At 66.7% G+C, this 57,003-nt stretch carries 59 protein-coding genes and 1 pseudogene (1 of these 60 only partly in view); 25 read left to right on the forward strand and 35 right to left on the reverse strand.

Going from position 1 to position 57,003, the window contains the following annotated elements:
• Positions 1-596: MmpS family transport accessory protein (locus tag A5699_RS15860; RefSeq protein WP_067770877.1), on the forward strand; the 596-nt coding region annotated here is incomplete at its 5' end.
• Between the two features lie 33 nt (positions 597-629).
• On the opposite strand, the gene A5699_RS15865 is transcribed toward A5699_RS15860, so the two are convergent.
• Positions 630-1,328 carry a ferritin-like fold-containing protein gene (locus A5699_RS15865; protein WP_067770879.1) on the reverse strand — a complete coding sequence of 233 codons (699 nt, stop codon included), beginning with the start codon at positions 1,326-1,328 and terminating at the stop codon, positions 630-632.
• A 296-nt stretch (positions 1,329-1,624) separates the two neighbouring features.
• Between A5699_RS15865 and A5699_RS15870 the strand changes: the two genes are divergently transcribed.
• Positions 1,625-3,124, forward strand: a complete 1,500-nt coding sequence (locus tag A5699_RS15870; protein WP_067770880.1) for a DEAD/DEAH box helicase — start codon at positions 1,625-1,627, stop codon at positions 3,122-3,124.
• 20 nt (positions 3,125-3,144) lie between these two features.
• The gene (locus A5699_RS15875) at positions 3,145-4,383 is read left to right on the forward strand and encodes a hypothetical protein (protein WP_067770882.1); all 1,239 of its coding nucleotides are present in this window, start codon (positions 3,145-3,147) and stop codon (positions 4,381-4,383) included.
• Between the two features lie 28 nt (positions 4,384-4,411).
• Here the strand turns inward: A5699_RS15875 and A5699_RS15880 are convergent, their stop codons facing one another.
• Positions 4,412-5,116, reverse strand: a complete 705-nt coding sequence (locus A5699_RS15880; protein WP_067770883.1) for a PP2C family serine/threonine-protein phosphatase — start codon at positions 5,114-5,116, stop codon at positions 4,412-4,414.
• 8 nt (positions 5,117-5,124) lie between these two features.
• Entirely contained in the window at positions 5,125-5,952 is an 828-nt protein-coding gene (locus tag A5699_RS15885) for a ParA family protein (protein ID WP_082957737.1), read from the reverse strand.
• Positions 5,953-5,980: 28 nt separating this feature from the next.
• Between A5699_RS15885 and A5699_RS15890 the strand changes: the two genes are divergently transcribed.
• Genes A5699_RS15890 through A5699_RS15900 form a run of 3 tightly spaced genes read left to right on the forward strand, consistent with a single transcriptional unit; the run spans position 5,981 to position 8,174 of the window.
• Positions 5,981-6,592 carry an acid phosphatase gene (locus A5699_RS15890; RefSeq protein ID WP_067770888.1) on the forward strand — a complete coding sequence of 204 codons (612 nt, stop codon included), beginning with the start codon at positions 5,981-5,983 and terminating at the stop codon, positions 6,590-6,592.
• 14 nt (positions 6,593-6,606) lie between these two features.
• A complete protein-coding gene (locus tag A5699_RS15895) occupies positions 6,607-7,674 on the forward strand; it encodes an isochorismate synthase MenF (RefSeq protein ID WP_067770998.1) in 1,068 nt (355 codons plus the stop codon).
• On the forward strand, positions 7,671-8,174 hold the full coding sequence (locus A5699_RS15900; RefSeq protein WP_067770889.1) for a GNAT family N-acetyltransferase: 504 nt from the start codon (positions 7,671-7,673) through the stop codon (positions 8,172-8,174). The genes A5699_RS15895 and A5699_RS15900 overlap by 4 nt, the downstream gene beginning before the upstream one ends.
• Here A5699_RS15900 and A5699_RS15905 read toward each other — a convergent pair.
• Complete coding sequence (locus A5699_RS15905) at positions 8,158-8,535, reverse strand: hypothetical protein (RefSeq protein WP_142253727.1); 378 nt, start codon at positions 8,533-8,535, stop codon at positions 8,158-8,160. The genes A5699_RS15900 and A5699_RS15905 overlap by 17 nt on opposite strands.
• Entirely contained in the window at positions 8,532-8,984 is a 453-nt protein-coding gene (aroQ, locus tag A5699_RS15910; protein ID WP_067770891.1) for a type II 3-dehydroquinate dehydratase, read from the reverse strand. Before aroQ ends, A5699_RS15905 begins: the two co-directional genes overlap by 4 nt.
• Positions 8,985-9,112: 128 nt before the next feature.
• Here aroQ and A5699_RS15915 point away from each other — a divergent pair, with 128 nt between their 5' ends.
• From A5699_RS15915 to whiB1, 3 genes are all read left to right on the forward strand, one after another.
• On the forward strand, positions 9,113-9,496 hold the full coding sequence (locus tag A5699_RS15915; protein ID WP_067770893.1) for a YchJ family protein: 384 nt from the start codon (positions 9,113-9,115) through the stop codon (positions 9,494-9,496).
• 35 nt (positions 9,497-9,531) lie between these two features.
• Positions 9,532-10,494, forward strand: coding sequence for a diacylglycerol kinase family protein (locus tag A5699_RS15920; RefSeq protein WP_067770895.1), 963 nt, complete (start codon positions 9,532-9,534; stop codon positions 10,492-10,494).
• Positions 10,495-10,749: 255 nt separating this feature from the next.
• On the forward strand, positions 10,750-11,004 hold the full coding sequence (gene whiB1 / locus A5699_RS15925) for a transcriptional regulator WhiB1 (protein WP_003882795.1): 255 nt from the start codon (positions 10,750-10,752) through the stop codon (positions 11,002-11,004).
• Between the two features lie 583 nt (positions 11,005-11,587).
• On the opposite strand, the gene A5699_RS15930 is transcribed toward whiB1, so the two are convergent.
• On the reverse strand, positions 11,588-13,087 hold the full coding sequence (locus tag A5699_RS15930) for a sensor histidine kinase (protein WP_067770896.1): 1,500 nt from the start codon (positions 13,085-13,087) through the stop codon (positions 11,588-11,590).
• 44 nt (positions 13,088-13,131) lie between these two features.
• Positions 13,132-13,347, reverse strand: a complete 216-nt coding sequence (locus tag A5699_RS15935; protein ID WP_003882798.1) for a biotin/lipoyl-binding carrier protein — start codon at positions 13,345-13,347, stop codon at positions 13,132-13,134.
• Between the two features lie 132 nt (positions 13,348-13,479).
• Between A5699_RS15935 and A5699_RS30305 the strand changes: the two genes are divergently transcribed.
• Positions 13,480-13,572 carry a 50S ribosomal protein bL37 gene (locus A5699_RS30305; RefSeq protein ID WP_003882799.1) on the forward strand — a complete coding sequence of 31 codons (93 nt, stop codon included), beginning with the start codon at positions 13,480-13,482 and terminating at the stop codon, positions 13,570-13,572.
• 82 nt (positions 13,573-13,654) lie between these two features.
• Here the strand turns inward: A5699_RS30305 and rsrA are convergent, their stop codons facing one another.
• Together rsrA and A5699_RS15945 are read right to left on the reverse strand one after the other, a co-directional pair.
• Positions 13,655-13,966, reverse strand: coding sequence for a mycothiol system anti-sigma-R factor (gene rsrA / locus A5699_RS15940; RefSeq protein WP_067770898.1), 312 nt, complete (start codon positions 13,964-13,966; stop codon positions 13,655-13,657).
• Entirely contained in the window at positions 13,963-14,610 is a 648-nt protein-coding gene (locus A5699_RS15945; protein WP_067770899.1) for a sigma-70 family RNA polymerase sigma factor, read from the reverse strand. The genes rsrA and A5699_RS15945 overlap by 4 nt, the downstream gene beginning before the upstream one ends.
• A 212-nt stretch (positions 14,611-14,822) precedes the next feature.
• On the opposite strand from A5699_RS15945, the gene ybaK reads away from it, so the two are divergent.
• Positions 14,823-15,308, forward strand: a complete 486-nt coding sequence (ybaK, locus tag A5699_RS15950; protein ID WP_067771000.1) for a Cys-tRNA(Pro) deacylase — start codon at positions 14,823-14,825, stop codon at positions 15,306-15,308.
• A 78-nt stretch (positions 15,309-15,386) separates the two neighbouring features.
• Positions 15,387-15,947 carry a M15 family metallopeptidase gene (locus A5699_RS15955; protein ID WP_157561291.1) on the forward strand — a complete coding sequence of 187 codons (561 nt, stop codon included), beginning with the start codon at positions 15,387-15,389 and terminating at the stop codon, positions 15,945-15,947.
• Positions 15,948-15,959: 12 nt separating this feature from the next.
• Here the strand turns inward: A5699_RS15955 and A5699_RS29955 are convergent, their stop codons facing one another.
• Positions 15,960-16,109, reverse strand: coding sequence for a metallothionein (locus A5699_RS29955; RefSeq protein ID WP_082957742.1), 150 nt, complete (start codon positions 16,107-16,109; stop codon positions 15,960-15,962).
• 109 nt (positions 16,110-16,218) lie between these two features.
• Here A5699_RS29955 and A5699_RS15960 point away from each other — a divergent pair, with 109 nt between their 5' ends.
• Positions 16,219-17,067: an NAD(P)-dependent oxidoreductase gene (locus A5699_RS15960; RefSeq protein ID WP_067770901.1), complete on the forward strand. Its 849-nt coding sequence runs from the start codon at positions 16,219-16,221 to the stop codon at positions 17,065-17,067.
• Positions 17,068-17,070: 3 nt separating this feature from the next.
• Here the strand turns inward: A5699_RS15960 and A5699_RS15965 are convergent, their stop codons facing one another.
• Positions 17,071-18,234, reverse strand: a complete 1,164-nt coding sequence (locus A5699_RS15965) for an NDMA-dependent alcohol dehydrogenase (RefSeq protein ID WP_082957743.1) — start codon at positions 18,232-18,234, stop codon at positions 17,071-17,073.
• A 91-nt stretch (positions 18,235-18,325) separates the two neighbouring features.
• On the opposite strand from A5699_RS15965, the gene A5699_RS15970 reads away from it, so the two are divergent.
• Complete coding sequence (locus tag A5699_RS15970; RefSeq protein ID WP_067770904.1) at positions 18,326-19,120, forward strand: class I SAM-dependent methyltransferase; 795 nt, start codon at positions 18,326-18,328, stop codon at positions 19,118-19,120.
• Here the strand turns inward: A5699_RS15970 and A5699_RS15975 are convergent.
• Together A5699_RS15975 and A5699_RS15980 are read right to left on the reverse strand one after the other, a co-directional pair.
• Entirely contained in the window at positions 19,108-20,634 is a 1,527-nt protein-coding gene (locus tag A5699_RS15975; RefSeq protein WP_369806704.1) for a methyltransferase, read from the reverse strand. The two genes, A5699_RS15970 and A5699_RS15975, sit on opposite strands and share 13 nt — an antisense overlap.
• The gene (locus A5699_RS15980; protein ID WP_197508303.1) at positions 20,631-21,413 is read right to left on the reverse strand and encodes an SOS response-associated peptidase; all 783 of its coding nucleotides are present in this window, start codon (positions 21,411-21,413) and stop codon (positions 20,631-20,633) included. The genes A5699_RS15975 and A5699_RS15980 overlap by 4 nt, the downstream gene beginning before the upstream one ends.
• A 66-nt stretch (positions 21,414-21,479) precedes the next feature.
• On the opposite strand from A5699_RS15980, the gene aroA reads away from it, so the two are divergent.
• From aroA to A5699_RS15995, 3 genes are read left to right on the forward strand one after another with little or no spacing between them, the layout of a single operon-like run.
• Entirely contained in the window at positions 21,480-22,793 is a 1,314-nt protein-coding gene (aroA, locus tag A5699_RS15985) for a 3-phosphoshikimate 1-carboxyvinyltransferase (protein ID WP_067771005.1), read from the forward strand.
• A gap of 6 nt (positions 22,794-22,799) precedes the next feature.
• Positions 22,800-23,780, forward strand: coding sequence for a ribosome small subunit-dependent GTPase A (gene rsgA / locus A5699_RS15990; protein WP_067770908.1), 981 nt, complete (start codon positions 22,800-22,802; stop codon positions 23,778-23,780).
• 42 nt (positions 23,781-23,822) lie between these two features.
• On the forward strand, positions 23,823-24,629 hold the full coding sequence (locus tag A5699_RS15995; RefSeq protein ID WP_067770910.1) for an SDR family oxidoreductase: 807 nt from the start codon (positions 23,823-23,825) through the stop codon (positions 24,627-24,629).
• Positions 24,630-24,708: 79 nt separating this feature from the next.
• Here A5699_RS15995 and A5699_RS16000 read toward each other — a convergent pair whose 3' ends face one another.
• The 6 genes from A5699_RS16000 to A5699_RS16025 form a co-directional block, all read right to left on the reverse strand.
• A complete protein-coding gene (locus A5699_RS16000) occupies positions 24,709-25,128 on the reverse strand; it encodes a hypothetical protein (protein WP_067770913.1) in 420 nt (139 codons plus the stop codon).
• 104 nt (positions 25,129-25,232) lie between these two features.
• Positions 25,233-26,471, reverse strand: coding sequence for a fatty acid desaturase (locus A5699_RS16005; protein ID WP_067770915.1), 1,239 nt, complete (start codon positions 26,469-26,471; stop codon positions 25,233-25,235).
• A gap of 68 nt (positions 26,472-26,539) precedes the next feature.
• Complete coding sequence (locus A5699_RS16010; RefSeq protein ID WP_067770916.1) at positions 26,540-27,688, reverse strand: ferredoxin reductase; 1,149 nt, start codon at positions 27,686-27,688, stop codon at positions 26,540-26,542.
• Positions 27,689-27,754: 66 nt separating this feature from the next.
• Positions 27,755-28,264, reverse strand: coding sequence for a hypothetical protein (locus A5699_RS16015; protein WP_067770917.1), 510 nt, complete (start codon positions 28,262-28,264; stop codon positions 27,755-27,757).
• 9 nt (positions 28,265-28,273) lie between these two features.
• On the reverse strand, positions 28,274-30,061 hold the full coding sequence (locus A5699_RS16020; RefSeq protein WP_067770919.1) for a BCCT family transporter: 1,788 nt from the start codon (positions 30,059-30,061) through the stop codon (positions 28,274-28,276).
• A 76-nt stretch (positions 30,062-30,137) separates the two neighbouring features.
• Complete coding sequence (locus A5699_RS16025) at positions 30,138-31,547, reverse strand: wax ester/triacylglycerol synthase family O-acyltransferase (RefSeq protein ID WP_067770920.1); 1,410 nt, start codon at positions 31,545-31,547, stop codon at positions 30,138-30,140.
• Between the two features lie 224 nt (positions 31,548-31,771).
• On the opposite strand from A5699_RS16025, the gene A5699_RS16030 reads away from it, so the two are divergent.
• Positions 31,772-32,299 carry an Rv3235 family protein gene (locus A5699_RS16030; protein ID WP_067771006.1) on the forward strand — a complete coding sequence of 176 codons (528 nt, stop codon included), beginning with the start codon at positions 31,772-31,774 and terminating at the stop codon, positions 32,297-32,299.
• Here A5699_RS16030 and secA read toward each other — a convergent pair.
• The 9 genes from secA to A5699_RS16075 form a co-directional block, all read right to left on the reverse strand.
• Entirely contained in the window at positions 32,296-35,151 is a 2,856-nt protein-coding gene (secA, locus tag A5699_RS16035) for a preprotein translocase subunit SecA (RefSeq protein WP_067770923.1), read from the reverse strand. The genes A5699_RS16030 and secA overlap by 4 nt on opposite strands.
• 174 nt (positions 35,152-35,325) lie before the next feature.
• Positions 35,326-35,973 carry a ribosome hibernation-promoting factor, HPF/YfiA family gene (gene hpf / locus A5699_RS16040; protein WP_197508307.1) on the reverse strand — a complete coding sequence of 216 codons (648 nt, stop codon included), beginning with the start codon at positions 35,971-35,973 and terminating at the stop codon, positions 35,326-35,328.
• 325 nt (positions 35,974-36,298) lie between these two features.
• On the reverse strand, positions 36,299-36,940 hold the full coding sequence (locus A5699_RS16045) for a ComF family protein (protein WP_067770927.1): 642 nt from the start codon (positions 36,938-36,940) through the stop codon (positions 36,299-36,301).
• A 242-nt stretch (positions 36,941-37,182) separates the two neighbouring features.
• Positions 37,183-38,943 carry an MtrAB system accessory lipoprotein LpqB gene (gene lpqB, locus A5699_RS16050; RefSeq protein WP_067770929.1) on the reverse strand — a complete coding sequence of 587 codons (1,761 nt, stop codon included), beginning with the start codon at positions 38,941-38,943 and terminating at the stop codon, positions 37,183-37,185.
• Positions 38,940-40,613 (reverse strand): MtrAB system histidine kinase MtrB, encoded by a 1,674-nt coding sequence (mtrB, locus tag A5699_RS16055; protein ID WP_067770932.1) that lies wholly within the window; start codon positions 40,611-40,613, stop codon positions 38,940-38,942. Before mtrB ends, lpqB begins: the two co-directional genes overlap by 4 nt.
• The gene (gene mtrA, locus A5699_RS16060; protein ID WP_019343547.1) at positions 40,610-41,296 is read right to left on the reverse strand and encodes a two-component system response regulator MtrA; all 687 of its coding nucleotides are present in this window, start codon (positions 41,294-41,296) and stop codon (positions 40,610-40,612) included. The genes mtrB and mtrA overlap by 4 nt, the downstream gene beginning before the upstream one ends.
• A gap of 52 nt (positions 41,297-41,348) precedes the next feature.
• Positions 41,349-41,981, reverse strand: coding sequence for a dTMP kinase (locus A5699_RS16065; protein ID WP_067770934.1), 633 nt, complete (start codon positions 41,979-41,981; stop codon positions 41,349-41,351).
• Positions 41,982-42,082: 101 nt separating this feature from the next.
• Positions 42,083-43,396, reverse strand: coding sequence for a lipase family protein (locus A5699_RS16070; RefSeq protein ID WP_067770936.1), 1,314 nt, complete (start codon positions 43,394-43,396; stop codon positions 42,083-42,085).
• 60 nt (positions 43,397-43,456) lie between these two features.
• Complete coding sequence (locus A5699_RS16075; protein WP_067770937.1) at positions 43,457-44,725, reverse strand: amidohydrolase; 1,269 nt, start codon at positions 44,723-44,725, stop codon at positions 43,457-43,459.
• A 22-nt stretch (positions 44,726-44,747) separates the two neighbouring features.
• Here A5699_RS16075 and A5699_RS16080 point away from each other — a divergent pair, with 22 nt between their 5' ends.
• Positions 44,748-45,374 carry a trimeric intracellular cation channel family protein gene (locus A5699_RS16080; protein ID WP_067770939.1) on the forward strand — a complete coding sequence of 209 codons (627 nt, stop codon included), beginning with the start codon at positions 44,748-44,750 and terminating at the stop codon, positions 45,372-45,374.
• A gap of 24 nt (positions 45,375-45,398) precedes the next feature.
• On the opposite strand, the gene A5699_RS16085 is transcribed toward A5699_RS16080, so the two are convergent.
• Positions 45,399-46,739 (reverse strand): DUF2254 domain-containing protein, encoded by a 1,341-nt coding sequence (locus A5699_RS16085; protein WP_197508304.1) that lies wholly within the window; start codon positions 46,737-46,739, stop codon positions 45,399-45,401.
• A 153-nt stretch (positions 46,740-46,892) separates the two neighbouring features.
• On the opposite strand from A5699_RS16085, the gene A5699_RS16090 reads away from it, so the two are divergent.
• The 6 genes and pseudogenes from A5699_RS16090 (at position 46,893) to ureG (ending at position 51,794) form a co-directional block, all read left to right on the forward strand.
• Positions 46,893-47,195 carry an urease subunit gamma gene (locus A5699_RS16090; protein WP_067770942.1) on the forward strand — a complete coding sequence of 101 codons (303 nt, stop codon included), beginning with the start codon at positions 46,893-46,895 and terminating at the stop codon, positions 47,193-47,195.
• Positions 47,196-47,299: 104 nt separating this feature from the next.
• Positions 47,300-47,887, forward strand: a complete 588-nt coding sequence (gene ureB, locus A5699_RS16095; RefSeq protein WP_231965733.1) for an urease subunit beta — start codon at positions 47,300-47,302, stop codon at positions 47,885-47,887.
• A pseudogene (gene ureC / locus A5699_RS16100) lies at positions 47,880-49,590 on the forward strand (urease subunit alpha). The gene ureB and the pseudogene ureC overlap by 8 nt, the downstream one beginning before the upstream one ends.
• Positions 49,591-49,592: 2 nt before the next feature.
• Positions 49,593-50,267, forward strand: coding sequence for an urease accessory protein UreF (locus A5699_RS16105; RefSeq protein WP_197508305.1), 675 nt, complete (start codon positions 49,593-49,595; stop codon positions 50,265-50,267).
• Entirely contained in the window at positions 50,257-51,195 is a 939-nt protein-coding gene (locus A5699_RS16110) for an urease accessory protein UreD (RefSeq protein WP_197508306.1), read from the forward strand. The genes A5699_RS16105 and A5699_RS16110 overlap by 11 nt, the downstream gene beginning before the upstream one ends.
• The gene (gene ureG, locus A5699_RS16115) at positions 51,120-51,794 is read left to right on the forward strand and encodes an urease accessory protein UreG (protein WP_067770947.1); all 675 of its coding nucleotides are present in this window, start codon (positions 51,120-51,122) and stop codon (positions 51,792-51,794) included. The genes A5699_RS16110 and ureG overlap by 76 nt, the downstream gene beginning before the upstream one ends.
• A gap of 106 nt (positions 51,795-51,900) precedes the next feature.
• Here ureG and ahcY read toward each other — a convergent pair whose 3' ends face one another.
• From ahcY to A5699_RS16145, 6 genes are all read right to left on the reverse strand, one after another.
• Positions 51,901-53,358, reverse strand: a complete 1,458-nt coding sequence (ahcY, locus tag A5699_RS16120; RefSeq protein ID WP_067770948.1) for an adenosylhomocysteinase — start codon at positions 53,356-53,358, stop codon at positions 51,901-51,903.
• Between the two features lie 137 nt (positions 53,359-53,495).
• The gene (locus A5699_RS16125) at positions 53,496-54,119 is read right to left on the reverse strand and encodes a TetR family transcriptional regulator (RefSeq protein ID WP_067771011.1); all 624 of its coding nucleotides are present in this window, start codon (positions 54,117-54,119) and stop codon (positions 53,496-53,498) included.
• 77 nt (positions 54,120-54,196) lie between these two features.
• The gene (locus A5699_RS16130; RefSeq protein ID WP_067770949.1) at positions 54,197-54,382 is read right to left on the reverse strand and encodes a rubredoxin; all 186 of its coding nucleotides are present in this window, start codon (positions 54,380-54,382) and stop codon (positions 54,197-54,199) included.
• On the reverse strand, positions 54,379-54,552 hold the full coding sequence (locus A5699_RS16135) for a rubredoxin (RefSeq protein WP_067770952.1): 174 nt from the start codon (positions 54,550-54,552) through the stop codon (positions 54,379-54,381). The genes A5699_RS16130 and A5699_RS16135 overlap by 4 nt, the downstream gene beginning before the upstream one ends.
• Complete coding sequence (locus A5699_RS16140) at positions 54,549-55,709, reverse strand: alkane 1-monooxygenase (protein ID WP_231965736.1); 1,161 nt, start codon at positions 55,707-55,709, stop codon at positions 54,549-54,551. The genes A5699_RS16135 and A5699_RS16140 overlap by 4 nt, the downstream gene beginning before the upstream one ends.
• A 291-nt stretch (positions 55,710-56,000) precedes the next feature.
• A protein-coding gene (locus A5699_RS16145) for an amino acid permease (RefSeq protein WP_067770957.1) crosses the window boundary here: on the reverse strand, positions 56,001-57,003 show its 3' portion. It continues 467 nt past the right edge of the window; 1,003 of the gene's 1,470 nt are visible here — the last part of the coding sequence; its start codon lies off the right edge, out of view; its stop codon occupies positions 56,001-56,003.

Below are 57,003 nucleotides of genomic sequence, written 5' to 3' on the forward strand. Positions count from 1 at the left end.
ACGAGGAACCGCTCGACCGGCGCTGGATCTGGGTGGCCGCGGTGGCCGGGGTCGTGCTCGTGGTGGCGGTGGTCTGCACCTCGGTGATCCTGGGTGGCGGCGACAGCGGTTCCGTCTCGGCGAGCCTGACCCCGTCGGCAGCTCCCACGCAGACCACCGCACCGGCGCAGGACGCCACGTCCACCCCGGTCCCGCCGCGCGCGGCGCCCACCGCACCGCTGTCGCCGGAGACCGTGACCACGGTGACCCCGACGCCCAGTGCGACCGTGGCGCCCGAGCCGGTGGCCCCGCCGGTCGAGGCCGCGCCGCCCGCGGCCGCCGTGAACCCGAACACCATCACCTATCGCGTGACCGGCAACCGGCAGCTCATCGACCTCGTGACCATCGTCTACACCGATGCGCAGGGCGCACTGCAGACCGACATCAACGTCGCGCTGCCCTGGACCAAGACCGTGGTGCTCAACCCTGGAGTCCAGCTCAAGTCCGTGACCGCGACCAGCGTGGCGGGCCAGCTCAACTGCTCGATCACCGACGCATCGGGTGCCGTTCTGATCCAGCAGGCCAACAACACGATGATCACCACCTGCACGCAGTAAGAAGCACGCAGGTACGACTGGGCTTGGCGGGTATTACGCCAGGCCCAGTTCCTGCATTCGGGACTGGTGGGTGTTCTGCAGCCGGCCGAAGAACTCCGCCAACTGGGTCAGACCTTCACCGCTCGACATCACCAAGTCGACGAGTTCGTCGTGATCGGCCAGCACGTACTGCGCCTGCGTGACCGCCTCGCCGAGCAGCCGCCGTGCCCACAGCGCCAACCGGTGGCGCTGCCGATCGCTGGCGGTCACGGCCGCGCGCACCTCGGCCACGACGAACTGGGAATGCCCCGTCTCGGCCAGCACCGCGCGCACCACCGCGGACACCTCTTCGGGCAGTGCGTCGGCGATCTCCAGATAGAAATCCGCCGCCAGCGCGTCACCGATGTAGGTCTTGACCAACGCCTCCAGCCAGTTGCTCGGAGTGGTCATCCGGTGGTAGTTCTCCAACACCGAGGCGTACTTCGTCATCGCGGGGACGACGTCAACTCCCCTGCGCTCCAAGGCATCCCGCAACAATTCATAGTGACCTATCTCCGCGGCGGCCATGCTCGCCATGTTGATCCGGCCGCGCAGATTGGGAGCCATCCGCGCCTCGTCGGTGAGCCGGTAGAACGCGGCGACCTCGCCGTAGGCCAGCACCGCGAACAACTCGTTGACGCCAGGATGATCCGCCGTCACGCCCGAATCGACCGATTCGACGATCTTTTGCGCGGCAGGCTGAGGCGAATTCATGACGCCAACTCTAGACGTCACCGGGACCCCACGAGCAGCTGGCAAATGGGCTCAGCTCACGCGACCAGCTACAATGGGAGACGGTAACGGCTTCGAGCCGACTCTTTCAGCGCCTGAGCCGCTACCAGGAAATGTGCGTGCACGCAGTTGGCCCGCCCTGTGGAGCTGGGCCCAGCGGATCGGCAGCGCCGACGGATGCAGACGTCATCCCGGGCGAACCCGACCGTTTCACCGTCAAACTCCGTGTGCGCTGGATGCCCATGAGGTTTGACAGTGAAAGGCCACCTCTACTCACCATGACGCATGTAAACAAGACATTTGCCGAACTCGGCGTCCGCGACGAAATCGTCCGCGCACTCAGCGAGAACGGCATTCAGCACCCCTTTGCCATCCAAGAACTGACCCTGCCCCTGGCACTGGCGGGCGACGACCTGATCGGTCAGGCCCGCACCGGCATGGGCAAGACCTACGCGTTCGGCGTCCCGCTGCTGCATCGGGTCTCCAGCGACGAGTCCCGCCCGCTCAACGGCACACCGCGGGCCCTGATCGTGGTTCCCACCCGCGAGCTGTGCCTGCAGGTCTATGACGATCTGGCCGGCGCCTCGAAATACCTCACCGCCGGTGACCGCAAGTTCTCCGTCACCTCTATCTACGGCGGCCGCCCCTACGAACCTCAGATCGAGGCACTGCGCAAGGGCGTCGACGTCGTCGTCGGCACCCCGGGCCGGCTGCTCGACCTGGCCCAGCAGGGCCACCTGCAATTGGGCGGGCTGTCGGTGCTGGTGCTCGACGAGGCCGACGAGATGCTGGACCTCGGCTTCCTGCCGGACATCGAGCGCATCCTGCGGCTGACTCCCGACGACCGGCAGTCGATGCTGTTCTCGGCCACCATGCCCGACCCGATCATCACGCTGGCCCGCACGTTCATGAACCAGCCCACCCACATTCGGGCCGAGGCCCCGCACTCGGCAGCCACCCATGACACCACCGAGCAGTTCGTCTACCGAGCTCACGCCTTGGACAAGTCGGAGTTGGTTAGCCGGATCCTGCAGGCCGAGGGCCGCGGCGCCACGATGATCTTCACCCGGACCAAGCGCACTGCGCAGAAGGTGTCCGACGAACTCGCCGAGCGCGGGTTCAAGGTCGGCGCAGTGCACGGCGACCTAGGACAGGGCGCGCGAGAGAAGGCGCTGAAGTCGTTCCGCACCGGGGCCGTCGACGTGTTGGTCGCCACCGACGTGGCCGCGCGCGGCATTGATATCGACGACGTCACGCACGTCATCAACTACCAGTGCCCCGAAGACGAGCAGGCCTACGTGCACCGCATCGGGCGCACGGGCCGCGCCGGCAAGACCGGCGTCGCCATCACCCTGGTCGACTGGGACGAGCTGACCCGCTGGGAAACAATCGACAAGGCGCTGGAGCTCGGTTGCCCCGATCCGGCCGAAACCTATTCCAGCTCACCGCACATCTACGAAGAGCTGAACATTCCGGCCGACGCGACCGGCACCATCGGGTCGCCGCGGAAGTCCGCCGCCAAACGCAGCAGCGACGAGAAGCGCATTTCTTCGGCCGATTCGGCAGACCGGCCGGCCAAGACCAGGACGCGTACCCGCCGGCGTACCCGCGGTGGCCAGTCGGTCAGCGGGCATCCCGAAGGCGCCCCGGCACCGGCCGATTCCCCCGAGGCCGCGCCGGTGACCGAATCGGACGACACCGCAGGCGAGGCATCGCACACCGGGCGTCGCCGCCGTCGGCGCCGTCCCCGCAAGACCGAGACGGCAACGGCCGGCTGACCGCCAGACAAGACCGGTCAGTGGTCAAACCCGAACGCCGCACCCGCGGCGACATCGCCGCCGCGCTGGCCATCGTCGCGATCGTCACGGTGGTGGCGGGCCTGATCTGGTGGACCAGTGATGCCCGCGCCACCGTCAGCCGGCCCGCGGCAGAACCCGTGCCGTATCTGACGCCGGCCCGCGAGGTGCCCGCCGGGCTGCAACAGCTGTGGGTCGCCGACAGTCCGAAGACCACCCAGCCCGTGCTCGCCGGTGGATCGGTGGTGACCGGTGAGGGTTCCACCGTCGCGGGCCGCGACCCGGTCAGCGGCGCAGTGCTGTGGAGCTATGCCCGCGATCTGGAACTCTGCGGGGTCACCTCGGTGTACCAGTACGCGGTCGCGGTGTACCCCGATGTCCGCGGTTGCGGGCAGGCCAGCACGATCGATGGCAAGACGGGGCGACGCGGGCCCGCACGCACGGCCTACGCCGATCCCGAGGTGAAGCTGTCCACGGACGGAACGACCGTGCTCGCGGCCGGGGACAGCCGTCTGGAGCTGTGGCGGTCGGACATGGTGCGGATGCTCTCGTACGGCGCCCTGGACGCGCGCATCAAGCCCGACGTCCCGGCCTCACCGGTGTGCCGGCAGTTGTCGGCGGCGGCGAGTTCATCGGCGGTGTCGGTGCTGGAATCCTGCCCGAAGAGCAAGTTCATCCGGCTCACCCTGCTGCGGCCGGCCGACGAAGAGGACACCCCCGAGGTGCGCTACGTCGATCTGCAGGACATCACCGATGAGTCGGGAGCCCAGGTGATCGCGGTGTCGGGCACCACGACGGCGGTGTATCTGCCGGTGCCCCGGCCGATGGTCAATGTCATCGACGAAACCGGAAAGACGTTGGCCAGCCTGCCGCTGGCCAAACCGGCCGCACCACAGTCGGCCGCCACTCGTGCCGGCGACCTGATCACCTGGTGGACCGGTGATTCGGTAATGGTGTTCAGCACCACCGGAGGAAGCGGCCTGCAGTACAAGTTCACTGTGACGCCCACCCAGGACGAGTCGGGCCACCATCTGCCCGTCGGCCCCGCCACCGTGATGGCCGGGCAACTACTGGTGCCGGTCAACGATGGCTACGACGTCTTCGATCAGCAGAACGGGGCGGGGATACGTCACATCGCGCTGCCGCGCACGCCCAGCGTCTCGCCGGTAATTCCGGCGGTGGCCGGAGACACAGTGCTGGAGCAACGCGGGACGCAACTGGTGGCGCTGGGCGCCGGATAGGCCTGCGCGTGAAGGTTCTTGCCTGAAATCAGCCGATGTCGATGACGATCACGGTGGTGTTGTCGCTGCCCCCGGCATCGTTGGCGACCTGAACGAGCCGCCACGCCGCATCCTCGGGTTCGACGTCGGTGCCGGCCGCGGCGACCACGTCCGCGTCCTCTGCACCGGCGAACAGGCCGTCGCTGCTGATCAGCAGCCGGTCGCCGGCACGGCAGTCGAGATCGAACAGATCGGGCCGAATGACCGGGCCGATCCCCAGCGCCCGGGTCAGCAGATGCCGGTGCGGGTGAAACCGTGCCTCCTCGCGGGTGATCTCGCCAGACCGCACCAACTCCCCCGCCACACTGTGATCGTCGTTGAGCTGGCGCATCACCCCGTCACGAATGCGGTTCAGCGGTGAGTCCCCGATGTTGATGGCCAGCGGTCCCCCTTGCTCGTCGCCGAAGATCGCGACCAACGTCAACGTGGCACCCGAACTCGTCCCCGACGCGCTGACATGGGCGAACACCTGATCGTTGGCCTGCTGCACGGCGCCGATCAACCCGTCGCGGTCCGGGGCCGCAGCGAATGCGGCGGCCAGCGTGTCGACGGCAATCCGGCTGGCGTGCTCACCTTCGGGTCCGAAGCCGTCGGCAACCGCGTACAGAATGCCGTCGGCCAGGACCGCGTCCTGGTTGCTCTCACGCACGGGGCCCTGGTCGGTGGCCGTGGCCGCCCGCAACACCGAAACCATGACCGGCTCTACCCCACCTCTGGGGTGAAGGTGGGCAGCTTCTTGCCGGACTTCCAGTGTTTGAGCAGCGCCTGGGCCAACTCGCGGTACGCCAGTCCACCCTTGCTCTTACGGCCGGCCAACACCGAGCACCCTGACGCGCTCGCCTCGGCGAACCGGACCGTCCGCGGAATCGGCGGGGCCAACACCGGCAGCTCGTACCGGTCGGCGACATCGAGCAGCACGTCCCGGCTGTGTGTGGTGCGCGAATCGTAGAGCGTCGGCAACGCCCCCAGCAGGGTCAGCTCGGGATTGGTGATCTGCTGGACGTCGGAGATCGTGCGCAGGAACTGCCCGACGCCGCGGTGGGCCAAGGTTTCGCACTGCAACGGCACGATCACCTCATGGGCGGCCGTGAGGCCGTTGAGCGTCAGCACACCCAGCGACGGCGGGCAGTCGATGATCACCACGTCGAAATCGGATTCCACCTTGGCCAGGGCGCGTTTGAGCGCATACTCCCGGCCGGCCCGCATCAACAGCATGGCCTCGGAACCGGCCAGGTCGATGTTGGCCGGCAGCAGCGTCATCCCCTCGGCCGTCTCGACCAGAGCCGCCCCCGGTTCGACGTCGCCGAGCAACACCTCGTGAACGGACACCGGCAGTTTGTCGGGGTCGTGACCCAACGAAAACGTCAGACAACCTTGCGGATCCAGATCGACCAGCAGCACCCGTCGCCCCTGCTCGGCCATCGCCGCGCCCAGCGATGCCACCGTCGTCGTCTTGGCTACCCCACCCTTTTGATTGGCGACCGCTAATACTCGAGTCACACCTTCATCCAAGCACGCTCTCGACGCCATTGCCGTGACGTGCGGCAGAATCGCCGGTGTGAGCGACCGCCTGCACCGCCTGATCCTGCTTCGCCACGGCGAAACCGAATGGTCGGCGACCGGTAGGCACACCGGCCGCACGGAGTTGGAACTCACCGAAACCGGACGCGAACAAGCCGCCCTCGTCCGCCCGGCGCTCGCCGAACTGCAGTTGAGCGATCCGCTGGTGGTCAGCAGCCCGCGCACACGTGCACTCGTCACCGCCGAACTGGCCGGCTTGCACGTCGACGAGGTCAACCCCGTGCTGTCGGAGTGGGATTACGGTGACTACGAGGGTCTGACGACTGCACAGATCCGTCAGACCGTGCCGGACTGGCTGGTCTGGACCCATGGTTGCCCCGGCGGAGAGAGCCTGACGCAAGTCAGCGCCCGTGCCGACCGGGCGGTGGCGCTGGCCTTGGAGCACCTGCCCGGCCGAGATGTGGTGTTCGTCGGGCACGGGCATTTCTCCCGCGCGATGTTGACCCGGTGGACCGAACTTCCGGTTGCCGAAGGCATCCGGGTGTCGATGGTGCCGGCTTCCCTTGCGGTCTGCGGTTTCGAGCATGGCGTGCGTCAGATCACCGCGCTCGGCCTGACCGGTCATCCCAACCCGTGTCTGTCGCAGTGAACCCGTCGTTCGTGATGGCCGGGCCGGCCGGTGCCGTACTGGCCGAAGGAATCCGAACCGGATTCGCCGACATCGCCGAAGCTCAGGCCGCACTGCGTTCGGGAACGCCAATTGTGCTGGGCGCCTTGCCGTTTGACCTGACATCACCGGTCGCACTGCACGAACCCGAAATAGTCCGATTCACCGATTCCCTGCCGAGTCAGCCGACCGGCCCACCGCCGACGGTGCGCGACCGCGAAACCCTGCCGCCGGGGCCGGTGCACCGCGAGCGGGTGGCCGAGGCGATCCGTCGACTGCGCGATCCGCAGAACCCGATCGACAAGGTGGTGCTGGCCCGTGCCCTGCGGTTGACCGCCGAGTCCCCGTGGGACATTCACAGCGTGTTGCGCAGGCTGGCCGCCGCGGACCCGGCGGCTACGGTCTACCTGGCCGACCTGTCCCCGGCCGGGGCGACGCACGCCGGCACCGTCCTGGTCGGCGCCAGCCCCGAGTTGCTGGTCGCCCGCGAGGGAGAGATGGTGATCTGTCAGCCGTTCGCCGGGTCGGCGCCGCGGTCGCCCGATCCGGAGATCGACAAGGCAAACGCTGCGGCGCTGGCCGCCTCGGCGAAGAACCGCCACGAGCATCAACTGGTGGTCGACATGATGCGTCAGGCACTGAGTCCGCTGTGTGTGGACCTGCAGATCGCGCACGAGCCAGAACTGCACGGCACCGACGCGTTGTGGCACCTGAGCACGCCGGTTGTTGGCCGCCTTCGCGAAAAGCACACTACTGCAATCGATCTGGCGTTGGCGCTGCATCCGACCCCGGCGGTCGGCGGAGTACCCACCGACGCCGCAGCGGCGCTGATCGGTGAACTGGAGGGCGACCGCGGGTTCTATGCGGGCGCCGTCGGCTGGTGCGACAGCAGCGGTGACGGACGCTGGGTGGTGTCGATCCGCTGCGCGGTGTTGTCCGCGGACCGGTGCACGGCATTGGCGAGCGCCGGCGGCGGTATCGTCGCCGAATCCGATCCAGACGACGAAGTCGACGAGACCACCACCAAATTCAAGACAATCCTGACCGGACTGGGGGCGACATGAGCGAGCTGATCCGCCGGGCACGCCCGGGTGATGAGGTCGAGATCACCGCGATGATCCGCGAACTGGCCGAGTTCGAGCAAGCCTCCGATGAGTGCACTGTGACCGTGAAGCAAATGCACACAGCCCTTTTCGGAGACCGGCCGGTGGCGTACGCGCACCTGGTGGAAGTTGACGGCCAGGTCGCCGCGACTGCGGTGTGGTTCCTGAACTTCTCCACGTGGGACGGGGTCGCCGGGGTGTACCTGGAGGATCTTTATGTGCGCCCGGCCTTTCGGCGGCGTGGACTGGCCCGCAAGTTGTTGTCCACGTTGGCCGCCGAGTGCGTGCAGCAGGGTTACAGCCGGCTCAGTTGGGCAGTGTTGAACTGGAACGTCAACGCGATCGCGCTGTACGACGCCGTCGGAGGCACACCGCAGACCGAGTGGACCACCTATCGGGTTTCGGGCGCTGAGCTGACGGCGCTGGCCGACGAGACCGCGGCGTCTAACTCCGCCGGGTGATCCAGTCCACCGAGGACGGGCTGAACAGCAGCCCCAGGGTCACCAGGGCGAGCAGTCCGACCAGGATGCCGTAGACGACGTGGTGTGAGGTGATCACGTACCAGGCCACCGGCAGCAGCAGCAGATTGGTCAGCACGGCGATGCCCCGGCCCCAGCGTCGCGCCGTGATCAGCGCCCAGCCACCGGCCAGGACACCTCCACCGATGAGCAGGAACCAGATCGCGGTGCCGTATCCGGAGACGATGTGCTGGTCGGCACCAGCCACCGCTCGCACCAGCAAGACGACCGCCATGATCAGCGCGGCCACCCCTTCGGCGGCGGTCAGGAAACCCGCGTAACGGATCGAAGGCGGCTGGATCACGACAGCCGCTCCGCCAGGTAGCGCACCGCGTACTCATAGCCGGCCGGGCCGGCACCGGCGATCACCACCTGCGCGACGGCCGACACGTAGGAGTGATGCCGGAACGGTTCACGGGTGTGGATGTTGCTCAGATGCACCTCGACCACAGGCAACTCGACGGCGCTGAGTGCGTCGCGGATCGCCACCGAGGTGTGGCTGTACGCCGCGGGGTTGATGATGATGCCGACGCAGTCCTCGCGGGCCGCCTGGATGGCATCGACCAGCGCACCCTCGTGGTTGCTCTGCACCGCTCGGATCTCAAATCCGAACCCGGCAGCGGTCTCGGCCACCTGCTGCTCGATCTGAGCCAGCGTGGTCGAGCCGTAGATCTCGGGCTGGCGGGTGCCGAGCAGGTTGAGGTTCGGCCCGTTGACGAGCAGTAAACAGGGCTTGTCCGAGCGTGCAGTCACGTCTGTACGGTACCGGGCCCTCGCGCCGTCGAGATCGACGTCAGGGTTGCGATTCGGCGAGATTCACCACCCTCACGTCGATCTCGGCGGGTAGGACGACGCGTGGACAGACCGGGATACTTGGCCCCGTGACCGACCACCCCTGCCCGTGCGGTACCGGCCGCGCCTACCCCGACTGCTGCGGACCGCTGCACTCCGGCGCCCCGGCTCCCACGGCCGTCGCGCTCATGCGGTCACGGTTCAGCGCATTCGCTGTTGGTGACGACGCTTACCTGTTGGCTTCCTGGCATCCCGACACCCGTCCCGACGAGCTGGACATCGACGAGACCATCACCTGGCGTCGGCTGCAGATCGTCGACACCGACGCCGGCGGCCACGAAGACACTGTCGGTGTGGTCGAGTTCCGTGCCCAGTACGTCCATGACGGGAAGCGGCACATCCTGCACGAACGCAGCCGGTTCGAGCGTGTCGAGGGTCAGTGGCGCTACCTGGACGGCGAAATCCACGAATAACGGCCGTACACCTTGCCCGGTTAGGCTCATGCCCCGTGCGTGCCGTGCTGATCGTCAACCCGAACGCCACCTCGACCACACCGGCCGGTCGTGACCTGCTGGCCCATGCGCTCGAAAGCCGGGTGACGCTGACCGTCGAACACACCAATCACCGAGGTCACGCGATCGAGATCGGCCGTGAGGCGGCCCGTGACGGCGTCGATGTGCTGATCGTGCACGGTGGTGATGGCACGGTGAACGAGGTGGTCAACGGCGTGTTGGGCGATTGCGGATCCCGCCCCGATGCCGCTTTGGCACCCGCAGTTGCCGTGGTGCCCGGAGGTTCGGCCAACGTCTTCGCCCGGGCGCTCGGCATCAGCCCCGACCCCATCGAGGCCACCAACCAACTTGTCGACCTGCTCGGCGGCTACCGGTTGGGCCGGCCGTGGCGCCGGATCGGCTTGATGGACTGCGGCGAGCGTTGGGGCGTGTTCACCGCGGGCATGGGTGTCGACGGCGATGTGGTGGCCGCCGTGGAGGCCCAACGCGCCAAAGGACGCAAGGTCACCGCGTCGCGCTACATCCGGGTGGCCGTGCGGGAATTTCTGGCCAGCGCCCGTAAGGACCCATCCCTGACGGTGCAGTTACCGGGTGCCGAGCCGGTGTCCGGGGTGCACTTCGCGTTCGTGTCGAACTCCAGTCCCTGGACCTACGCCAACAGCCGCCCGGTGTGGACCAACCCGGATACGACGTTCGACAGCGGCTTGGGAGTGTTCGCCACGACGAGCATGAACATCTGGTCAAATCTGCGCCTGGTACGGCAGATGGTGTCCCGCAACCCGCGCCTGGCGGCCAAGCATCTGATCCGGGAAGACGACGTGTCGTCGGTCACCGTGACGAGTGACACGCCTGTCGCGTGCCAGATTGACGGGGATTACATCGGCCCGCGTGAAATCATGACGTTCACGTCGGTACCGGAGGCGTTGAGCGTCGTCGCTCCGCCGATTAAAACTGATTGACCTGCGCAAACACACCGCTTATGGTGGAATTAGGGCGCAGCTGGATCTGAGTGTAGTACACAGGAGTGAGGGGTCCAGGAACCGGCCCCGGCAGTGACGTTGCCCACGTGTTAACTGAACACTATTGACATCTGTTCAGGCTGTGAAAGCATCAATGCAACAGTGCAGAAACATTCGTGTGCACGCGTTAACAGCCGAAGAAAATCTGGTGCGCTTCGCCGCGCACACATACATGTCTACGAGGAGTTTGATCTTATGGATTGGCGCCACAAGGCCGTCTGTCGCGACGAAGATCCGGAGCTGTTCTTCCCCGTGGGAAACAGTGGCCCGGCGCTCGCTCAGATCGCTGATGCCAAGCTGGTTTGCAACCGTTGTCCGGTCACCACCGAGTGCCTCACCTGGGCCTTGGACTCCGGCCAGGACGCCGGCGTCTGGGGCGGAATGAGCGAGGACGAGCGTCGCGCCCTCAAGCGTCGCAATGCCCGCACCAAGGCCCGCACCGGAGTCTGATTCAGCAGACCTCGACGCAAAGCTATGGCCCTGACGAAAGTCGGGGCCATGGCTTATTTTTCGGGCCTTTATCGACAGCAAATTGCGTAATTGTCGTCACATTTCACATTTCGCGGGCATGCAATTCCTTCAGTGGTACTGATGTCCCACTGTGGAGGTGCTGGGAACGGTGCCGTGGCGCTCGAGTCTGGGACAGATCGGTGATCGTCCCCGATTTCGCCGCGGTGTCCGATGTGCCCGGCTTTGCGCGACAATCGAGCGACAATCGCCTCACAGGCAACTCCAGCCTCACCAAACCCATTGGCGCCGACCCCTTTTGACATTCCAGCATCTCTGACCCCATGGACCTCACCTGTCCAGTGCCCGACTGCCAGCGACTCCGTCGCTGACAGCTGGACAAGCCGAAATCCGTGGCAGATGAGGCTGTTGGGCTCTGGGGGACAGAAGTAGTGAGCGGCGGTGTGATCAACGGTGCCACAGAGGCTGATGCGGCGATTGTCGCTGAAAAGTCGCTGATAAGCGGGCAGAACGCCACTCGCTTCGGCAGCACGTCACGCAAGCCCCGTGCGACACACCCGAGAACTCACTGGATGCCGCGGCTGCGCCGTCCGATCGGCACTCGCAGCACCACGTCGGTTCCTCCTGAATCGACGTCATGCATGCCCAACGACCCGTCCAGTTCCGCGGTCACCAGCGTCCGGACGATCTGCAGACCCAGCCGGTCCGACTTCTCCAGGCTGAACCCGTCGGGCAGCCCGCACCCGTCGTCGTGCACCACGACATCGAGCCAGCGGGCCGACCGTTCAGCCCGGATCGTCACGCAACCCTGTTGGGTGTCGACGTCGAAGGCGTGCTCGATGGCGTTCTGCACCAGTTCGGTGATGACCATGATCAGCGCGGTGGCCCGGTCGGCATCAAGGACGCCGAGAGCACCCTCACGGTTGATCCGAATCGGGGTGTCCACTGAAGCGACGTCGTTCATGATCGGCAGGATCCGGTCGATCACCTCGTCGAGGTTGACTTCCTCGTCGACCGACATGGACAACGCGTCGTGCACGAGTGCGATCGAGGACACCCGTCGCACTGACTCGATCAAGGCCTCGCGGGCCTCCAGGTTGTTGGTCCGGCGCGCCTGCAGCCGCAGCAGGGCCGCCACGGTCTGCAGGTTGTTCTTCACCCGGTGATGGATCTCGCGGATGGTGGCGTCCTTGCTCAGCAAGGCACGGTCGCGTCGTTTGACCTCGGTGACGTCGCGAATCAGGACCGCAGCACCGGCAGAGGCGCCGTGCACGACCAACGGCAGGGTCCGCAACAACACCGCCGCACCACCCGCGTCGACCTCCATCCGCATGCTCGAGCCGCCGGCCAGCGAGTCGCGCACGTGGTTGGCCAGTTCCTGGGCCTCGAACGGGTCTGAGATCAACGGACGGGTGACGGCAACCAGGTTGTGTCCGTCGAGCTCCGAGGCCAGGCCCATGCGGTGATACGCCGAAATCGCGTTGGGACTGGCGAACACCACATCACCGACCTCGTCGAGGCGGATGAACCCATCACCCGCCCGCGGACTAGAACGTGACATCGCCAAGTCGCCCACATTGGGGAAAGTGCCTTCGGACAACATCTGCAACAGATCGCTGGCGCAATCCAGATACGCGCCTTCGAGCGGGCTGGCCATCGGGCGGGCCGCCAGTGCGGTCTGGTGCGTCAGAACCGCGACCACATGATCGCGGTGTCGCACGGGTACCGCTTCCACGTTCAGACCGGGCAGATCCGGCGAATGTCGTTGCGTCCCACCACTTCCCCGACCGATCACGCCTGACTCGAAGGCTGTGGTGACGACGGGGAGATCTCCGGCGGCGGCCAGGGTGCCGACCGAGTCGGCAAGCAGCACGGTGGGCGCGGTGTTGGGCCGCACCTGCGCGACGCACACCAGCACGCCGTCATCACGGCGCACCCACATCAGATAATCGGCGAACGACAGATCGGCCAACAGTTGCCACTCCCCCACCACCGCGTGCAGGTGGTCCACGGCGCTGCCGGGCAGCACCGTGTGCTCGGCGAGGAGGTCACCGAGGGTGGACATCAGTCAACTTCTTTCCGCGGCACGGAGAGCGAGAACGCTCCCCGTCAGTCGATCACCGCAATGAGATCGCCGGCCTGGATCACATCGCCCTCGGCGACGTTGACCTTGGTGACGGTTCCCGCCACCTCGGCGAGCACCGGAATCTCCATCTTCATCGATTCGAGCAGCACCAGGGTGTCCCCCGCACCGATCTGATCGCCCTCGTGAACCACGACCTCGAGCACACTGGCCACGATTTCTGCGCGAACGTCCTCGGCCATCTTCACCCCACTTCCGGCTGCTAACCCGACTACTTCTGCGGCCTATATCGAACCACAACCCCGGGTGGACAACGCTGCCCCCAGGCCATGAGACACTAGGGAGCAAGCTCTTACACCATCTGGAGGAACATCATGGCCAAGCGTGGCCGCAAGAAGCGGGACCGCAAGCACTCGAAGGCGAACCACGGCAAGCGTCCCAACGCCGGTTCGAAGTCAGTGCGCTAGCCGCTTCGGCAGACTGTGACCGCCCGACTCCTCTTCGGAGATCGGGCGGTTTGTCGTCGGGCCAGGCAGGCTGAGCGCCTGGTCAGCCCCGAATGATCGTGGTCTGGCTGATCTGGATGCGCAGGCGCTCGCGCAACCCCTCCGGGGCCTTCTCACCACTGCACTTGTTCGCGATCAGGCGCTTGACCCGCTCCTCGACCCCATAGTGCCGCAGGCACGCCGGGCATTCTTCGAGGTGGTGCTTGAGCTTGTCGCGGCTTTCGGGGGTGCATTCACCGTCGAGGAGCGTCCACACCTCGGCGATCACCGCAGCGCAGTCCGGGTGTTCTGGATCGACCGGACCGATCGGCGGGGTCCAGCGCTCGTGGTCCATCGACTCGCGGCCGTCACTCATGAGGAGACCTCCTCCGGTTCACCAAGTTGCTGACCTCGGATGAAGCCACGATCCCTGGCCACGTCGGCCAACAGGTCACGCAACTGCTTGCGCCCGCGGTGCAGACGGGACATCACCGTCCCGATCGGAGTATCCATGATCTCGGCGATCTCCTTGTAGGGGAAGCCCTCGACGTCGGCGTAGTACACCGCCATCCGGAACTCCTCGGGCAGCGCCTGCAGCGCCGCCTTGATCTCGGTGTCGGGCAGCGCTTCGAGCGCCTCCACCTCAGCCGAGCGCAACCCCGTCGACGAATGTTCGGCATTGGCAGCCAGCTGCCAGTCCGTGATCTCGTCGGTGGGGTACTCGGCGGGTTGGCGCTGCTTCTTGCGGTAGCTGTTGATGTAGGTGTTGGTCAGGATGCGGTACAGCCACGCCTTGAGGTTGGTGCCCTCGCGGAACGACCGGAACCCGGCATAGGCCTTGACCATCGTCTCCTGCAGCAGGTCCTCGGCATCAGCGGGGTTGCGGGTCATGCGGAGTGCGCCACCGTAGAGCTGGTCCAGCAATGGGATGGCATCGCGCTCGAAGCGCGCGGTCAGCTCGGCATCGGTCTCGGCGGGAGGCTGCGGCGCGTCAGGCTCGGCCTGCTCGACGTCAGTCATCGTGGGAAACACCTTCCCTTCTGTCGCGGCGCCACCAAGGCGTCCGGAATACCACCGGGTATCCGCCGGCCGTTCCAGGCATACGGTTGGCACCAGAATCCTCCTCACGATCCTAGAGCGTGCTACCGACAAGTAGCGCTGAGCAGGTGTCGAGAGCAATAACAGCGGGCACGTGCTGCTGTGTTCCCGGCATGCCCGGCTACCCTGTGCCGATGGCGCGCGCAGCAACCCCGGCCATCGCCGCCCTGGTCGCCGCGGACATCGACCATCGCGTCGTGCAGTACCGCCACGACCCCCGCAACGATTCCTTCGGCGCCGAGGCGGTCGCCGAACTGGCTGCCGACGGCTTCGTCGCCGAACAGGTGTTCAAGACGTTGATCATCGCGCTGCCCAAGGGGCTGGCAGTGGCGGTGTTGCCGGTGCCGACCAAACTGTCGCTCAAGGCCGCGGCCGCGGCGCTGGGAGTGCCCAAGGCCGAGATGGCCGATCCGGCGGCCGCGCAGCGCTCGACCGGATACGTGGTGGGCGGCATCTCACCGCTGGGGCAGCGCAAGCCGCTGCCCACGGTCGTCGACGCTTCTGCCCTGCAGTTCGACACGGTGCTGTGCAGTGCCGGTAAACGAGGCTGGGACATCGCGCTGGCCCCGGACGACCTGATCCGGACCACCGGCGCGGTGACCGCCGAAATCGCCGTCTGATCCCAAGCAGACAGATCGAGTTGCTGGAGGCTTTGGAATCGCTGGCAACTGGGCGACCACAGTAATGTGGGGCCGGTGATGCCGATGACGGTGGGGACGACGGTGGCCTCAAGTGTCGCCGCCGTGGCCGCGCTAACTGTCATGTTCGGCACGTCGGCGCCGGCGCCGCAGATCCGCCTGGCCGACGACACCGTCCCGATGACCCAGGGTGACGGGTCACTGGCCGACGGGCAGGTCCTGACGCCGTTCGACGTGCAGCACCCGGCGATCGGCCGGTTGGAACCGCGGCTGCTGGCCGCCATCCAGAACGCCGCAAATGCCGCGGCCGCCGACGGCGTGACCATGACGATCAACTCGGGGTGGCGGTCGGCCGCATTCCAGCAGTCGCTGCTCGATCAGGCGGTGCAGACCTATGGCAGCCTGGCCGCCGCCCGCCAGTACGTGCAGACCCCGACCGCATCCCGGCATGTCACCGGCGAGGCGGTCGACGTCGGCGGGCCGCAGGCCGACCAGTGGCTGATCGCCAACGGCGCGCGCTTCGGGCTCTGCCAGATCTACGCCAACGAGCTGTGGCATTTCGAGCTGGTCGCCGACCCGGCGGGCAACTGCCCGCCGCTGCTGCCCAACGCCGCGGGCTGACGTATCCAGTGCCTATTCGGTGACGGGCACCATGTCGGCGCCGCAGGTGCACTTGTAGCTGGTCTCGGGCCTTTTGCAGTGACACTCCGACTCGACGCGGATCCGGCACCCACAGCCTTCGTGTGCACAGGTCAGGACAGTTCCGGCAGGAACGGCGCTCATGGTTCTCCTCCAGGTGTGGTGCGGTTCGGTGACGACGTCCCCCATCGTCCCTCTGGCACAGCCCGGAACCGTCGATTTCACGACAACTCGATCGGCCTATCGTGTCTTCATGACAATGTCCGGGAAGACCATGTTCATCTCCGGCGCCAGCCGCGGTATCGGCCTGGCGATCGCCAAGCGGGCCGCCGCCGACGGCGCCAACATCGCGCTGGTAGCCAAGACGGCCGAGCCGCACCCCAAACTCGAGGGCACGGTCTACACCGCGGCCAAGGAAATTGAGGAGGCGGGCGGGCAGGCGCTGCCCATCGTCGGTGACGTCCGCGACGGTGACTCGGTGGCTGCCGCAGTGGCCAAGGCCGTCGAGCAGTTCGGTGGCATCGACCTCTGCGTCAACAACGCCTCGGCGATCAACCTCGGCTCGATCGAGGAGGTTCCGCTCAAGCGGTTCGACCTGATGAACGGCATCCAGATCCGAGGCACCTATGCGGTGTCCCAGGCCTGCATCCCGCACATGAAAGGCCGCGAGAATCCGCACATCTTGACCTTGTCCCCGCCGATCCGGCTGGAGTCGCAGTGGCTCAAGCCGACCGCGTACATGATGGCGAAGTTCGGAATGACATTGTGCGCGTTGGGTATCGCCGAAGAGATGCGTGAGGCCGGCATCGCCTCCAACACGTTGTGGCCACGCACCCTGGTGGCCACCGCGGCGGTGCAGAACCTGCTCGGCGGTGACGAGGCGATGGCCAAGGCCCGCCGCCCCGAGGTCTACGCCGACGCGGCGTACACGATCTTCAACAAACCCGCGCGTGAGTTCACCGGGCAGAGCCTGCTGTGCGAGGACGTGCTGGTCGACAACGGCGTCACCGACCTGTCTGTCTACAACTGCACGCCAGGCGGCGACCTCGGCGTGGACCTGTGGGTCGACACCCCCAACCCGCCCGGCTACACCGGCCCCTAGGCGCTACGCGAACTCGATGACACCGCGAATGTTGCGGCCTTCCCGCATGTCGGAAATCCCGTCGTTGATCTGATCGAGGCGGTACCGCTTCGATACCAGTTCGTCGAGTTTGAGATGGCCGTTGCGGTACATGTCCAACAGCATCGGCATACTCGCGCGGGGATTCATGCCGCCATACAGCAAGCCCTTGAAGGTCTTGCAGTTCTGCAGCATGTCGGCCAGCACCATCGGCACCAAGCTGATCTCGATCTTGGGGACGCCGGTCATCAGACAGGTACCGCCCTTGCGCGTCAACATCAGGGCCGGTGCCACCATCTCGGCGCGTACGACGCTCGGCGTGAGCACCACCCGGTCGGCCATCACCCCGCGGGTCAGTTCCTGCACCAGTGGAAACGCCGCTTCCATCGACGGGCAGGTGTCGGTCGCGCCGAAGAACTTGGCGGTATCCCGTTTGAAATCGACGGGATCCACCGCTATCACCAGATTGGCACCGGCCGCACGGGCCCCCTGGACCGCGTTGACCCCCACTCCGCCCGTGCCGACGATCACGACGGTGTCACCGGGTTGTGTTCCGACGCCGACGGTTCCCGAACCCCACCCTGTCGTCACTCCGCACGACAGCAGTGAGGCGGCCTCCAGGGGAACCGAATCATCGAGCTTGATCACCGAATGCTCGGACAGCACAGCGTATTCGGCGAAGGTACCGAGCTGGCCGAAAGCCAGCAGGTCTTCGTCGCCGAGGTGACGGCGCACGGTGTTGTCGGTGACCATCTCCTTGGCCAGCATCATCGCCCCGTTGTCGCACAGATACGTCATGCCCGACACACACCAGCGGCACGCGCCGCACGCCGCGATGAACGACAGCCCGACATGATCGCCCGGCTGCACCGACCGCACCCCCGGTCCGACCTCTTCGACCACACCGGAGCCCTCATGTCCACCCAGCAGCGGGAAATAGTCCGGGACAGGTATGCCCATCCCCTCGTACATCGCGATCAACTCCGGCGGAGGGGTCATGTCACCGGTCGAGAAATGGTCGTCGGAGTGGCAGATTCCGGCCACCGCCATCCTGACCAGTACCTCGCCCTCATGGGGCGGGTCGAGCGTGATCTCTTCGATCTCCCAGTCCGCGCCGACCCCGCGCAGCACAGCGCCCCGGCACTTCATCGCTTTGGCAGGTGATTCGGTCATCCTCTCAGCATTGACCCACTGGTGCTCAGATGATCAGGTATCCGGCTACCCCATTAGGCTCGTCGGCATGCCCGATCCTCAGCCCACGGACTGGTCCACCGGCCGCTACGAATGCGTCGCCGAGCGCATCGCGACCATCGCGGCAGAAGTCGTCGCCGCTGCCGACAGGCGCCGACCCATCCGCGACGCCGCCGTACTCGACCTGGCGTGCGGGACCGGCAACGCCGCACTGGCCGCCGCGGCCGCCGGAGCGCGGGTCACCGGTGTGGACCTCACTGCCGATCTGATCGAGGTCGCGATGAGCCGACCGGGTGCCGGCGCCGTCCAGTGGGTGGTGGCCGACGCCGCCGACACCGGTCTTTCCGCCTCGACGTTCGACGCAGTGGTGTCGAACATGGGCATCATCTTCGTCGAGCCGGTACGACTCGTCGACGAGGTTGCCCGCGTGCTGAAACCCGGTGGGATATTCGGCTTCTCGGCGTGGGTGCGCGATTCTGTGGGCAGCCCGTTCTCCACCCCGATCCTCGAAACGCTCGGCGCGCCACAAGGGTTGAGCCACTCCCCCGATCAATGGGGCGACAGCGATACGGTGCGCGATCGGCTGTCCCGGGCCTTCACCGACATCGACATCGACACCGCCCGCTACACCTGGACGTTCGGCTCGGTCACGGACGCGATGTACTTCCTCGAGCACGAATCCCCCATGCACGTCGACCTATTGGGCCGAATCAGCCCGGACCAGCGCCGGCAGTTGCTCGCCGCCTTCGAGGCTGCGCTCACCGCGCACGCCGACCACACCGGCCAGGTGTCGTTCAGCAGCCCCTACCTGATCGCCACCGCAACGCGCACTCACTCTGCCTGATAGAGGATTCCGCGTCCGATCGCCTCTCGGACCTCCGGCAGCGCCGCCTGCGCCAAGGCGTCGGTATCCACCCCATGGTGGGCAGCCAGCAGTTCGATGAGCGTGCCCAACGGCACTTCACCGCGGCACCCGGCCAGCAGGGCCCGCATCACCTCGTCCACCCCGATGACCGCGGCCGGCCCACCGGGTCGGCGCACGGCCGCACCGACCTGTTGCCAGCCGTTGGGCCCGGGCAGCGACTGTTCTTCGAGAAAGACCGGCGCCGTGGACAATCGGGCAGCCAGGAGCGCGTCGTCGCCGGTGCCCCGAAGGTAGGCGCGACGGGCGAAGAACGCGTCCACCTCAGATCCGGTGAGCGCCTCGTCGGCCCCGGTGATCTCTTCGAGGATCTGCTCCGGCGCTTCCCCGGCGCGCGGAACCCGTAACGAGATCATGCCCATGCCGACGCCGGTGATACCTTCCTCGCTGAACCAGTCGAGCCATTGCCCGCCGCGGTCGGCCTGGCGGTCGAGGTCTTCCCCGGCGTCGGCCAGCCACAGCGACACATAGCTCAGCGGATCGGCCAGCTCGCGTTGCACCACCCAGGCGTGCAGGCCGGTGCCGGCCAGCCAGCCGCGGACGCGGTCGCGCCAGTCGGTGCCCGTGCCTCCAGTGCCTTCTGGACCCTCCCGCACGATCCAGTTCGCCATGATGTGCGCGGTGCCGCCCGGATTCAAATATCCGCCGATTTGCTCGATCAGGCTCTGGCACAACGCATCTCCGGCCAACCCGGAATCCCGGTAGATGTAATCGCGGGCACCCGAGCCGACCACGAACGGCGGATTCGAGACGATCAGGTCGAACCGTTCACCGGCCACCGGCTCGAACATGTTGCCGCACCGCAGGTCCCACGACATACCGCTCAGCCGAGCGGTCATCGCCGCCAGCGCCAACGCGCGCTCGTTGGTGTCGGTTGCGACGATCTCGTCGCAATGGGCATTCAAGTGCAACGCCTGGATGCCGCATCCGGTACCGAGATCCAGCGCCCGACCGACGGGGTTGCGCGTGACGGCCCGGGCCAGGGAGATCGACGCACCGCCGATGCCGAGCACATGATCGTGACGCAGTGGCCCCCGCCGCAGCGCGGCGTCCTGGTCGGACACCACATAGAAATCGCGGGTTCCGTCGCTGTGCGGGCGGATGTCCAGAACGGACCGGATGTTGTCGCCGGCGAACTCGAGCACACCGGCGTCGACCAACGCCGTCAGGCTGGAAGACGGGAACGCCGCACCCACCAGTTCGGCCGGCTCCGCGGTGCCGAGCAGCAACAGCCGCACCAACACGGCCAGTCGCCGCAGCTCGGCCGGGGCCGCGTGCGTGACCCGCAGGACCGGCCACCACACCCCGCGGTCCAGCGCGGTCCCGGCGTCGCCGAGAAGGTCGGCGACCCCATCGGTGGTGTAGCCGGCCGACCGCAGATCGGCACCGATCGCGTCGACAAGGCCAAGGTCGACGCTTCCGACGATCCCGCTCAAAACAGTCCCATCTCCTCGGGCTCGGCCGGCTCGATGAGCTCCGGGCCGTTGTTGCGGACATTGTTGACCAGACGCGACACCTCCCGCACGGCGATCCGATCGAGGTCGCCGTGCCCACGCAGCAGCCCCTCGTCGATCGGGGCGTCGGGATCCAACCAACGGTCCCAGTCGGGCGCGCTGATGGTCAGCGGCATCCGGTCGTGGATCTCGCCCAGCGGTCCGGCCGCGTCGGTGGTGATGATGGTGCAGCTGAGCAGTGGCGGCGCGTCTTTCGGCGCGCCTTGCGGACGCCAGGTGGTCCATAGCCCCGCCATGAACAGCAGCTCACCGTCGGCGCCGTACATGTAGAACGGCGTCTTGGCTTTCTTGCCTGCGTCCGGGTTGGGCCGCCACTCGTACCAGCCGTCCATCGGGATCAGGCAGCGTTTGTTCTTGGCGGAGTTACGAAATGCCGGCGAGCTGGTGACCTTGTCGGCACGCGCGTTGATCAGCAACGGCCCCTTGGTGTCCGGGTTGCCGTCCTCGCCGGTATTCACCCACGGCGGGATCAAGCCCCAGCGCATCGAGCGGACCCGGCGCGTCGAGGAGTCCTCGGGTTCGGTGTGTCGTTTGACGACGCTGGTGATGGTCGTCGTCGGAGCCACGTTGTAGTTAGGACCAGCACTGTAGTTGGCACCCGGCAGGTCCTTGTCGCCCGCGCTCGATGCCGACTCGTCGATTGCCTGGATCTTCTGCGCCAACAGCGCCGGATCGGTGGTCACCGCGAAACGTCCACACATAGTGCCCATGGTTGCAGAATCCGCGGACAAGGCAGGATATAGCTCGTGAGCGGACGTGAGGAGCAGATGACGCACTGGCCGGCTCCGTCGGCGACGGCCCCGGTCGACGCGACGGTGACGGTGCCCGGTTCGAAGTCGCTGACCAACCGCGCGCTCGTGCTGGCCGCGTTGGCCACCGCGCAGGGGCCCTCCACGATCAGCAATGCACTGCGCAGCCGCGATACCGATCTGATGATCGACGCGGTCCGCACGCTGGGCGTCACGGTTCAGGAAGCCGCGGACGACCCAACCGAGCTGACCGTCGCCGGCCGCATCGACCCTGCTGCCGATGCGCGGGTGGACTGCGGGCTGGCCGGCACGGTGTTGCGGTTCGTGCCGCCGGTGGCGGCGCTGAGCACCGCATCGGTCACGTTCGACGGTGACGAGCAGGCCCGGGCCCGGCCGATTGCACCGCTGCTCGACGGGTTGCGTGGGCTGGGTGTCGACGTGGACGGCGACGGATTGCCGTTCGTGGTGCGCGGCCGTGGCACCGTGTCCGGCGGCACCGTCGAGATCGACGCGTCGGGCTCCTCGCAGTTCGTTTCCGGGTTGTTGCTGGCGGGCGCCACGTTCAGCGACGGGCTGACCATCGTGCACACCGGATCGTCGGTGCCCTCGGCTCCGCACGTGGCGATGACGGTCGCGATGTTGCGCGACGCCGGCGTGCAGGTCGACGATTCTGCCCCCAACCGCTGGCGGGTGTCCCCCGGACCGGTCGCCGCACGGCAATGGAGTATCGAGCCGGACCTGTCCAACTCCACACCGTTCCTGGCCGCCGCGATCGTCACTGCCGGCACCGTGCGGATCGCCGGTTGGCCCGCGGCCAGCATCCAACCGGCCGACACCATCCTCGACCTGTTGACAAAGGTGAATTCGACTGTCCAACAGCGTGATTCATATCTCGAGGTCACCGGCGCAGATGGCTATGACGGATTTGACGCCGACCTTCATGATGTGGGTGAACTGGCGCCGACGGTGGCCGCGTTGGCCGCGTTGGCGCGCGAAGGCGCCACTTCGCGGTTGCGAGGCATCGCGCATCTGCGTGGGCACGAGACCGACCGGCTGGCAGCCCTGACGGCCGAGATCAACGGTCTCGGCGGTGACTGTGCCGAAACCGACGACGGGCTGGTGATCACCGCCCGGCCGCTACACGGGGGCACCTGGCGGTCCTACGCCGATCACCGGATGGCCACCGCCGGGGCGATCGTCGGCCTGCGGGTGCCCGGCGTGGCCGTGGAGAACATCGAGACCACCGCCAAGACACTGCCCGACTTCCCGCTGATGTGGGTGCAGATGCTGGCCGGCGACCCGCCCGCTGGCCCACAAAAAAGGGGGAAGTAAGCCACCTTGGGAGCGCGGGATTACGACGAGTCCGACGTCCGGATCAGGCCGGGCCGCGGTACCCGTCCGCGCACCAAGATCCGCCCGGACCACGCCGACGCCCGTTCGGCGATGGTGGTGACCGTCGACCGCGGCCGCTGGGGCTGCGCGCTCGATCGCGACCCACATCACCGGGTGGTCGCGATGCGGGCCCGTGAGCTGGGGCGCACCCCGATCGTGGTCGGCGACGACGTCGACATCGTCGGCGACCTGTCCGGCCGCCCGGACACCCTGGCCCGGATCGTGCGCCGCGGTGAACGCCGAACGGTGTTGCGCCGCACCGCCGATGACACCGATCCGACTGAGCGCGTCGTGGTGGCCAATGCCGATCAGCTGCTGATCGTGGTGGCGCTGGCCGATCCGCCGCCACGCACCGGATTCGTCGAACGGGCGCTGATCGCCGCGTATGCCGGCGGCCTGAAACCCGTGCTGTGCCTGACGAAATCCGATTTGGCCGCACCCGAGCCGTTCGCGGCGCAGTTCCGGGACCTGGACCTGACCATCGTCACCGCGGGCCGCGAAGATCCGCTCGACGCCGTGGCCCCCCTGCTGACCGATCAGGTCACGGTCTTCCTCGGGCACTCCGGCGTCGGCAAATCCACGCTCGTCAATCGTCTTGTCCCCGAGGCAGACCGGGCTACCGGTGAGGTTTCCGGGGTGGGCAAGGGTAAGCACACCTCCACCCAGTCGGTCGCGCTGCCGCTCGACGGCCAGGGGTGGGTGATCGACACGCCCGGGATCCGGTCGTTCGGGCTGGCCCACATCGAACCCGACGATGTGTTGCTGGCGTTCTCGGATCTGGCCGAATCCATCGCCGACTGTCCGCGCGGCTGCGGGCACATGGGACCGCCCGCTGATCCCGAGTGTGCGCTCGACACGCTCTCGGGCCCGGCCGCCGACCGGGTCGCCGCCGCACGGCGTCTGCTGGCGGTGTTGACGGAGGCCTGAAGGCCCACCGGTGCACGGCGCCGGACAGCTATCGTCGACATCGTGGCTACCTACGTTCTGACCGGCAGCGCCTCCGGCATCGGTGCCGCCACCAAAACGCGACTGGAATCCGACGGGCACCGGGTGATCGGCGTGGACCTGCGTGATGCCGATGTGAACGCGGATTTGAGCACCGCAGACGGGCGAGCCGAGGCGATCGCGAAGGTCACCGAGCTGGCCGCCGCGGGCCTCGACGGTTTTGTCCCCTTCGCCGGATTGGCCGCCGCCACCGGCCGGCCGGCGGATCTGCTGATCGCCGTCAATTACTTCGGCGCGATCGAGCTGCTGGAAGGGCTTCGGCCACTGCTGGCCCGAGCCGAGACCGCATCGGTGGTGCTGATCAGCTCGAATTCGACCACCACCCAGCCGAATTGGCCGGCCGAACTGGCCGAGGCCTGTCTGGCCGGCGATGAGGCCCGCGCCAACGCCGTCGCCGCCACCTACGGCGATTACGCAGCGCTGCAGGCGTATCCGGCAACCAAGGCCGCGCTGGCGTACTACGCGCGCACAAAGTCCGCGGAGTACGTCGCTGAGGGCATCCGGCTCAACGCGATCGCGCCCGGTCTCATCGACACCCCGATGACCCAGGAGGGTCGCACGGACCCGCTGACCGGTGCCGGGATGGAGCAATTCCTCAAGACCATTCCCGCCGGACGCGGCGGACGGCCCGAAGAGGTAGCCGCGCTGGTGGCGTTCCTGCTGGGGCCCGAGGCGGGCTACTTTGTCGGGTCGGTCATCTTCGTCGACGGTGGCATCGACGCCGCGCTGCGGGGCAAGGACTGGCCGAGGGTGTGGCAGATCGATTCGTGACGCGCTGCCAGGGTGCGCAAAATGCCGACAGTTGACGGCGTGTCGAGCAGCAAACCCGCACGCTCGCGCAGGTGGGGGGTCAGTGCTTGGACTTGGCCTCGGCGGCGGCCTGCTGTTGCTGTTGCTGTTGCTGTTCCTGCTTGGCCGCCGCCATGGCCGCACGGCCCTCGGGGCTCGCGGCCGAATTGCCCGGGGTCTTGGCGGTGGCCACCCCGGCGTTGCAGTTGAGGTTGAGTAGTTCGGTGTCGGTGACGGGCTTGAAATCGTCGCCCTTGTGCCAGTGCGCCTTCTCGGCGTGGGTCACCACGCAGTCGTCGTCGGACACTGAATCGCCCGACCGGGAAGCCACCACGCCTTTCATCCCGGCGTCGGCCAGTTCCGACTGCACATCGGAATACTTCTGGCCGGCATAGTCATCGGCTGCGGCGACGCCGGTGGCCAGAACGCCCACCGGAAGCGCCGAAACACCCAGCACCACAGCCACGAGCAACTTCTTCACGAGCAGAAGCGTATGAGCGCCGGCTGCCAGGAAGCTGTGCGTCGAACGTGAGCTTGTTGTCGATTTCTCCGCGGATTCTCGACAACAGGCTCACGTTCGAGGAGCTACTTGCGACGCCAGCCGCGGACCGTCTCGATGGCGGTCTTCAGGCCGCGGCGACGCCCGGTGGCCGGGTCGGTGACACCGTATCCGTCGAGCTCGGTGAACATCCGCTCGCTGCGGGTTTCCGGCGCGTTGTCGGCCGTGTCCTTCAGGAACCGGTCGGGCAGAGACAGTTTGGCGATGGTGCGCCAGGTCTTCCCGTACTGCACCAAGAAGGGACCCGTCGTGTAGGGCAGGTCGTACTTGTCGCACAGGGCCCGCACCCGGACCGCGATCTCGGCGTACCGATTGCTCGGCAGATCCGGGAACAGGTGATGCTCGATCTGATGGCACAGGTTGCCGCTCATGAAGGCCAGCACCGGGCCGTTGTCGAAGTTGGCGCTGCCCAGCATCTGGCGCAGATACCACTGTCCGCGGCTCTCACCGATCATATCGGTCTTGGTGAATTTCTCTGCGCCATCAGGGAAATGGCCGCAGAAGATCACCGCGTTGGCCCACACGTTGCGGATCACGTTCGCCACCGCGTTGGCCTTCAGCGTCGACTTGAAGGTCGCACCCGGCGACAGTGACGTCAGCGCCGGCCACACCACGTAGTCCTTGGCCAGCTGGTGTCCGGCCTTGACGCCGAACTCACGCATGCGGATCAGGGTGGCGTTGCGGTTGTCGCGGCCTTTGAAGATCTTGCCGAGCTCCAGGTGCTGCAGCCCCACGCCCCACTCGAAACCGATGGCGAGAAGGGTGTTGAACAGCAGATTGCCGTAGAGGTTGAACGGCTTCCACTTGGCATCGCGGGTGACGCGGATGACGCCGTAGCCCACGTCGTCATCCATCCCGAGGATGTTCGTGTACTTGTGGTGCATGAAGTTGTGGGTGAACCGCCAGTGCTTGGACGCCCCGCTCATGTCCCACTCCCACGACGAGGAGTGAATCTCGGGATCGTTCATCCAGTCCCACTGGCCGTGCATGACGTTGTGGCCGATCTCCATGTTCTCGATGATCTTGGCCACGCCCAGAGTGACGGTTCCGGCCCACCAGGCGGAACGCTTCGAGCTCGCCGCGAGCATGACGCGGCCGGCGACGTCGAGCGCACGTTGCGCCGCGATGGTACGGCGGATGTAGCGCGCGTCGCGCTCACCGCGGGAGTCTTCGATGTCTTGCCGGATCGCATCGAGTTCTATGCCCAGGTTCTCGATGTCGGCATCGGTCAGATGCGCGAATGCGGGAACGTCGGTAATTGCCATCGTCAGCCTCCTCTCTTTTACCTACGGTAGCGTAACCTACGACTCCGTAGGTTACCAGTCAGTAAAGTCTAGACGTCCAGAACACAGTCGCCGGAAGCCGCCGAAACACAGGTCTGAATCCGGCTGCCGGGATCGTGCTCGACACCGGTCCGCAGGTCCCGAACGTGCCCGTCGACGAGACCCACCACACACGACTGGCAGATACCCATCCGGCAGCCGAACGGCATCCGCACGCCGACCTGCTCACCGGCGTCCATCAACGGCGTCGCGCCGTCGACGGCGACCTCCTTGCCGCTGCGCTCGAACGTCACCGTGCCCCCAGCGCCGTGCGGGGCAGCCCGCGACACGGCGAACCGTTCCAGATGCAGGTTGTCGACGATCCCGGCCGCCGCCCAGACCCGCTCGGCGTCGTTGAGCATCCCCTCCGGCCCGCACGCCCAGGCCTGCCGGACGCGCCAGTCGGCGACGATGTCGTCGAGGTGCGAGAGATTCAGCCGACCCTCGGTGCGGGTGCTGCGCAACAACAGCCGATACCCGGGGTGGGCCTCGTGCAGCTCGGCCAGCTCCGCGGCGAACATCACGTCGGATTCCGTTGGCGCCGAATGCACATGGACGATGTCGGTGATCTGACCGCGGCGCACCAAGGTGCGCAGCATCGACATCACCGGGGTGATGCCCGAACCGGCCGTGAGGAACAACACCGACGCCGGGGCCGGATCCGGCATCACGAAATTGCCCTGCGGCGCGGCCAACCGGACCACCGTGCCGGGCCGCAATCCGTCGACCAGGTGCGTGGAGAGGAAACCTTCGGGCATCGCCTTGACCGTGATCGCGATGGTGCGCGCCCCAGCTCCGGCAGCGCGCTCGGGCGTCGAGGTCAACGAATACGACCGCCACCGCCAGCGCCCGTCCATCAGCACGCCGATACCGATGTACTGGCCCGGCTGATAGTCGAACGAGAATCCCCACCCCGGCTTGATCACCAGCGTCGCGGAATCGGCGGTTTCCCGACGCACCTCGACCACCCGGCCGCGCAGCTCGCGCGCCGACCACAACGGATTGGCCAACTTGAGGTAATCGTCGGGCAGGAGCGGCGTGGTCACCTGCCCCACGATCCGGCGCAAGGCATGCCAACCCGGACGTCGCTCAGCACCGGCGATGGTGGGACGCACCGTATCGGCCACATTGGCCGAGACCTTGATGGAGTTCTTGGCCATGAACCTACGGTACCGTAGGTTACTGCCTCGTAGCCAGTCGTACGTCGGCGCTCGCCGGTCAGGCGTTCAGAGCAGTTCGAGCAAGAACGGCAGTTCCTGAGGCGCATACCAGGCCAGGTCGTGGTCCTGGGCATCGCCGACGGTCAACTCCGCGTCCTCGTCGCCGAGATCGGCCTCATCGATGACATCGACCGCGGCCAGCACCGCCTGCTCGGCGTCAGCGTTGTCGACGTACACCGCGACGACGGCGTCGATCGGCACCGGGCCTGACAGCCGCACCACGGCGTCATCGAGGTCAGGGCGCACGGTCACCTGGATGTCTGCGCCCGTGTCGGCCACCACCACCGCGCGCCGCGGCGGCAGACCCGCATCCGGCGGCACTCCGGCCAGCAGCCGCAACGAGGCCAGTGCGGCGTCGCGCAACGCCACCTCGGCGAGCTCGTCGTCGTCACCTTCGGCATAGGCCTCGCGCAGCGTCGGGGTGACCGCGAAGGCCGTCCCGTTCACGACGAACAGTTGACGGTCGGCAACCAGCTGCTGCAGGGCGACCAGGGTCGTCGGAATGTAGACGCGCACCCCGCGAGATTAACCGGCGCCGGTCTCCTTTTCGTCTTCGACGCGATCGGCGTTCGGATCCTTCTCCACCGCGATGACGAAATCGTCGCCGTGTTGGGTGACCCCGGAGACCACTGCGCTGTTGACCGCCTCCAGCGCATATTCGCGACGGACCACCATGGGATCCCGGCGCAGGTCACGCACGAGCGCCACCGCCAACCCGATCATCACCAGCACGAACGGCACCGCGACGATGATGGTGATGGACTGCAGGCCGTTCAGCGCGTCGGCTCCCCCGACCAGCAGCATGACCGCCGCCACGGCACCGGTGGCCACGCCCCAGAAGATCACCGTGGGCCGGGTCGGTTTGATGGTGCCGCGCTCGGACAGCGAGCCCATCACGATCGACGCGGCATCGGCACCCGAGACGAAGAAGATGGCGACCAGGATCATCACCACGACGCTGGTGACCGTCGCGATCGGATACTCGCCGAGCAGGCTGAACAACTGCCGTTCCTGACTGCCCATGCCGGCCAGGTCCACCCCGTTCTGCTGCTCGAAGATCGCGGCCCCACCGAACACACAGAACCAGACGACCGAGACCACGCTGGGCACCAGCAGCACCCCCGTCACGAACTGCCGGATGGTGCGGCCACGGGAAATCCGGGCGATGAACATGCCGACGAAGGGGGTCCAGGAGATCCACCACGCCCAGTAGAAGATGGTCCAGTCCTGCAACCAGGCGCTGACGACCGGGCCCTCGGCACCGGTCCGGGCCGCCATCTGCGCCAGCTGGTCCACGTAGCTGCCGATCGCCGTCGGAATCATGTTCAGCATGAACATCGTCGGGCCGACCAGGAAGATGAACAGCGCCATCGCCAACGCCAGCACCATGTTGATGTTGGACAGCCACTGAATACCGCGGGCCACACCCGAGACCGCGGACAGCACGAATGCGACGGTCAGGATCGTGATGACACCGATCAATATGCCGTTTCCCACCTCGCCCACGCCGGCGACGATCTGCAGGCCGCTGCGGATCTGCAAGGCGCCCAGGCCAAGTGAGGCAGCCGACCCGAACAACGTGGCGAAGATCGCCAGCATGTCGATCACCTTGCCCCACGGCCCGTTGACCCGCTTACCCAGCAACGGCTCGAATGCCGCGCTGACCAACTGCAGCCTGCCCTTGCGGTAGACGCCGTAGGCGATGGTCAGGCCGACGACGGCATAGATGGCCCACGGGTGCAGCGTCCAGTGGAACATCGTGGTGGCCATGGCCGTCTCGGCGGCGGCGGGGTTGCCCGGCCCTCCGGTGCGCGGCGGCGGAGAGGCGAAGTGTGACAGCGGCTCGGACACCCCGAAGAACATCAGGCCGATCCCCATGCCGGCGCTGAACATCATCGCCACCCACGACACCGTGCGAAACTCCGGCTCGTCGTCGTCACGCCCCAACGGGATGTTGCCGTAACGACTCATTGCCAGCCAGATCACGAACACCACGAATCCCGACGCGGTCAGGACGAACAACCATCCGACGTCGGCCATCACCCAACTCAGCGCATTGGCCGACGCGGTTGCCAGCGAGTCGGTACTGACGAATCCCCAGACCAGGAATGCCACCGCGATCGCGGCGGTGACGCCGAACACCACCCAGTCGACGCCCGCGCGGCGCGTGTAGGCCTTTTGCTCGACCGGTACGTCGAGCACGGGGTGATGCGGCACGACATCGCCTGTCGGCGACTTCAGCGCCTTCTCTGTTGTTTTCTTGACTTCGTGCGTGTGCTTGTCGGATCTGCTTTTTCGTATCTCAGCGGCCATGGTGAATTCATCAGACCCCGAACCGTGGCCCAGGTCAAATATCTGCCGGTGTTTGCCAGCAGCGTGTCAGCCGCCGCTACTTGGCCGCGTCCAGCAGTTCGTCCAGCGATTCGCGCAGCAGGCTCGGCAACACCTCGACATCGCTCATGGCATCGCGGTCGGCGTTGATGCCGAAGTACAGCATGCCGTTGTACGACGTGACGCCGATTGCCAGGACCTGGTTGTGCAGCAGCGGCGGCACCGCGTAGGTCTCGAGCAGTTTGGTGCCCGCAATGTACATCTGCTTCTGCGCCCCGGGCACGTTGGTGATCAGCAAATTGAACAGCCGCGCCGAGAATCCGGTGGCCACGCGAATACCCATGGCGTGCAACGTCGGAGGCGCGAATCCGGACAGTGTCACGATGGTGCGCGCATCGACCAGACTGGCCGCCGACGAGTGCGATTCGGTGGCGTGGGCGATCTGTGACAACCGCACCACCGCGTTGCCCTCGCCCACCGGAAGGTCGACCAGGAACGGCGATACCTCACTGATGGCCTGCCCGGGGCCCGCGGAGTCCAGTTCGACGTCGGGATACACCGACATGGGCGCCATCGCCCGCACCGTGGTGCTCGGCGTGACCGGCTCCCCGCGCGACAGCAGCCAGTTGCGCAGCGCGCCGGCCACGACCGCCAGCACGACGTCGTTGATGTCGCAGTGGTAGCGGGCCCGCACCAGCCGGTAGTCCTCCAACCGATGGTGGTCCACCGAGAACCTGCGGTTACGCGAAACCCGGGTGTTCAGCGGGCTGCTGGGCGCGGTGCCGCGCGCCACCGTCCGCGCCACGTCGGCAACCCGCCGGCCCACCGCCGCCAACTCGCTGGCACTGGTGGCCACCTCGGTCACCGTGTCCCGCAGGGCGGCCAGCTGGCTGGTGGGCCGGGTGATCCACTCCCCGACGGCGCCGAGCACCAGTTGGCGGTCACTGGGTTCGCGAGCCGGAATCCAGATGTCCTCACCGAACTCGGGCGGCTTCTGCGTGCGATCGACGATCACATGACCGATCTCGAGCGCGGTCATCCCGTTCACCAGCGCCTGATGGGTCTTGGTGTAGATCGCCATCCGGTTCTTGGCCAGCCCCTCGACCAGATACATCTCCCACAGCGGACGGGTCCTGTCCAACGGCCGGGAACCCAGGCGGGCGATGAGATCGTGCAGTTGCGCATCGCTGCCCGGAGACGGTAGCGCCGAGCGCCGGATGTGGTAGGTGATGTCGAAGTCCCGGTCGTCCACCCACACCGGCCGGGCCAGGCCGAGAGTCACCTCGCGGACCTTCTGCCGGTAGCGCGGGATCTGTGGCAGACGGCGCTCGACGGTCTCCAAGAGGGTCTCGTAGCTCAAGCCGGCGCGCGGCTTACGCAGGATCGCCAACGACCCGACATACATCGGGGTCGCAGTGTTCTCCAAGTGAAAGAACGCTGCGTCGGACGCCGACAGTCTGCTCACCATGCGGCGCCAACCTCCCCTGATTGCCCGGCCAACCTCGTCACGTTAACCGGCGATTCGGTCCGCGCGCATCACGGGTGGTCCCGCGCGTCAATTTGGGGCCGAAACCCACGCCAGGTGGAGGCCGAGATCGGTGCTCAGACCCCCGCCGAACCCATGTCATCATGGATAAATCTGCACCTCTCCAGCAGATGTCGCCCCGTCACGCCGACCGCTGGAGGCTGCTCTTGCCCACCCCGAATCTCACCGCGCAATCGGACTCGGAGCCGTGCTCCGTGCGCCTGCCGCTGACCGCCCCCGTGATCGACTGCGAGCCGCCGGCGGTACCGCTCGACGCCGCCGGTGTCCCGGTCTCGGCCACACCGGCGTGTCCGGCACCGACCGTGCTGCACCGAAGCACCGCCCGTCGGTTGCGGTTGATCGAGGCCGAACCGGAAACCCACGTGCACGCCGGCGCCGCGCAGTTCGCCGACATGGCATTGCGACGGGTCCTTGAGGTCGTCGACCGCCGTCGCCCACCGGGACAACTGAAGTCGTTGATGAGCCAACTGCTGATCGACGCGATCGTCTCGGCCACCAAGTCGCGGCAGCCGACCACGGCGAGCCTGCGCCGGGTCGGACTGCGCCCGGCGCACTCGGCACACGCAGCGGAGGTCTTTGCCACCTACACCCGCGGGACCCGCGTACACGCCGTCGCCGGCCGTGTCGAATTGCGCAGTGGCCGTTGGCAACTCACCGCGCTACAGCTCGGTTAGCCCTTGCGGTGCGACTTCGACGGACGGCCGGCCTTGGCCTGCTTGCGGGCCGCTTCGCGCCGCTCGCGCCGGGTGCCGCCGGACGGCGCGGAATGCCGCCCGCCGCCACCGGAGCGCTGCACCTCGGCACTGCCATCCTCGGCCGGGCCGGTGTAGGTGAGCGGCGGGGCCTCGTTGTCGATTCCCTTGGCGCGCAACGCCGGTGCCGCCGGCCGCTCCTTGGTGGCCACCGCACCCGACTCGGCGTCGCCGGCCGTTCCACCACCGGCCTGAGCCGCCGCGGCCGCGGCGAATTCCGCAAGCCCGCTGGGCGCGGCCACCGGTGCGACTTGAGCGCTGGGGGCCGGAGCCGCCTCGACCTGAACGTTGAACAGGAAGCCGACCGACTCCTCCTTGAGTGCGTCGAGCATGCCGACGAACATGTCGTAGCCCTCGCGCTGGTACTCGACCAGCGGATCGCGCTGCGCCATCGCTCGCAGGCCGATGCCCTCCTTGAGGTAGTCCATCTCGTAGAGGTGTTCCCGCCACTTGCGGTCGATCACGTTGAGCAGGACGTTGCGCTCCAGCTGACGCATGGCGCCCTCACCGGCCAGCTCTTCGAGCTGCTTCTCGCGCTCGGCGTAGGCCCGCTCGGCGTCTTTGATCAGCGCGTCCAGCAACTCGTCGCGGGTCAGCTCACCGGCCTCCCCGACGGCGTCGGAATCGACCAGGTCGTGGTGGTCGATCCCGACCGGATACAGCGTCTTGAGCGCCTCCCACAGCTTGCCCAGGTCCCAGTCCTCGGCATACCCCTCGGCGGTGGCGCCGTCGACATAGGCGGTGATGACGTCGACGAGCATGTCGTGAGCCTGCTTCTGAAGGTTCTCCCCCTCCAGGATCATCCGGCGTTCCTTGTAGATAACCTTGCGCTGCTGATTCATCACCTCGTCGTACTTGAGGACGTTCTTGCGGACCTCGAAGTTCTGCTGCTCGACCTGGGTCTGCGCGCTCTTGATCGCGCGGGTCACCATCTTGGCCTCGATCGGCACGTCGTCGGGCAGGTTGAGCCGCGTCAACAGCGACTCCAGCGTGGCGCCGTTGAACCGTCGCATCAACTCGTCACCCAGCGACAGGTAGAACCGGGACTCACCCGGGTCACCCTGGCGGCCCGACCGGCCGCGCAGCTGGTTGTCGATACGACGCGACTCGTGCCGCTCGGTGCCCAGCACGTAGAGGCCGCCGGCCTCGACGACCTTCTCGGCTTCCTTGGAAGCCTCTTGCTTGATGGTGTTGACGGTGTCGTCCCAGGCCGCCTCGTATTCCTCGGGCGTCTCGACCGGGTCCAGACCCTTCTGCCGCAGTCGCTTGTCGGCCAGGAAGTCGACGTTGCCGCCGAGCACGATGTCGGTACCGCGACCGGCCATGTTGGTGGCGACCGTGATGGCGCCGAGCCGCCCGGCCTCGGCGATGATGTTCGCCTCCTGCTCGTGATACTTCGCGTTGAGCACGTTGTGCGGGATCTTGCGCTTGGTGAACTGCCGCGACAGGTACTCGGAACGCTCGACGCTGGTGGTGCCGATCAGGACCGGCTGGCCCTTCTCGTACCGCTCGGACACGTCGTCGACGACCGCGATGTACTTGGCTTCCTCGGTCTTGTAGATCAGGTCGGACTGGTCCTGACGAACCATCGGCTTGTTGGTCGGGATCGGCACCACACCCAGCTTGTAGATCTCGTGCAGCTCGGCGGCCTCGGTCTCGGCCGTACCGGTCATGCCGGACAGCTTGTTGTAGAGCCGGAAGTAGTTCTGCAGGGTGATAGTGGCCAGGGTCTGGTTCTCGGCCTTGATCTCGACGTGTTCCTTGGCCTCGATCGCCTGGTGCATGCCCTCGTTGTAGCGGCGACCCAACAGCACGCGACCGGTGAACTCGTCGACGATCAGCACCTCGCCGTCACGGACGATGTAGTCCTTGTCGCGCTGGAACAGCTCCTTGGCCTTGATGGCGTTGTTGAGGTAGCTGACCAGGGGCGAGTTCGCGGCCTCGTACAGGTTGTCGATGCCGAGCTGATCTTCGACGAACTCCACGCCGACCTCGTGCACACCGATGGTGCGCTTACGGATGTCGACCTCGTAGTGGACGTCCTTCTCCATCAACGGGGCCAGCCGGGCGAACTCGCTGTACCAGTTGGAGGCGCCGTCGGCCGGGCCGGAGATGATCAGCGGGGTACGGGCCTCGTCGATCAGGATCGAGTCGACCTCGTCCACGATCGCGAAGTTGTGGCCACGCTGCACCATGTCTTCGGTGGAGTGCGCCATGTTGTCGCGCAGATAGTCGAAACCGAACTCGTTGTTGGTGCCGTAGGTGATGTCGGCGGCGTACGCCGTCCTGCGCTCTTCGGGGGTCAGGCCCGAGAGGATGACGCCGACGTCCAGGCCGAGGAACCGGTGCACGCGGCCCATCCACTCACTGTCACGTTTGGCCAGGTAGTCGTTGACCGTGACGACGTGCACGCCCTTGCCGCTCAATGCGTTGAGGTAGGCCGGCAGCACCGCGGTCAGCGTCTTGCCCTCACCGGTCTTCATCTCCGCGACGTTGCCGAAGTGCAGGGCGGCACCACCCATGATCTGGACTTCGAAGTGCTTCTGGCTCAGCACGCGCCAGGCGGCCTCGCGGGCGACGGCGAACGCCTCGGGCAGCAGGTCGTCGAGGTCTTCACCATCGGCGATGCGCTTCTTGAACTCGTCGGTCTTGGCTCGCAGCTCGGCGTCCGAGAGCTTCTCCATGTCGTCGGACAGGGAGTCGACATAGTCGGCGACCTTCTTGAGGCGCTTGACCATGCGGCCTTCACCGAGACGGAGCAACTTCGACAGCACGCTATTTCCCCTGTGGGTTCGATGGATCCCGTGAGCGGGATCGCACGGGCTTAGTTGAGCTCCATCGTAGGTGACCCGCCGAAGCCGCTGGTGGTAGTCACCGGCTGTAGTCACCGCCGAAGTCGAAAACGCACCCCGGATCGCTCCGGGGTGCGTCTTCGCATCAGCTGCCGGTCAGGCCAGCCGGATCAATCCGTAGTCGTAGGCGTGACGGCGGTAGACCACCGACGGTCGATCGCTCTCTTTGTCGTGGAACAGGAAGAAATCGTGTCCGACCAGCTCCATCTCGTAGAGGGCGTCATCGACGGTCATCGGTTTCGCTGGGTGTTCCTTGATCCGCACGATGCGGCCCGGCTCATGCTCGTCTTGAGTGTCGTGGGCCGGGGCGGCCTCGTCGGACACCGGCTGGGTGTCAAACGGCGTCTCGTGTGCGGTGGCCTCCGACAACGAGACCGGGGTTTTGTCGCCGTAGTGGATCTTGCGGCGGTCCTTGCTCTTGCGCAGCCGGCTCTCCAGTTTGCCGGCCGCGGCCTCCAGCGCGGCATAGAAACTGTCGGCGCAGGCCTCGCCCCGCACCACCGGGCCACGGCCGCGGGCCGTGATCTCGACGTGCTGGCAGTTTTTGCGTTGACGGCGGTTGCGTTCGTGGTCGAGCTCGACGTCGAACAGGTAGATGGTGCGGTCGAACCGCTCCAGACGCGACAACTTTTCCGAAACGTAGATCCGGAAGTGATCGGGAACTTCGACGTTGCGTCCCTTGACCACAACCTCTGCGTTCGGCGCCGGGGTGGTGTCGGCGACGTCGTCGCGATCGACCACCATGGTGGCGCTTGAATCCGGGGAATGGGTTGACATACTCGGCAACTCGTTTCTCTCAGTTGTCACACGCAGTGTGCGTGCCGGACATCTCAACGAATCGCGGCGATGGGCCGAAAAATGTTTGCTCCACCCATCGGCGCAAGGTGTCGGGGACTCACCTCCTACCGTTTTGCGGTGAAGTGGCGCTGTGGTGAGGAGCGCCGCCGTGAGGTGTTCACGGGTGGTTGCTGCCGACGGTAGTCCGTGTTCACCCACTCGTGCCACTCATTTCAAATACGTGTTTTCAGTTCTTCATTTGGGTTTGATCGCAGCGACACGATCGACCCCCTCACGCATGGGCGATGGCCAGCACCGCGGACACGTCGGCGCCGGCGCGGGCAAGCATGCGCACCGACTCGGCCGCCGTCGCGCCGGTGGTGACGATGTCGTCGACGAGCACCACTTCGCCTGCGATCGGCTTGACCAGACGCACCCGCCCGGCGATGTTGCGCTGTCGCGCCGCACCCGACAGACCCACCGAGTCGCGGACCCATGGCCGCAACCGCAATGCGGGCACGACCTCCACGCCGGGCAGGGCGGCCGCGGCCGCCACCGCGATCCGGCCGACCGGATCACCGCCGCGGCGGCGTGCTGCGGTGATCCGGGTGGGCGCCGGCACCACGGCGAGTCGAGTGCCGTCGAAACCCCCGACGATGCCCCAGGTGAGCAGCCGCAGGAGACCGGCGTGCAGCGCACCGGCCAGCGGTGCGATCAGATCGGTGCGGCCATGTTCTTTGGCCGCGACGATCGCGCGTCGGCGCACCCCGGCGTGACGGCCCAACGCGAACACCGGGACCCCCGGATCGGTTCGCGGGGTGATGAGGTGTGGCTCGTCGTCGGCGACGGCCAGCTGCGCCGCGCAGGACGGGCACCACCGGGTCGACGGCGCCCCACAGCCACCGCACTCCAACGGCAGGACGAGATCCAACATGCGGGCAGTGTGCGCGCATGGGCTGACATCGCCTTGACGTTCCCAATGCTGCGTCGCCGATTTCTGCCGCAGGGTCGTGAATTCTTGTGGGGCACAGCCCAGGTGCAGAAAACGGCGCGCCGGCCGGCGCGGACTCAAACGCCGCACGCCCGCCGATTTCTACAGCAGGGTCGCCACGAACGTCGCGGGACAGCCCTCACGCAGAAAACGAAGCGGGCACGCGACGAGGCGGCGCGGACGAATCAGCCGGGCAGCACGGGCAACGAGCCGGGCACCATCAGCGGTCGCACCTCGACCCACCCGGGGTTTTCCTCGTTGACCGACGCCGACAGTTGCAACACCCCGCGTTGATCGGCGACATAGACCGTCGACGGATTGGCGGCCACGGTGCCCACCGGGGTTTGCAGGTTGCGGCTGGGCCCGTCGGAGTTGACGCCGTCGAGGTTGACGTAGGACACCGGATGCGCCGGATCGGTTCGGCTGACCACGATGTCGTCACCGGTGCGCCAGGACAACGAGACCACGGTGTTGCCGAGCCCGAAGCCGAGGCGGCGCGGATAGGTCAGCAGGAACTGGCCCTCCGGTGTCCGCTCGACGCCGGCCAGGATCACCTGGCCACCGATCACCATGGCCGCGCGGGTGCCGTCGCGCGAGAGCTGCAGTTCCGTGATGGGCCCGGGGTACCGGGTGGACACCGCTGCCACATCGACCGGTATCCGGGCCGGCACACCGGACGCGTCGCGGATCGCCCGCACCACGTTGGCGTCGTCGACCACCACCCACACGGCCGCATCCAGCGACCAGCTCGGCCGGCTCAGCGTGCGGCCTTCGATGGCCTTGGCGGTGGGCCCGCCCAGCGGACCCATCCACAGCGAGGCGGCCGTGGCCTCGGGGGCGTCCGGCAGCACCACGACCGAGGCCGCGTCCTGCCCGTTGCGCGACACCGCGGCCGACTTCTGGTTTGGCGCCGAGCCGAAGGCCCCGGGCACCGGCGTGGTGCGCTGACCGTCGAGGGCCACCAGTGATCCGCCGACCAAGGCGTGCAAACCTGCCGCCGCACCGGGTACCGCACCGGGATCGGTGGCCGCCACGTCGGAGGTTTCCCAGCCGTCGGCGAACCGGTCGTCCAGTGGGGCACCGTCGGCGTTGATCACATAGGGCCCGCTGATCCCGGCCCGCGAGAGCGTCCAGATGATCTGGGCGGCAAGCAGTTGCCGGCTGTGCGGGTCGGTGGTCGACAGGTTCTCCAGATCGATGCGGGCACCGCCGTAGCCGCGTCCCACACCGGTCTTGCCGCCGTCGGCCCGGGTGACCGGCCCGCGCAACCGCAGTGGCGCGTCGAGCAGGTTGCGTACGGTCCTGGCCATCTCCGGGCGCGGGCCGGCCACCAGTTTGGAGATCAGTTCGGTGGCCAGTTGATCGGGGTCAGAGACCGCCACATAGCGCGGATCGGGTACCACCGTGGTTCCGGTGGGGTCGACGAAGTACAGCGTGTTGCGTTTGTAGGTGGACTGGAACTGCTGCCAGTCGAGGAAGACGCCGTTGGGCAGCCGGTCGATCCGCCAACCGGCCGGGGTCTGGACGAGCTCGATCGGTCCGGGATCGGGCAGGGCACCCTCCCCCGTCTCGAAAACGCCCATGTCGGAAAGGGATCCGAGGATGTCGGCCCGCATGCTCACCGAAACCCGGTCCGAACTACGGGTTTCGACGAACACCACCCGGTCCAGCAGCAGTGCGCTGCCGGCGTCGTCCCAGGAGCTGGAAGCCGACTCGGTGAGGAACTGCCGCGCCGCCAGGTGCCGGTTCGCGGGATCGGCAGTGGCCTTGAGGAATTCCCGCAACAGCACGTCGGGGTCCATACCCGGCGCCGGCTTGGGAAGGTTCGGTGGCGCCGGTTTCTCGACCGTGCCGATCGCCTGCGGTGAGGACGAATTGGGAATTCCCGCGCATCCGGACACCATGACGACAACACCGACGAGCACCACCGTCAGCAGCCGCTTCACACGCTCTCCTCCGCAGGCTCCCGATCTCGGTTCGCACGCCGGCGCGTACCCTGTTGCGGCGCAACGGGTTTCAGAGGCAGTGGGCTCGTGGTCACCTTGTGGCCACGAACCAGGGGCAGCGTCAACCGGAAGCAGGCACCCTTACCCGGTTCACCCCAGGCTTCCAGCCGGCCCTGGTGCAGGCGCGCGTCCTCGATGCTGATGGCCAGGCCCAGCCCGGTGCCGCCGGAGCGGCGCACCCGCGAGGGGTCCGACCGCCAGAATCGGCTGAACACGAGCTTCTCTTCGCCGGGCCGCAGCCCGACGCCGAAGTCGCGGACGGTGACCGCGACGGTGTCCTCGTCGGCGGCCATCCGGATGCGTACCGGTTTGCGCTCGGCATGGTCGATGGCGTTGGCGATGAGATTGCGCAAGATGCGTTCCACCCGGCGCGGATCCACCTCGGCGATCACCTCGTCGGCCGGCATGTCCACGTCGAGTTCGACCTCGGCGTCGGCGGCCAGGTGCCCGACGTTGTCCAGCGCACTCTGCACGGTCGAACGCAGATCCACCGACTCCACCGACAGTTCGGCCACACCGGCGTCGTGCCGGGAGATCTCCAACAGGTCGGCCAGCAGGGTCTCGAACCGGTCCAGCTCGTTGACCATCAGCTCGGTGGAGCGACGCAGCGCCGGGTCCAGATCTTCCCCGGAGTCGTGGATGTGGTCATGGATCAGGTCGGCGGCCATGCGCACCGTGGTCAGCGGCGTGCGCAATTCGTGGCTGACGTCAGAGGTGAAGCGGCGCTGCAGATTACCGAATTCCTCGAGCTGCTGGATCTGCCGCGACAGGCTCTCGGCCATGTCGTTGAACGACACCGCCAGCCGCGCCATGTCGTCCTCGCCGCGTACCGGCATCCGCTCGGTCAGGTGCCCCTCGGCAAAGCGCTCGGCGATGCGTGAGGCCGAGCGCACCGGCTGCACGATCTGACGCGCCACCACCAGGGCGATCGCCGCGAGCAGCCCCAGCAACACCACGCCGCCGGTGGCCATCGTGCCGCGCACCAACGAAATCGTGCTTTCCTCGTTGTTCAGCGGAAAGATCAGGTACAGCTCAAGATTGGGCACCGACGACGAGGCCGGGCTGCCGACGATCAGGGCCGGCCCGGCGAACCCGTCGGTGGAAACCGTGGCGTACTGGTAGCTGACCTGCCCGGCCTTGACGAAGTCACGCAGGGCCTTGGGCACCTGCTGGACCGGGCCGGCCGCGGCGGCTTCGCGAGGTCCGTCGCCGGGCACGATGAGCACCGCGTCGAACGCCCCGGCCACGTCGGCGCGGGCGTCGGCCTTGCGATCGATGAGGGTGTTGCGGGCCAGTTGCAGGCTGCTGTCCAGCGAGCGGCTCTCCTCACCGCCGACGATGCCGCCGACCGTGACGCGGGCGCGCTCGATCTCCTCGGTGGCCGCCTTCACCTTCACTTCGAGAATCCGGTCGGTGATCTGGCTGGTCAGCACAAAGCCGAGGACCATGATGACGGCCAGCGAAAGACCCAGGGTCAACGTGACGACCCGCATCTGCAGCGAGCGTCGCCACACCAGACTCAGGGCCCTGCCGAGCGTCCCCAATCCGCGCAACAGTGGGCCGGAACCTCCCCAGCGACCACGGATGCGCCGTCTGGAGCCGAATATCACGGGGGTCCGGCCTTGTATCCCACTCCTCGAACGGTCAACACCACCTGCGGGTTCTCCGGGTCCTTCTCAACCTTGGCCCGCAACCGCTGGACATGCACGTTCACCAAACGGGTGTCGGCGGGGTGACGGTATCCCCACACCTGTTCGAGCAGCACATCACGAGTAAACACCTGCCGTGGTTTGCGTGCCAGCGCCACCAGCAGGTCGAATTCCAGCGGTGTCAGCGAAATCTGCTCGCCTTGGCGGGTCACCTTGTGGGCCGGCACGTCGATCTCCACGTCGTTGATCGACAGCAGCTCGGCGGGCTCGTCCTCGTTACGACGCAGCCGGGCGCGCACCCGGGCCACCAGCTCCTTGGGCTTGAACGGCTTCATCACGTAGTCGTCGGCGCCGGATTCCAGGCCGAGCACGACGTCGACGGTGTCGGTCTTGGCGGTCAGCATGACGATCGGCACGCCGGAATCGGCACGGAGCACCCGGCACACGTCGATGCCGTTCATGCCGGGCAGCATCAGGTCCAGCAGGACCAGATCGGGCCGCAGTTCACGGACAGCGGTCAGCGCCTGGCTGCCATCCCCGATCACCGCGGTGTCGAATCCTTCACCACGCAAGACGATGGTGAGCATCTCGGCCAGTGATGGGTCGTCGTCGACGACAAGGATCCTTTGCCTCATGGTGTCCATGGTGTCACCCGATCGCGATAAAACCGGGCTACCACACGCGGGTTTCTCCGCTTTATCTGCTGTTCAGCCGACGAGCCAGGACCTCCGGGTCCACATCCGGCCCGGCGACGGCCCACCGACCGCACCAATCGGTGGCCGCCAGCGCCGCATAGACCGCACCGGTGCGCTGTTGCAACCCGCCGTCGCGCTCATACGCGTCCTTGGCGCGATCGGCCTCGGTGTTGGCCCGATGCTCGGCGCGCCGGGCCGCCAGCTCGGTCGGCACGTCGAGCAGCACCTGCCAGTCGGGCGCGGGAAGTTTGAGACGGTCGAACTCGAGGTCGCGCACCCACGCCACCACGTCTCCGTCTGCGCCTTGATGCAATCGGGCGGCGCTGTAGGCGGCGTTCGAGGCGACGTAGCGGTCCAGGATGACAACGTCGTAGGCCGCCTGCAGATGCTCGATTTCCTCCCGCGCCCCGGCGCGGTCGAGCGCGAACAGCGTGGCCATCGCATACACCGAGTCGGCCAGATCCCCGTGGGCGCCGTGCAACGCCTCGGCGGCCAGGTCCGCGGGCACCGAATGGTGATAGCGCGGGAACGCCAGCGTGCCGACCGATTTGTGGTCTGACTCGAACGCCGCCCGTAGGCCGCCCGTCAACGTGCGCTTGCCGGCGCCGTCGACGCCCTCGATCGCGATGAGCACGCGGGCAGCCTAACTGGTGCGTGCAATTGACTGACGAATGTGAAGAAGATCGTGCGATGAGCGAGAAATCTCGCGATCTTCTACACATTCGGCGGTCAGGGTCAGAACTCCCCACAGTTGGGGGTGGTCGGTAATCCGTTGAAGCGGTCGGCGATCCACTGCATCGCCCGTTCCCCGTCGACCAGCATCGGCAACGCGTGGTTGATCACCAACTTGTTCAGGAACGGCGGCTCTTCGTTCGTCCAGAACTGGACGTCGGCCCCCTTCTCACACCAGTCCCGCCCGAGTTGGTTGGCCGCCGTCCACGGCACCAGTGGGTCATATCGGTTGCTCAGGATCAGCACCGGCGCGTTCGGCGTATATCGGCCGATCTTCTGCATGTCGAACAGCGTGCTGAACGGCTCTTCGTTCACCGCTTGGTAGATGTCGACGTTGAAGTACGGCTGTAGGTGCCGGAACATGAATTTGGTGATCGTCTCGGCGATGCACTGATCCTGCACTTTCTGCAGCAGGTCCGCGCCGCGTGGCGTGAGCTTGGAGCGGATCAGATCCTCGAATTCCGGATAACTGGTGATCACCGAGTTCAGCGCATATCCCACCACGCCCACCAGCGCGCTGCCGTCGGCGTAGGGGAACAGTTCTTTGAGATCGGCCGTCGGGGCACCGGCGTAGGTGCCCACCACATGCAGATCCGGCGCGTAGGACGAGGCTAGTTCGGCGGCCGACGCCGCTGCCCCACCACCCTGCGAATAACCCCAAAAGGCCACCGGCCCATGTGGATCCAGTGACGTTCCGGGAAGTTTCAGCGCGGCCCGGCCGGCGTCCAGCATCGCATTGCCCTGCGCAACGCGGTTGACGTAGGTGTGCAGTCCGGGCGTGCCCAGCCCTTGATAGTCGGTCATCACGATGGCAAATCCGCGGGCCACCATGGTCGCGACGAACATCTCTTCGTAGTTGAACGTGATGTCCAGCCACGGCGACCAGTGGATGCCCTGGTTGAACTGACGCGACGGCGCGCACTGATCACCCTGCCCCTGCGTTCCGGGCCCGTAGACGATCAACGGGCGCGGGCCCCGACCCGGCCAGGGGTTGTGCGGTTCGAAGTAGGTTCCCGTCACGGCCATCGGGTTGCCACGAGCGTCGGTGCTGCGGTACATGATTCGCGTTCCGTCCGCGACGATCATGCCGAGCTGACCGGAGGGTTCCAGCACCAGTCGTGACGGCTCGGACTTGAGCACATCCCCGGGCGAGCCTGGCGGCAACGGGTCCGGCGGGGTGTAGAACTCGATGTACTCGTCCTCGTTGAAGATGGGGTCGTGTCCGTCGTTGGACGGATCAGCCCAAGCGGTGGGAGCCAATACCGCGAACAGCGCCAACATGACCGCGCCGACCATCGCGGCGACCCCCCGACCCATGAGGCGAAACCTTAACAAGATCGATGCGGTATCGGTGCGGTTTCCCACACCGCCGCGGCGTCAACCCTTTTCGAGCCAGGCCAAGGCCGCCACGACGAGCGCCTCGGTGCCGGTGTCCAGCGTCGGCTGGATGACGGGTGCGAAAGTCGGCGAGTGGTTGACCGGGATGTCCTGGTCGACCCGCCCGGCATCGGCCGCGGCGCGATAGACCGCCGGGTCGATGCCGCCGATACCCCAGTAGGTGTAGGGCGTACCGAGCGCGGCGGGGATATCGCTGAAATCTTCGCTGGCACTACCCTGCGGCATCCGGCCCCACCGATCGTCGAAGTACGCCCCGAAGGCCGATTCCACCCGAGTGGTGACCTCGACATCGTTGTCGGTCAACGGAAACCGGTCGAACAGTTCGAATTCCGGTTCCCTCGGTGATCTCGAGGCCGCGCATTCGGCGGTGACGATCCGGCGGATGGAGTCGAGCATCGAGGTGCGTGTCCGCTCGTCGTAGGTGCGGATGTTGAGCTCGAGTACGGCACGGTCGGCGATCACGTTGCTCTTGGTCCCGGCATGGAGGCTGCCGATGGTGAGCACCGCCGGTTCACCGGGGGCGATCTCGCGTGCGACGACGGTCTGCAGGCGGATGACGATCATCGCCGCGAGCACCACCGGATCGATCGCAGCCTGCGGCATGGATCCGTGAGCTCCCCTGCCGTACACCGTGATCCGCATACTGTCCGCCGCGGACAACACCGGGCCGGCGCGGGTGCCGACCCGGCCCGCAGGCGCGGGCAGGACATGTTGCGCGAACGCGACGTCGACCTTCGGCAGCAATTCGGCCAGGCCGTCGTCGACCATGCCACCGGCGCCGTCACCGGTCTCCTCGGCGGGCTGGAAGAGCACCACCAGGGTCCCGTGCCAATGCTCGCACCCCTCGGCGAGCAGTTGGGCCGCACCGAGCAGCGCTGTCACATGGACGTCGTGCCCGCAGGCGTGCATCACCGGGACCTCATTGCCCTGACGGTCGGTGACGCGCACGGTGCTGGCGTACCCGAGTCCGGTGGCCTCCTGCACGGGCAGCGCGTCCATGTCGGCCCGCAACAGCACGGTGGCGCCCGATCCGTTCGCCAGGATACCGACCACTCCGGTTCCGCCGATGCCGTCGTGCACCTGGTAGCCGAACTGCCGGAGCCGCTCGACGACCTTTGCCGCGGTTTCGGATTCCCGGTGTGACAGCTCGGGATGCTCGTGCAGGTCTCGATAAAGGCTTTCCTGCCACGAGCGGATCCGGTCCAGGCCGCCGAGCACGGTAGCGACGGCTTGCGCTGATGCGGTCACGCGGTGGGGTATACCTCAGTTCATGTCGACCGAAACGCCACTGCTCCTGGTGCTCGACCTGGTCGGCACATTCGCGTTCGCCCTCAACGGCGCGCTGACCGCGGTGCGCGCTGAGCGGCTCGACATCTTCGGTGTGATCGCCCTGGGCATGTTCACCGGTTTGGGCGGCGGGACGATCCGCGATGTGCTGTTGGATGCGCTCCCGCCGGCCACGTTCGTCGATTGGCGATATCTGGCTCTGGCGGCCGGCGGCGGCCTGGTGGCATTCGTGCTCAGCCGCAGGCTGGATCGGTTGGCGATGACGATCACGGTGCTCGACGCGATCGGGCTGAGCGTGTTCGCGGTCCTGGCCGCGTACAAGGCGCTGGATCTGGGATTCGGTGTGCCGCAAGCGATGATCGTCGGAACGGTCACCGCCGTCGGCGGCGGCACCATCCGCGACGTGATGATCGGACGGATTCCGACGGTGCTACGCAGTGAGCTGTATGCGATCCCGGCGTTGATCGGCGCGGGTTTCGCCGCGGCCGGGTATCTGCTCGGCCACCGCGGCACCATTGCCGCCCTGGGTGCGGCGAGCGTGTGTTTTGTGATCCGCATGGTCGGGGTCCGCTTCGACCTGCACGCTCCGCGCCCACCCGGACAACGCTGACATCCACCGGCCGGCTCTCACGGCTCATTCGGCGTCGTGTTCGGCGGGGTCGACGCCCCGCTCCTGAGCCAGCGTCTGCAACCGGGCCAGGTCGGCCGGATGGAGCTGCGGTTGCACGGCCATCGTCTCCATCAGGCGCCGGACCTGGCTGCGCAGCGCGGGAATGTGCTGTTCACGGCCCACATCGCGACTGTGGTCGATCAACATCCGCAGCACCCGCAACAACGCCGTGACGACGTGCGGTTGGGTGGTGCCGGTTTGTCGGATCTGGTCGAACGCGTGCTCGATGTACTCGTCGTGCGACAGATCCCAGGGCCGCAGCAGGACCCTGCCATCGATCCCGGCCACCGACGCCGGAGGCAGGTCCGAGGCCAGCAGGATTCGCAGCAAGCTGCCCAACCTCAGCACCACTTCGGTGGCGGTGGTGGGATCGTTGATCGCGGAACTGAGCGCCCGCAGCGCGACGTCGACCAGTTGGCGGATGCCGAAGTCGATGTCTTGCTGCATGGTTCGAACGTCGGCGATCTCGACGGTCGACAGCAGCGCGGTCTGCACCTTGGCCGGTTGGTCTGGGACCGGCCAGAGGGTCATCAACACCTCGCCGCGGTGAATGTAAGCCCCGGTACGGGTTTCCAGACGCACGACGGTCGAGGGCGGAACGGCGTCGAGAATAAACCTGCTGGGCGCCTGGGTCACCCATCCATCGCGTTGGGCCCGGACTGACAGGCGATCATCGGGGATGTCGATCGAGCTTGGTGCATGGGGCCTGTCATCGTGCGCCTGACACGCCGTCGCGGCGATCACCGCTTCGGCTTCTGCGGCAATGGTGCGCACCACTTCGCCAACCTGCAGACCGTGGGCCAGTCGGTTGAGATAGGCGATGATCAGCAGCACCGTCGCGACGGCCAGAACGATCGCAACGGTCATCGATATCTGTGGCGCATTGGAGGTGGTATCGCCGCTGATGTGCCGTAGCACCAACACGCAGAACACGAAAGTCGCCACCAGCAAACCGATCACGAATTGGCTGACCCGGTCGCGGATGAACGATCGCAGAACCCGCGGTGAGAACTGGCTGCTGGCCAACTGCAGACTCACCACGGTCAACGAGAACACCACCCCGGCGGTCGTGATGGTGGCACCGGCGACGGTGCTGAGCAGCCACGTGGCGCCATTGCTGTTCATCTGCACCGTGAACGGCAACGGGCTGTCTACTCCTACGAGGTGATCGAGAAAGGCCGTGGTCTCCGCCAGGATCACGCCGCCGACCACCACCAGCGTCGGCAACGCGAACAAGCTTTCGCGGAACCGGTACAGCGCCGTGGAGATCCGCAAGGCGGCCAAGGGTTCAGGGCGGCGCGTCATGGAGACCAACGGTATCGGCGGCGACGGGGTCAGAACAGGAAATGTCGCCACGCGGGACGAGTACGTGGCGACGAGTTTGGATCCGCCGACTCGGGGTACCTCCGAACGCGGTCGTCTGCTCTGTCGCGGGCAGACGGGTTAGGGGATGGTGCCGTGTTCTTGTCACTGAAGGAAAAAGAGCTCCTTCTGGTTCACACGGCGGCCGAGGTGGCGCGGAAACGTCGTGAGCGCGGACTCAAACTCAACCTGCCGGAAGCCACGTCGATACTGACGCAGTTCGTCCTCGAATGCGCCCGGGACGGTCGAGAGAAAGCCGACGTCCAGAACGACGCCCGCAAAGTCCTCAAACGCAAAGACGTGATGGACGGGGTGCCGGAAATGCTCCAGCAACTCCAAGTCGAGGCGACCTTTCCCGACGGCACCAAGTTGGTCACCGTGCCGCAACCCATTACTTGAGCGGGTAACGACGCGTAACGCCGGAGGCGCTCGCTGCGTTTGAGCGGTGCCGTAGCGGGAACTGCGTCGCGTATCACTTCATCGCAGCGAATTGGGGGCGTCGGATGGGACGGCTCACCGACAAGGTCAAGGACTCTGTCATCAACCAGATGCAGCGGGCCCAGGGGAATTCGAAGTTGTTCGGCGTGACGAGCCGGCTGTTCGCCGAAGGCCAACGCCTTCTGCAGCACAATCCCATGCTCGAAAAAGTCGTCGGCGCAATGAACCCACCGCCGGTGCGTCGCCACCGCCCGGGCACGGGGCAGTCGGTGTATCTGGGCTCGGGCAAGGGTGGCGTCCTGGCCCTGGTGCAACCGGGGGCGGATTCCAGTACCAAACCCTCGGCTCCCGGGGCGATCATCTTCGGCACCGACCCGGTTCTGGTCAACGTGGGCTGTGAGGTCACCACCGTGAAGGTGGTCAATACCGGGGACCGGCCGATTCACGTCGGATCGCACTACCACTTCGCCGAGACGAACTCTGCGCTGGAGTTCGACCGCAAGGCGGCCTGGGGCAAGCGGCAGAACATCATTTCCGGCGGGCTGACCCGGTTCGACCCGGGCGTGACCCAGGAAATCGAATTGATCCCCTACGGCGGCCGGCGGATCGCTGCGGGCTTCCGCGGCGAGTGCGGGGGGCCGCTCGATGCCTGAGATTCAACGGCAGCTGTATGTGTCGATGCTCGGCCCCACCAAAGGCGATCAGCTTCGACTGGCCGACACCGACCTGTTCATCGAGATCGAGGAGGATCGCTGCGTCGGCGGCAACGAGGTGATTTTCGGTGGCGGCAAATCGGGGCGGGAGTCCCAGGGGCAGTCACACACCCCGCGGTCGCAGGGCACGCCCGATCTGGTCGTCACCAACGTGGTGATCATCGACCACTGGGGAATCATCAAGGCAGACGTGGGAATTCGCGACGGCCGCTTTCACCGCGATCGGAAAATCGGGGAACCCCGACATCATGGACGGCGTCCATCCCGACCTGGTGATCGGCCCGTCCACCGAGATCATGAACGGCATGGGCCTGATCATGACGCCGGGCCATATCGACACCCATGTGCACTTCGTGGTTCCGGACGAGTTCACGGTGGTGTTGCAATCCGGTGTCACGACGCTGCTCGGCGGGGGTACCGGCGCGACCGATGGGGGTAAGGCCACGCTGGCCACGCCGGGTGCCTGGTGGTTGGCGCGATTGTTCGAGGGGTCCGACCCGTTTCCGGTCAATGTGGGGTTCCTGGCCCGCGGCACCACCGTGTCCGAGGAGGCGTTGTGGGAGCAGTTGCGCGGCGGCGCATGTGGGATCAAGTGCCACGAGGACTGGGGTGCGAGCCTGGCGGTGATCGACGCCGCGCTGCGGGTGGCCGAGCAGTCCGGGGTGCAGGTCGCCGTCCACAGCGATACGGCGAACGAGTGCGGCTTCGTCGAGGACCTGATGCGCACCGTCGACGGGCGGAACTTTCACAGCTACCACACCGAGGGCGCCGGCGGCGGTCACGCGCCCGACATCATCCGCATCGCGGGTGAGCCCAACGTGCTGCCGTCGTCGACGACCCCGACCCGGCCGTACACCACCGGCACGCTCGACGAGCAACTGGACGTGATTCTGGTTGCCCACCAACTCAATCCGCGTATTCCCGCGGAGCTCACCTTCGCCGAGAGCCGGGTGCGCGCCGGCACCATCGCCGCCGAAGACATCCTGCAGGACATGGGCGCGATCTCGGCCATGTCCTCCGACGCACTGGCCGTGGGACGGATCAGTGAGACGGTACTGCGCAACTGGCAGACCGCACACTGCATGAAGCACCTGCGCGGGAAGCTCAGCGCCGAGGAGAAGGCCGACAACGACCGCGTTCGCCGCTACGTCGCGAAAACCACCATCTGCCCGGCGGTGATCCACGGGTTGGACGACGAGATCGGGTCCATCGCACCGGGCAAGCTGGCGGACTTCGTGTTGTACGTGCCGGCCCTGTTCGGGATTCGTCCCACCGCGGTGTTCAAGGGCGGCATGATCGCGATGTCGCTGATCGGTGACCCCAGTGCGGCGGTGCCCACCACCGAACCGGTGCTGATGCGGCCGGGCTACAGCATGAACACCAGGGCAGCTCAAGCCACCAGCGTCGCCTTCGTCTCGACGGTCGCTGTGGAAGACGGGCTGGCCGACCGGTTGAACATCTCGCGAAAGCTGGTGCCGGTCAAGAACATGCGCGACTGCACGAAAGCCGACCTCCCCCTCAACACCGCGCTGCCGAAAATCGAGGTCAACCCCGACACCTTCGAGGTCCGTATCGACGGCGAACCGGCGAACCATGAAGCGCCGAGCGAGTTGCCCATGGCCCAGCGGTACTTCCTCTACTGACCGTGTCTGCCACACCGGCTGCCCTGCTGCTGCTCACCGACGGTCGACTGCCCGCCGGTGGTTACGCCCATTCCGGCGGAATCGAGGCCGTCATCCGGGCCGGCCGGGTCCGCGATCTGGACACACTGGAGCACTTTCTGCGCGGCCGGGCCGCGACATCGGGTGCCGTGGCGGCCGCGTTCGCCGTTGCCGCGTGTGCTGCCGCGGCCTCGGGCGACGACGCCCGGCTGGGCCTGCTCGACACCGAGCTCGACGCCCGCACCCCGTCGCCGACGCTGCGAGCGGTCTCCCGCGCGCTCGGCCGCCAACTGCACCGGGCGATGACCACCATCCGGCCGGTTCCGCAGCTCGCCAAAGTGGCTGTGCAGGCGCACCATCCCATCGTCCTGGGGGTGGTGACGGCCGGCTTCGGTCTCGCACCGAGTGACGCCGCGGCGGCCGCGCTCTACGACGCCGTGGCCGGTCCCGCCACCGCCGCGGTCCGGCTGTTGAGCGTCGATCCGCTTGCCGTGCACGCGGTCCTGGCGCGGCTCCTGCCCACCCTCGACGCGCTCAGCGCAGTCGCCACCGGCCACGCCGACACCCCGATCTCGGAACTACCGGCCCATGGTGCACCGCTGCTCGACATCGCCGCCGAACAGCACCACCGGCAGGAGGTGCGGCTGTTTGCCTCTTGACCTGAAACCGGGTGCGATGCGTGCGCACGCCAGCCTGGCCACCGAAGCCACCCCCGGCATCGACGGCCGCTCCCACACGCACATCTCCGAATTACGTTCGGAGGTCCCGATATCGCTGCGGATCACCAATCCGAAGGAACCGCATGCCTGGGCCGACTGCCTGGCCGGGGCAGCGCGGGTGAGCGTTGCCGCCGCTGCCGCCGGTCCGGTAGGCGGTGACCGCTTCACATTCGACATCGACGTCGGCCCGGACAGTGCCCTTGTGCTCGCCGACGTCTCCGCGACCCTGCTGCTACCGGGCCCGTATGGTGACTGTTCGCACACCACCACGCAGGTGCGTGTGGGTGACGGCGCGACGCTGGTCTGGTTGCCCGAGCCGATCATCGCCGCGGCGCACTGCAACCACGTCAACGATCTTCGCATCGACCTGGCGCCGACGGCTCGGCTGCTGCTGCGTGAGGAGTTGATCCTCGGCCGGCACGGTGAGCAACCCGGCACCATCGAGCAGCGCTTGAAGATCCGGCGTGGTGGTCGGCCGCTCTTTCATCAGGACCTACACATCGGACCCGACGCCACCGGGTGGAACAGTGCGGCCGTCGCAGCCACCTGTCGCGCGGTCGGCTCCACGATTGTGGTTGACCCCCAACGGGATTGGTCAGCAGCGATGTCGGCGACCCTGGCGGGCACGGCCGCCCTGCTGACGCTGCCCGGCCCGGCCGCCATGATCACCGCGCTCGGCGACGACAACCTGCAGTTGCGTACAGCGCTGAACGCCGGTTTGTCGCGGCTCGGGAAGCCATGGCAGGCGTCCACCGAATCATCCTCGGTACCAACGGAAATGGAGGCTCGTCCATGTCAGAACAACACCCATCCCGCGCCCTTCGCCTCGGGGTGGCCGGACCGGTCGGAACCGGAAAGAGCTCACTGATCGCCACCCTGTGCCGGAACCTGGCCGATCAGTACCGATTCGGGGTGGTCACCAACGACATCTACACCGACGAGGACGCCCGGTTTCTGCGCTCCCAAGGAATCCTGCCCGCCGAGCGGATTCGGGCCGTGGAGACCGGCGCCTGCCCACATACCGCGATCCGCGACGACATCACGATGAACCTGTTGGCCGTCGAAGATCTCGAGCGTGACTTCGCGCCGCTGGACATCGTGTTGATCGAAAGTGGCGGTGACAACCTCACCGCGACCTTCTCCCCCGGTCTGGTCGACGCCCAGATCTTCGTGCTCGACGTCGCCGGCGGCGGCGACGTCGCCCGCAAGGGCGGCCCCGGAATCGCCCGGGCAGACCTGTTGATCATCAACAAGATCGATCTCGGGCCGCACGTCGACGTCGACGTGCCGCAGATGCTCACCGACGCTCGTGCCGCCCGCCACGACTCGCCGGTGCTGGCCCTGTCGCGCAAACACCCGGACACCGTCGCGCAACTGTGTGACTGGGTGCGCAGCCTGCATGCCAGGTTCACCGCAGGCGCACATGTCCCGGTCGACCCCGGGGCAATGGCCCCGCATCGTCACTGAAACCCCGGCGAGAAGACGCAAAAGCGCCCAAAATCCGTAGATCAAGGGCGCTTTCGCTGGGGGCACCACCCGCTTGCGGGGGACTGCTCGCGCAGAACGGGGTGACTCAGTAGCGGTAGTGCTCCGGCTTGTACGGGCCTTCGACGTCGACACCGATGTACTCAGCCTGTTCCTTGGTGAGCTTGGTCAGCGTGCCGCCGAGTGCCTCGACGTGGATGCGCGCCACCTTCTCGTCGAGATGCTTGGCCAGGCGGTAGACCTCGTTGTCGTACTCGTCGTTCTTGGTCCACAGCTCGATCTGGGCGATCACCTGGTTGGAGAAGCTGTTGCTCATCACGAATGACGGGTGGCCCGTGGCGTTTCCGAGGTTGAGCAGCCGGCCCTCGCTCAGCACGATGATCGACTTGCCGTCCTCGAAGGTCCACTGGTCGACCTGAGGCTTGATGTTGAGCCGCTTGGCGCCCGAACGCTCCAGGGCCGCCATGTCGATCTCGTTGTCGAAGTGGCCGATGTTGCCCAGGATCGCGTGGTCCTTCATCGCCTTCATGTGATCGAGGGAGATGATGTCCTTGTTGCCGGTCGAGGTGACGACGATGTCGGCGTTTCCGATCGCCTCCTCCACGGTCACCACGTCGTAACCGTCCATCAGCGCCTGCAGGGCGTTGATCGGGTCGATCTCGGTGACCTGAACGCGCGCGCCCTGTCCGGCCATCGACTCGGCGCAACCCTTGCCCACGTCGCCGTAGCCGCAGATCAGCACCTTCTTGCCACCGATCAGCGCGTCGGTGCCGCGGTTGATGCCGTCGATCAGCGAGTGGCGGGTGCCGTACTTGTTGTCGAACTTGCTCTTGGTGACCGAGTCGTTGACGTTGATCGCCGGGAACGCCAGCTCACCGGCGGCGGCGAACTGGTACAGCCGCAGCACGCCGGTGGTGGTCTCTTCGGTGACCCCCTTGACCGACTCGGCGATCTTGGTCCACTTGTCCTTTTCCGTCTCGAAGCGTTTGCGCACCAGCGACAGGAAGACCTTCCACTCGGCCGAGTCGTCGTCCTCGGCGGGCGGCACCACACCGGCCTTCTCGTACTGCGCGCCGCGCAGCACCAGCATGGTGGCGTCGCCACCGTCGTCGAGGATCATGTTCGCCGGCTCGCCTTCCCAGGTGAGCATCTGCTCGGCGGCCCACCAGTACTCCTCCAGGGTCTCGCCCTTCCAGGCGAAGACCGGAGTGCCCTTGGGCTCCTCGGGGGTGCCGTGCGGCCCGACGACGACGGCTGCCGCAGCATGGTCCTGGGTGGAGAAGATGTTGCAGGAGGCCCAGCGCACCTCGGCGCCCAGCGCCGTCAAGGTCTCGATCAGCACCGCCGTCTGCACGGTCATGTGCAGTGAACCGGAGATGCGCGCACCTTTGAGCGGCTGCACATCGTGGTACTCGCGACGCAGCGCCATCAGGCCCGGCATCTCGTGCTCGGCCAGGCGGATCTCCTTGCGGCCGAAGTCGGCCAGCGAGAGGTCGGCAACCTTGTAGTCGATGCCGTTCCGGCTGTCGGCCTTCAACTCAGTCATGTAGAGCCCTCTTTCAGTCGTGATTGCTTCCAACCGCACGGGTGCGCCCAGCGGCAACGCCTCATGCCGATACCTCTAGCCTGCGGGCTCGCGGGACAGGCGCTCATGCGTTTCTCACAGCGGCGGCGCTCTGACAGCTACGGGGTATCTATGACACCGTAGCGCTCGGCGAACGGCGTCATGAGTCGGGCCAGGTCACCGGCCACATCGTGGTCGGCCTCGGGTGGCATCGAGACGTAGCTCATCGCCAGCCGCACGATCGCCCGGGCCAGTATCCCGGCATCCTCGTCGCTGGCCTTGATCCAGCTGTTCTGGAAGGTCCCGGTCAACCGTTGTGAGCACCGGGAGATGATCGGCCCGCTTCCGGTGGTGATGATCTGCAACAGGTCGGGTTTGGAGGCCCCGGTGAGCAGCGAGATCACCAGCGGGTCGGCGGCGGACTCAAGGAAGAACGCCCGGAACCCTTCCAGGAATGCCGCATGGACCTCGCCGACGTTGTTGTTGATCGCATCGTCGACCGCGTCGACGAGCCGATCGGCCAGCCGCATGGCGTAGCCCTCGGCCAGGCCCTGGCGTGAGCCGAACTCGTTGTAGATCGTCTGCCGGCTGATCCCGGCGGCCTTGGCCACGTGCGAGAGCGTGATCGCCGACCAGTCACGGGTCAGCAGCAGCTCGCGCATGCCGTCGAGAATCGAGTCTCGTAACAGCACCCGCGACGCCTCCGCGTACGGGATGCGTTGCTTGTCTCGCGGCCGACTCACACGGGCGACAATATCGCTTCCGAGGCCGCTGTCGAGCACGTCACTCGTCGCGACACTCGCAGCGGTCCTCGAAACGATCACGGCCGTGCGACCTCCACCATCTCGAAATCGCTCTTGGCCGCACCGCAATCCGGGCAGCTCCAGTCCTCCGGGATGTCGTCCCAGCGGGTGCCCGGGGCGATGCCGTCCTCGGGCCAGCCCTTGGCCTCGTCGTACTCGAACCCGCATTGCACGCAGACGTACAGCTTGTACGGCTCGGTCACTGCTTCACCTCCATGACTTCGAAATCCAGCTTCTCCCGCACCGCGCAGTCCGGGCAGCACCAGTCGTCGGGCACGTCGCCCCATGGGGTACCGGCCGGGAAGCCCTCGCGCGGTGCACCTTTGGCCTCGTCGTAGACGTAACCGCAACCGGGGCACTGATAGGCGCTCATGCGGCGCCCTGCTCGTCGGCCCCGTAACGGGCAAGCACCTTGTCACGCAGCCGCGGCTGGATGTTGACCCGGGTGATGTCGCCGTCATAGTGCTCGAGCACCCGGTGGTCCATCACCTTGCGCCACAACGGCGGCAGGTAGGTCAGCCCGATCAGCGAGGCGTAACCACTGGGCAGATTGGGTGCCCCGTCAATACTGCGAAGGGTCTGGTAGCGGCGGGTCGGGTTGGCGTGGTGATCGCTGTGCCGCTGCAGGTGATACAGGAACAGGTTGGTCACGATGTGATCGGAGTTCCAGCTGTGTACCGGTGCGCACCGTTCGTAGCGGCCGCTGGGCAGCTTCTGCCGCAACAGGCCGTAATGCTCGAGATAGTTCACCGACTCCAGCAGGCTGAACCCGTAGACGGCCTGGATGAGCATGAACGGGAGCACTCCGACGCCGAAGATCGCGATCAGCACACCCCAGAACACCACCGACATCGCCCACGCGTTGAGCACATCGTTGGACCAGTGCCACGGTGACTTGCCCTGCCGTCGTAAGCGTTGGGCCTCCAACTCCCACGACGAGCGCAGGCTGCCGAACACGCTGCGCGGCAAGAACTCCCAGAAGGTCTCACCGAACCGCGCCGACGCGGGGTCCTCGGGCGTGGCCACCCGGACGTGGTGCCCACGGTTGTGCTCGATGTAGAAGTGGCCGTACCAGGTCTGGGCCAGCGTGATCTTGGACAGCCAGCGCTCCAGCGACTCGCGTTTGTGCCCCATCTCGTGGGCGGTGTTGATGCCCACCCCGCCGAGCACACCCACCGACAGCGCGACGCCGATCTTGGCCGGCCAGCCGAGGCCGCCGTCGAACCCGAGCCAGCTCAGATCGGATGCGGTGAACAGATAGGCGCCCATGATGACACTGGCGTACTGGAATGGGATGTAGACGTAGGTGCAGTAGCGGTAGTACTTGTCGTTCTCCAGCTGCTCCATCACCTCGTCGGGCGGGTTCTGGCCGTCGGGTCCGAACCGCAGGTCCAGCAACGGCAGCAGGACGTATACCAGGATCGGCCCGACCCACAGCGGCACCTGCGCGGCGATGTGCCAGCCGGCGTGGTTGAGCGCCCACACCAGCGGCAGCATGACGAATATCGCCGTCGGGGCGATCAGCCCCATGAGCCACAGGTGCCGCTTACGGTCCCGCCATTCCCGGACGTCTGATCCGGTGGGAAGTTCTGCCACCACGATGAGCCTCCTTGTGTGAGTGCTGTCACTGCGATGACTTGACTATAAGCACGCCTATGTCTCTTGTCTAGACACAAAAAGATGTTTTGTAAAGTCGACGGAGCGCGCGACACCATCGGACCGCGTGGTGGACGAACGAACACCGAGATTGAAGCCAGGGACAGGACCAGGCCGAAATCTGTCCCTGAACGCAATCTCAGCGATGGCGGCGCTCGGCGAGCCTCAGACCGTGGCGACCTCGCGATTGGCCAGCACGGAATTCCGGCGGCCGTAGAGCGCGTACACCACCACGCCGATGGCCATCCAGATCAGGAACCGAATCCAGGTCAACCCGGTCAGGTTCAGCATCAGCCACAGGCAGGCCAGGATCGCCGCGATGGGCAACACCGGCACCCAGGGCACCCGGAACCCGCGCCGCAGGTCGGGCCGGGTCCGGCGCAGCACGATCACGCCTGCCGAGACCAGGACGAAGGCGAACAGGGTGCCGATGTTGACCATTTCCTCCAGCCGGCCCATCGGGAACACCGACGCTGCGATCGCCACCAGCACACCCACGATCACGGTGATCCGGACGGGCGTGCCCCGGCTGCCGGTGACCGCGAGTTGCCGCGGCAGCAGGCCGTCGCGCGACATCGCGAACAACACGCGCGTCTGCCCCAGCATCAGCACGATCACCACCGTGGTCAGGCCGGCCAGCGCGCCGATCGAGATCACCTTCGCCGCCCAGTGCACACCGTTGGCGGCGAATGCGGTGGCCAGGTTGGCGTGCCCGTCCGGGGCATCACGCAGCACGGTGTAGGACACCATGCCCGAGAGCACCACCGACACCGCGACGTAGAGCACCGTGACGATGCCGAGGGAGGCGAGGATGCCGCGGGGCACGTCTCGCTGCGGATCGCGGGTCTCCTCGGCGGTGGTGGCGACGACGTCGAACCCGATGAACGCAAAGAACACGATCGACGCACCGGCCAGCACGCCATACCAGCCGTAGTGGCTGCCTGCGGCGCCGGTCAGCAGCGAGAACAGGGATTGGTCGGCCCCGCCGGCGCCCTCGCCCGCCTCGTTCGGCGGTATGAACGGCGTGTAGTTGGCGGCCTTGATGTAGAACGCACCGACGACCACCACGAGCAGCACGACCGACACCTTGATGATCGTGATGGCCAGGCTGAAGTGCGCCGACACCTTGGTGCCCAGCACCAGCAAGACGGTCACGAACACGATGATC

Origin of the sequence: Mycobacterium sp. E802 (assembly GCF_001666875.1) — a bacterium.
Lineage (GTDB): Bacteria > Actinomycetota > Actinomycetes > Mycobacteriales > Mycobacteriaceae > Mycobacterium.

Coding starts and splice junctions, on each gene's coding strand:
- A5699_RS15895 (WP_067770998.1), top strand. CDS start 6,607: ATGGCCGGGCCGGCCGGTGCCGTACTGGCCGAAGGAATCCGAACCGGA.
- A5699_RS16135 (WP_067770952.1), bottom strand. CDS start 54,552: ATGAGCGCCTATCAGTGCCCCGGTTGCGGTTACGTCTACGACGAGGCC.
- A5699_RS15970 (WP_067770904.1), top strand. CDS start 18,326: ATGCCCGATCCTCAGCCCACGGACTGGTCCACCGGCCGCTACGAATGC.
- ybaK (WP_067771000.1), top strand. CDS start 14,823: ATGGCGCGCGCAGCAACCCCGGCCATCGCCGCCCTGGTCGCCGCGGAC.
- A5699_RS15870 (WP_067770880.1), top strand. CDS start 1,625: ATGACGCATGTAAACAAGACATTTGCCGAACTCGGCGTCCGCGACGAA.
- A5699_RS16010 (WP_067770916.1), bottom strand. CDS start 27,688: ATGGCCAAGAACTCCATCAAGGTCTCGGCCAATGTGGCCGATACGGTG.
- ureB (WP_231965733.1), top strand. CDS start 47,300: ATGGGACGGCTCACCGACAAGGTCAAGGACTCTGTCATCAACCAGATG.
- A5699_RS30305 (WP_003882799.1), top strand. CDS start 13,480: ATGGCCAAGCGTGGCCGCAAGAAGCGGGACCGCAAGCACTCGAAGGCG.
- A5699_RS15935 (WP_003882798.1), bottom strand. CDS start 13,347: ATGGCCGAGGACGTTCGCGCAGAAATCGTGGCCAGTGTGCTCGAGGTC.
- rsrA (WP_067770898.1), bottom strand. CDS start 13,966: ATGAGTGACGGCCGCGAGTCGATGGACCACGAGCGCTGGACCCCGCCG.
- hpf (WP_197508307.1), bottom strand. CDS start 35,973: ATGGTGGTCGATCGCGACGACGTCGCCGACACCACCCCGGCGCCGAAC.
- A5699_RS15965 (WP_082957743.1), bottom strand. CDS start 18,234: ATGAAGTGCCGGGGCGCTGTGCTGCGCGGGGTCGGCGCGGACTGGGAG.
- A5699_RS15865 (WP_067770879.1), bottom strand. CDS start 1,328: ATGAATTCGCCTCAGCCTGCCGCGCAAAAGATCGTCGAATCGGTCGAT.
- A5699_RS16005 (WP_067770915.1), bottom strand. CDS start 26,471: ATGGCAATTACCGACGTTCCCGCATTCGCGCATCTGACCGATGCCGAC.
- A5699_RS15880 (WP_067770883.1), bottom strand. CDS start 5,116: ATGGTTTCGGTGTTGCGGGCGGCCACGGCCACCGACCAGGGCCCCGTG.
- whiB1 (WP_003882795.1), top strand. CDS start 10,750: ATGGATTGGCGCCACAAGGCCGTCTGTCGCGACGAAGATCCGGAGCTG.
- A5699_RS16140 (WP_231965736.1), bottom strand. CDS start 55,709: ATGGGGCTGATCGCCCCGACGGCGATATTCGTCATGCTGCCGCTGGTG.
- ureG (WP_067770947.1), top strand. CDS start 51,120: ATGTCAGAACAACACCCATCCCGCGCCCTTCGCCTCGGGGTGGCCGGA.
- mtrA (WP_019343547.1), bottom strand. CDS start 41,296: ATGGACACCATGAGGCAAAGGATCCTTGTCGTCGACGACGACCCATCA.
- A5699_RS16020 (WP_067770919.1), bottom strand. CDS start 30,061: ATGGCCGCTGAGATACGAAAAAGCAGATCCGACAAGCACACGCACGAA.
- A5699_RS15900 (WP_067770889.1), top strand. CDS start 7,671: ATGAGCGAGCTGATCCGCCGGGCACGCCCGGGTGATGAGGTCGAGATC.
- ahcY (WP_067770948.1), bottom strand. CDS start 53,358: ATGACTGAGTTGAAGGCCGACAGCCGGAACGGCATCGACTACAAGGTT.
- A5699_RS16085 (WP_197508304.1), bottom strand. CDS start 46,739: ATGACGCGCCGCCCTGAACCCTTGGCCGCCTTGCGGATCTCCACGGCG.
- A5699_RS15955 (WP_157561291.1), top strand. CDS start 15,387: ATGCCGATGACGGTGGGGACGACGGTGGCCTCAAGTGTCGCCGCCGTG.
- A5699_RS16080 (WP_067770939.1), top strand. CDS start 44,748: ATGTCGACCGAAACGCCACTGCTCCTGGTGCTCGACCTGGTCGGCACA.
- A5699_RS15980 (WP_197508303.1), bottom strand. CDS start 21,413: ATGTGTGGACGTTTCGCGGTGACCACCGATCCGGCGCTGTTGGCGCAG.
- A5699_RS15945 (WP_067770899.1), bottom strand. CDS start 14,610: ATGACTGACGTCGAGCAGGCCGAGCCTGACGCGCCGCAGCCTCCCGCC.
- A5699_RS15930 (WP_067770896.1), bottom strand. CDS start 13,087: ATGTCCACCCTCGGTGACCTCCTCGCCGAGCACACGGTGCTGCCCGGC.
- A5699_RS16025 (WP_067770920.1), bottom strand. CDS start 31,547: ATGGTGAGCAGACTGTCGGCGTCCGACGCAGCGTTCTTTCACTTGGAG.
- A5699_RS15960 (WP_067770901.1), top strand. CDS start 16,219: ATGACAATGTCCGGGAAGACCATGTTCATCTCCGGCGCCAGCCGCGGT.
- A5699_RS29955 (WP_082957742.1), bottom strand. CDS start 16,109: ATGAGCGCCGTTCCTGCCGGAACTGTCCTGACCTGTGCACACGAAGGC.
- aroA (WP_067771005.1), top strand. CDS start 21,480: ATGACGCACTGGCCGGCTCCGTCGGCGACGGCCCCGGTCGACGCGACG.
- A5699_RS15885 (WP_082957737.1), bottom strand. CDS start 5,952: ATGGCGTCGAGAGCGTGCTTGGATGAAGGTGTGACTCGAGTATTAGCG.
- A5699_RS16045 (WP_067770927.1), bottom strand. CDS start 36,940: ATGTTGGATCTCGTCCTGCCGTTGGAGTGCGGTGGCTGTGGGGCGCCG.
- A5699_RS16070 (WP_067770936.1), bottom strand. CDS start 43,396: ATGGGTCGGGGGGTCGCCGCGATGGTCGGCGCGGTCATGTTGGCGCTG.